This window comes from Prevotella melaninogenica ATCC 25845 (assembly GCF_000144405.1).
In the GTDB taxonomy this organism is placed as follows: domain Bacteria; phylum Bacteroidota; class Bacteroidia; order Bacteroidales; family Bacteroidaceae; genus Prevotella; species Prevotella melaninogenica.
On record NC_014371.1, the window covers coordinates 807,403 to 865,073 of the forward strand.

The 57,671-nt window shown below is 41.5% G+C and carries 41 protein-coding genes and 7 pseudogenes (2 of these 48 only partly in view); 35 read left to right on the forward strand and 13 right to left on the reverse strand.

Annotation, left to right across the window (positions count from 1 at the left end):
- Positions 1-329, reverse strand: partial view of an ISAon1 family transposase N-terminal region protein gene (locus tag HMPREF0659_RS10185; RefSeq protein ID WP_013265355.1) — the 5' portion only. 16 nt of this gene lie to the left of the window's left edge; 329 of the gene's 345 nt are visible here — the first part of the coding sequence; its start codon is at positions 327-329; its stop codon lies off the left edge, out of view.
- Between the two features lie 205 nt (positions 330-534).
- The gene (locus HMPREF0659_RS10190; RefSeq protein ID WP_013265873.1) at positions 535-2,196 is read right to left on the reverse strand and encodes an IS1182 family transposase; all 1,662 of its coding nucleotides are present in this window, start codon (positions 2,194-2,196) and stop codon (positions 535-537) included.
- A gap of 340 nt (positions 2,197-2,536) precedes the next feature.
- Here HMPREF0659_RS10190 and HMPREF0659_RS10195 point away from each other — a divergent pair, with 340 nt between their 5' ends.
- From HMPREF0659_RS10195 to HMPREF0659_RS10225, 9 genes and pseudogenes are all read left to right on the forward strand, one after another.
- Complete coding sequence (locus HMPREF0659_RS10195; protein WP_013265047.1) at positions 2,537-3,334, forward strand: phospholipase D-like domain-containing protein; 798 nt, start codon at positions 2,537-2,539, stop codon at positions 3,332-3,334.
- A gap of 3 nt (positions 3,335-3,337) precedes the next feature.
- Positions 3,338-4,145 (forward strand): annotated as a pseudogene (locus tag HMPREF0659_RS12270) (Arm DNA-binding domain-containing protein).
- A 12-nt stretch (positions 4,146-4,157) separates the two neighbouring features.
- Positions 4,158-4,358: pseudogene (locus tag HMPREF0659_RS10205) on the forward strand (PDDEXK nuclease domain-containing protein); the annotation flags it as partial.
- Between the two features lie 110 nt (positions 4,359-4,468).
- On the forward strand, positions 4,469-5,686 hold the full coding sequence (locus HMPREF0659_RS10210; protein WP_044046083.1) for an IS4 family transposase: 1,218 nt from the start codon (positions 4,469-4,471) through the stop codon (positions 5,684-5,686).
- An 87-nt stretch (positions 5,687-5,773) separates the two neighbouring features.
- Positions 5,774-6,136: pseudogene (locus tag HMPREF0659_RS12495) on the forward strand (transposase); the annotation flags it as partial.
- A gap of 80 nt (positions 6,137-6,216) precedes the next feature.
- A pseudogene (locus HMPREF0659_RS12500) lies at positions 6,217-6,432 on the forward strand (DNA-binding protein); the annotation flags it as partial.
- A complete protein-coding gene (locus tag HMPREF0659_RS10215) occupies positions 6,429-8,489 on the forward strand; it encodes a bifunctional DNA primase/helicase (protein WP_013265412.1) in 2,061 nt (686 codons plus the stop codon). The pseudogene HMPREF0659_RS12500 and the gene HMPREF0659_RS10215, both read left to right, overlap by 4 nt.
- Positions 8,477-8,785, forward strand: a complete 309-nt coding sequence (locus HMPREF0659_RS10220) for a helix-turn-helix domain-containing protein (RefSeq protein WP_009228984.1) — start codon at positions 8,477-8,479, stop codon at positions 8,783-8,785. The genes HMPREF0659_RS10215 and HMPREF0659_RS10220 overlap by 13 nt, the downstream gene beginning before the upstream one ends.
- 376 nt (positions 8,786-9,161) lie before the next feature.
- Positions 9,162-10,094, forward strand: a complete 933-nt coding sequence (locus HMPREF0659_RS10225; protein ID WP_013265648.1) for an Abi family protein — start codon at positions 9,162-9,164, stop codon at positions 10,092-10,094.
- A 41-nt stretch (positions 10,095-10,135) separates the two neighbouring features.
- Here the strand turns inward: HMPREF0659_RS10225 and HMPREF0659_RS10230 are convergent.
- Positions 10,136-11,677: pseudogene (locus HMPREF0659_RS10230) on the reverse strand (helicase-related protein); the annotation flags it as partial.
- A gap of 287 nt (positions 11,678-11,964) precedes the next feature.
- Here HMPREF0659_RS10230 and HMPREF0659_RS10235 point away from each other — a divergent pair.
- The 3 genes from HMPREF0659_RS10235 to HMPREF0659_RS10245 are packed head-to-tail and all read left to right on the forward strand — an operon-like array spanning position 11,965 to position 14,996.
- Positions 11,965-13,185, forward strand: a complete 1,221-nt coding sequence (locus tag HMPREF0659_RS10235) for a site-specific integrase (protein WP_013265494.1) — start codon at positions 11,965-11,967, stop codon at positions 13,183-13,185.
- Positions 13,186-13,189: 4 nt separating this feature from the next.
- The gene (locus HMPREF0659_RS10240; RefSeq protein ID WP_013265284.1) at positions 13,190-14,458 is read left to right on the forward strand and encodes a site-specific integrase; all 1,269 of its coding nucleotides are present in this window, start codon (positions 13,190-13,192) and stop codon (positions 14,456-14,458) included.
- A 52-nt stretch (positions 14,459-14,510) separates the two neighbouring features.
- On the forward strand, positions 14,511-14,996 hold the full coding sequence (locus HMPREF0659_RS10245) for a DUF1896 domain-containing protein (protein WP_013265117.1): 486 nt from the start codon (positions 14,511-14,513) through the stop codon (positions 14,994-14,996).
- A gap of 34 nt (positions 14,997-15,030) precedes the next feature.
- Here HMPREF0659_RS10245 and HMPREF0659_RS12780 read toward each other — a convergent pair whose 3' ends face one another.
- On the reverse strand, positions 15,031-15,342 hold the full coding sequence (locus tag HMPREF0659_RS12780) for a hypothetical protein (RefSeq protein ID WP_167310036.1): 312 nt from the start codon (positions 15,340-15,342) through the stop codon (positions 15,031-15,033).
- Positions 15,343-15,663: 321 nt separating this feature from the next.
- Between HMPREF0659_RS12780 and HMPREF0659_RS12505 the strand changes: the two genes are divergently transcribed.
- The 3 genes from HMPREF0659_RS12505 to HMPREF0659_RS10260 are packed head-to-tail and all read left to right on the forward strand — an operon-like array spanning position 15,664 to position 16,749.
- Positions 15,664-15,933: a helix-turn-helix domain-containing protein gene (locus HMPREF0659_RS12505; RefSeq protein WP_013265199.1), complete on the forward strand. Its 270-nt coding sequence runs from the start codon at positions 15,664-15,666 to the stop codon at positions 15,931-15,933.
- Between the two features lie 7 nt (positions 15,934-15,940).
- Positions 15,941-16,255 (forward strand): helix-turn-helix domain-containing protein, encoded by a 315-nt coding sequence (locus HMPREF0659_RS10255; RefSeq protein ID WP_013265149.1) that lies wholly within the window; start codon positions 15,941-15,943, stop codon positions 16,253-16,255.
- On the forward strand, positions 16,243-16,749 hold the full coding sequence (locus HMPREF0659_RS10260; RefSeq protein ID WP_044046085.1) for a DUF3408 domain-containing protein: 507 nt from the start codon (positions 16,243-16,245) through the stop codon (positions 16,747-16,749). The genes HMPREF0659_RS10255 and HMPREF0659_RS10260 overlap by 13 nt, the downstream gene beginning before the upstream one ends.
- Before the next feature lie 380 nt (positions 16,750-17,129).
- Here the strand turns inward: HMPREF0659_RS10260 and HMPREF0659_RS10265 are convergent, their stop codons facing one another.
- From HMPREF0659_RS10265 to HMPREF0659_RS12995, 4 genes and pseudogenes are all read right to left on the reverse strand, one after another.
- Entirely contained in the window at positions 17,130-17,813 is a 684-nt protein-coding gene (locus HMPREF0659_RS10265) for a hypothetical protein (protein WP_044046086.1), read from the reverse strand.
- A gap of 161 nt (positions 17,814-17,974) precedes the next feature.
- Positions 17,975-24,046: a T6SS effector amidase Tae4 family protein gene (locus HMPREF0659_RS10270; protein WP_013265501.1), complete on the reverse strand. Its 6,072-nt coding sequence runs from the start codon at positions 24,044-24,046 to the stop codon at positions 17,975-17,977.
- Between the two features lie 5 nt (positions 24,047-24,051).
- On the reverse strand, positions 24,052-24,468 hold the full coding sequence (locus HMPREF0659_RS10275) for a T9SS type A sorting domain-containing protein (protein WP_044046087.1): 417 nt from the start codon (positions 24,466-24,468) through the stop codon (positions 24,052-24,054).
- A 609-nt stretch (positions 24,469-25,077) separates the two neighbouring features.
- Positions 25,078-25,335: pseudogene (locus tag HMPREF0659_RS12995) on the reverse strand (helicase); the annotation flags it as partial.
- A gap of 323 nt (positions 25,336-25,658) precedes the next feature.
- On the opposite strand from HMPREF0659_RS12995, the gene HMPREF0659_RS10285 reads away from it, so the two are divergent.
- The 18 genes and pseudogenes from HMPREF0659_RS10285 to HMPREF0659_RS13080 all read left to right on the forward strand — a co-directional run bounded on the left by HMPREF0659_RS10285 (position 25,659) and on the right by HMPREF0659_RS13080 (position 53,945).
- Entirely contained in the window at positions 25,659-26,378 is a 720-nt protein-coding gene (locus HMPREF0659_RS10285; protein WP_081439555.1) for a porin family protein, read from the forward strand.
- A gap of 17 nt (positions 26,379-26,395) precedes the next feature.
- Complete coding sequence (locus HMPREF0659_RS10290) at positions 26,396-27,598, forward strand: outer membrane beta-barrel protein (RefSeq protein ID WP_044046090.1); 1,203 nt, start codon at positions 26,396-26,398, stop codon at positions 27,596-27,598.
- A 35-nt stretch (positions 27,599-27,633) separates the two neighbouring features.
- A complete protein-coding gene (locus HMPREF0659_RS10295; RefSeq protein ID WP_013265045.1) occupies positions 27,634-29,193 on the forward strand; it encodes a T9SS type A sorting domain-containing protein in 1,560 nt (519 codons plus the stop codon).
- An 82-nt stretch (positions 29,194-29,275) separates the two neighbouring features.
- On the forward strand, positions 29,276-38,566 hold the full coding sequence (locus HMPREF0659_RS10300) for a SpvB/TcaC N-terminal domain-containing protein (RefSeq protein WP_088582098.1): 9,291 nt from the start codon (positions 29,276-29,278) through the stop codon (positions 38,564-38,566).
- A complete protein-coding gene (locus tag HMPREF0659_RS10305; protein WP_013265301.1) occupies positions 38,563-39,261 on the forward strand; it encodes a hypothetical protein in 699 nt (232 codons plus the stop codon). The genes HMPREF0659_RS10300 and HMPREF0659_RS10305 overlap by 4 nt, the downstream gene beginning before the upstream one ends.
- Positions 39,262-39,312: 51 nt before the next feature.
- Positions 39,313-41,271 (forward strand): RHS repeat-associated core domain-containing protein, encoded by a 1,959-nt coding sequence (locus tag HMPREF0659_RS10310; RefSeq protein WP_013265689.1) that lies wholly within the window; start codon positions 39,313-39,315, stop codon positions 41,269-41,271.
- Positions 41,261-41,824: a tetratricopeptide repeat protein gene (locus HMPREF0659_RS10315; RefSeq protein ID WP_013265358.1), complete on the forward strand. Its 564-nt coding sequence runs from the start codon at positions 41,261-41,263 to the stop codon at positions 41,822-41,824. Before HMPREF0659_RS10310 ends, HMPREF0659_RS10315 begins: the two co-directional genes overlap by 11 nt.
- Positions 41,799-44,018: pseudogene (locus tag HMPREF0659_RS10320) on the forward strand (RHS repeat-associated core domain-containing protein); the annotation flags it as partial. The gene HMPREF0659_RS10315 and the pseudogene HMPREF0659_RS10320, both read left to right, overlap by 26 nt.
- Positions 44,019-44,108: 90 nt before the next feature.
- Entirely contained in the window at positions 44,109-45,341 is a 1,233-nt protein-coding gene (locus HMPREF0659_RS10325) for an IS4 family transposase (RefSeq protein ID WP_013264582.1), read from the forward strand.
- Between the two features lie 65 nt (positions 45,342-45,406).
- Positions 45,407-46,162, forward strand: a complete 756-nt coding sequence (locus HMPREF0659_RS10330; protein WP_013265128.1) for a hypothetical protein — start codon at positions 45,407-45,409, stop codon at positions 46,160-46,162.
- Positions 46,119-46,628 carry a hypothetical protein gene (locus tag HMPREF0659_RS10335; protein ID WP_044046092.1) on the forward strand — a complete coding sequence of 170 codons (510 nt, stop codon included), beginning with the start codon at positions 46,119-46,121 and terminating at the stop codon, positions 46,626-46,628. Before HMPREF0659_RS10330 ends, HMPREF0659_RS10335 begins: the two co-directional genes overlap by 44 nt.
- Before the next feature lies 1 nt (position 46,629).
- Positions 46,630-48,249 (forward strand): RHS repeat domain-containing protein, encoded by a 1,620-nt coding sequence (locus HMPREF0659_RS10340; RefSeq protein WP_013265064.1) that lies wholly within the window; start codon positions 46,630-46,632, stop codon positions 48,247-48,249.
- Entirely contained in the window at positions 48,246-48,665 is a 420-nt protein-coding gene (locus HMPREF0659_RS10345) for a hypothetical protein (RefSeq protein WP_044046093.1), read from the forward strand. The genes HMPREF0659_RS10340 and HMPREF0659_RS10345 overlap by 4 nt, the downstream gene beginning before the upstream one ends.
- Before the next feature lie 443 nt (positions 48,666-49,108).
- The gene (locus tag HMPREF0659_RS10350) at positions 49,109-50,980 is read left to right on the forward strand and encodes an RHS repeat-associated core domain-containing protein (protein ID WP_226893227.1); all 1,872 of its coding nucleotides are present in this window, start codon (positions 49,109-49,111) and stop codon (positions 50,978-50,980) included.
- A 6-nt stretch (positions 50,981-50,986) separates the two neighbouring features.
- The gene (locus HMPREF0659_RS10355; RefSeq protein WP_036895400.1) at positions 50,987-51,529 is read left to right on the forward strand and encodes a hypothetical protein; all 543 of its coding nucleotides are present in this window, start codon (positions 50,987-50,989) and stop codon (positions 51,527-51,529) included.
- A gap of 64 nt (positions 51,530-51,593) precedes the next feature.
- Complete coding sequence (locus HMPREF0659_RS12930; protein ID WP_394330202.1) at positions 51,594-53,231, forward strand: RHS repeat domain-containing protein; 1,638 nt, start codon at positions 51,594-51,596, stop codon at positions 53,229-53,231.
- A complete protein-coding gene (locus HMPREF0659_RS10365) occupies positions 53,212-53,580 on the forward strand; it encodes a preprotein translocase subunit SecE (RefSeq protein ID WP_226893208.1) in 369 nt (122 codons plus the stop codon). The genes HMPREF0659_RS12930 and HMPREF0659_RS10365 overlap by 20 nt, the downstream gene beginning before the upstream one ends.
- Before the next feature lie 251 nt (positions 53,581-53,831).
- Positions 53,832-53,945 (forward strand): IS1/IS1595 family N-terminal zinc-binding domain-containing protein, encoded by a 114-nt coding sequence (locus HMPREF0659_RS13080; RefSeq protein ID WP_424035680.1) that lies wholly within the window; start codon positions 53,832-53,834, stop codon positions 53,943-53,945.
- 68 nt (positions 53,946-54,013) lie between these two features.
- Here HMPREF0659_RS13080 and HMPREF0659_RS10370 read toward each other — a convergent pair whose 3' ends face one another.
- The 3 genes from HMPREF0659_RS10370 to HMPREF0659_RS12525 form a co-directional block, all read right to left on the reverse strand.
- Positions 54,014-54,427, reverse strand: coding sequence for a plasmid mobilization protein (locus HMPREF0659_RS10370; protein ID WP_044046094.1), 414 nt, complete (start codon positions 54,425-54,427; stop codon positions 54,014-54,016).
- Between the two features lie 344 nt (positions 54,428-54,771).
- The gene (locus tag HMPREF0659_RS10375; RefSeq protein ID WP_013265618.1) at positions 54,772-55,083 is read right to left on the reverse strand and encodes a helix-turn-helix domain-containing protein; all 312 of its coding nucleotides are present in this window, start codon (positions 55,081-55,083) and stop codon (positions 54,772-54,774) included.
- 20 nt (positions 55,084-55,103) lie between these two features.
- Positions 55,104-55,364 (reverse strand): helix-turn-helix domain-containing protein, encoded by a 261-nt coding sequence (locus tag HMPREF0659_RS12525; RefSeq protein WP_226893228.1) that lies wholly within the window; start codon positions 55,362-55,364, stop codon positions 55,104-55,106.
- On the opposite strand from HMPREF0659_RS12525, the gene HMPREF0659_RS12935 reads away from it, so the two are divergent.
- Together HMPREF0659_RS12935 and HMPREF0659_RS12530 are read left to right on the forward strand one after the other, a co-directional pair.
- Entirely contained in the window at positions 55,251-55,598 is a 348-nt protein-coding gene (locus HMPREF0659_RS12935) for a hypothetical protein (RefSeq protein WP_226893229.1), read from the forward strand. The genes HMPREF0659_RS12525 and HMPREF0659_RS12935 overlap by 114 nt on opposite strands.
- A gap of 295 nt (positions 55,599-55,893) precedes the next feature.
- On the forward strand, positions 55,894-56,160 hold the full coding sequence (locus HMPREF0659_RS12530) for a hypothetical protein (protein WP_146160286.1): 267 nt from the start codon (positions 55,894-55,896) through the stop codon (positions 56,158-56,160).
- 78 nt (positions 56,161-56,238) lie between these two features.
- On the opposite strand, the gene HMPREF0659_RS10385 is transcribed toward HMPREF0659_RS12530, so the two are convergent.
- Both HMPREF0659_RS10385 and HMPREF0659_RS10390 read right to left on the reverse strand, forming a co-directional pair.
- On the reverse strand, positions 56,239-56,724 hold the full coding sequence (locus HMPREF0659_RS10385) for a DUF1896 domain-containing protein (RefSeq protein WP_013265454.1): 486 nt from the start codon (positions 56,722-56,724) through the stop codon (positions 56,239-56,241).
- 60 nt (positions 56,725-56,784) lie between these two features.
- Positions 56,785-57,671, reverse strand: the 3' portion of a protein-coding gene (locus tag HMPREF0659_RS10390; protein WP_013265098.1) for a site-specific integrase. 379 nt of this gene lie beyond the right edge of the window; only the last 887 of its 1,266 coding nucleotides appear in the window; its start codon lies beyond the right edge, outside the window — the gene reads right to left on this strand; the stop codon is at positions 56,785-56,787.

The window sequence follows — 57,671 nt, forward strand, 5'->3', positions numbered from 1 at the left end:
GAAACGAACTCGGGGGATAGTCTACTGCCCTCAGCCGTCAAGTCATCATATGAATAAGTAAATATCTCTCCGTTGGAACTGTCACGCCACTTGCGACGGCGAACATGGAGGTAAACTGCTTTGCCACGAAGGGGGAAGTCCTGAATAACACGCTCGCTGGTAAAACCATAACTGCTTACAGTGCCTAACTTATGGTCTGACTTTTCCATAAAGTTACGCTCGTCAAGCCAAAAGTCAATCTGCGAAACACTCTCTTGAATATCGACAACATCAAAGTAGTCGGCAAGTACATCTGGAAAGATACAACGTAATAATTGGTGATTCTTCATGATGCAAAGGTAATAAATACTTATGAAAATATGTGCTTAAGAGTATAGACTTGCAACTGGGTTTTGGGACTGACCCGTATTTACTCCCTCTGTACGTACTCAGAGAAGAAGAATGTATATAAAAAAGAGGGTGTGTCAAAATTGATACATCCTCTTTTTATTCTTCCTTTACCTTGTCTACCACATAATTCGTTATTTACTGCAGCTATGCTGCTAATTTCATATAAAATGATTTATTGGGCTTTAAATAACCTATATAAACTTGTATAAAGTATCTGAAGGTGACTAAAAGTAGCTCCATAACGGCTTTTAGTTCCTTGAGATTGGTTTTTCTACACATTTTCCCTATGTTAAAGGCAATAGCGAAGAAGGCAAAGTCCATATTGACCTTGTCTTTCCCAAAATGCCTAAACCTCTTGTAGGCTTTATTATATTTTGTTTGTCCAAAAACAGCTTCAGGTTCTATGCACCTTCGTCCTCGATGCTTGATGCCTTCTTCCGAGGTCAGTAGTTCCCGTGCCTTTTGTTTATAGTGCTGTAGTTGGTGGTTTACTTCTATAATTCTGTTCCCTCTTGCCTTAAAACATGAGCCTCTCAAGGGACAACCATCACAGCGTTCTGCCTGATAACGTACGCTGTAAGTAACGAATCCATTAGAGGTTAGGGAACGCTTCATACCTATACGCTTCATATGCTGTCCCATAGGGCAGACGTAGAAATCCTGTTCCTTATTATAATAAAGGCTTGCGGGACTGAATGGGTTAGGTGTGTAGCGTGGACGCTGCTCTTTATGGAAGTAGTTATACTTCACATAGGCTTCCATATTATGTACGTCCATGAACAGATAGTTCTCCTCGGAGCCATACCCCGAATCGGCTACGACTGTCTTGGTATAACGATGATAGCGTGATTTGAAAGACTCCAAGAAAGAAGGTAGTGTGAGTGTATCGGTACGATTGGCATAGAGTGCAAAGTCGGTGATGAACTGGTTCTCCGTTGCTATCTGCAGATTATATCCAGGCTTAGTCTGTCCGTTCCGCATAGCGTCCTCCTTCATGTGCATAAACGTGGCATCAGGGTCGGTCTTGCTGTAGGAGTTTCTCTCTCCCATAATCTCAAGGTGTTGGTCATACTCCTGGAGTTTATTACGTTTCTTCTCAAGTTCTTTAAGCTGTTTTTTCTTGGTTCTAACAGCCTGCTTATCTTCTTTAGTCTTAGGCTCAGGGGCTGATTCCAAAGACTTGTTCAATTCCTCGGATATCTCATCGAGCAGAGCTGCAGTAAACTCGACACCTTCTGTTTTAGCGGCATTGTCCTGCGCTATGACATCGTCAACCTGAAGCAAAAGTGTGCGTATTTGTTCCTGCAACTTGGCGCGGTTCTTTTCCACGGTTCTCTTCCAAACGAAGGTATACTTGTTGGCTTTCGATTCTATTTTTGTGCCGTCAATATATTCAACGTCAAGACTTATCAAACCTTTGGCTGCAAGTACTAATACGACTTGTGTGAATATATTGTTGATTTCCTTTTTCACACGATTACGAAAACGATTGATGGTAATAAAATCAGGCTGCTCATATCCTGCAAGATAGATGAAATGAATGTCACGCTTGAGAAGCGACTCTATACGACGGCAGGAATAGATATTATTCATATAGGCGTAAAGAATCACCTTGAGCATCATTTGTGGATGATAAGGCTTGCGACCACTGGGCTTATAAAGTTTGTAGACATTATCCAACATAAGATTATCCACCAAGGCGTCTAAAAGACGAACAGGGTCATCTTCTGCGATATCCTTATCGATTCTTTGAGGAAAAAGAATCATTTTCTTGTGTATGTAAGAACGAAAGTGTACCTTTGTCATAATGAGATTTTTTGTATGCCTAAAGGTACAAAAACTTTAGGAAATAGCAAAGCCCTGGCTTAAGAAAGTCGGGGCTTTGTGCAGAAAAAAGAGGATGTGTACATTTTGACACACCCTCTTACGTTTTGTTAGGATTTCTCTGTTGGTCTGTTCAGAGTACCTAAAGCGGAGAGAGGGGCTCTTTCTCTTGTTATGTCATAAAACATCACGAGATATCAACCTGCTGTTTTTTAGTGTATTGAGTTCATTTCAAGTAAAATGAAAAATCATAGAATTTTCTTGGGTATATCAGAATTTGGGTGTAATTTTGGGTGCATAATATCAATACAAAAAATTCAATATGGCTATTACCAACGCATCTAAGGAGGGTCTGATTCCATTCATTATAGGAGGAGCAGAAAGTATATGGAAAAATAGGACCGGAAAAGATCTTGTGTCTCTCTTTCAAGCATATGGTTTTAGAGATGATGTTTATGATAATGGGTTGCCAAAACTTAATGGATCTAATCTAAACACCTCTAAAACACAATACTCAAGAGCTAGGCTACTTCAACTTGATGAAGAAAGTTTAAAGAAGTTGATAGAACAACTTTTAATAGAGTCAGCAAATATCAATGAAGCAATAGAAGAGATAAATAACATTTTACTTCCGGATAGAGTAAAGATAACTAATAAAGGGGATCAGGGCTTCATGTGGGAGGGGGTAATCGTTAATGAGGATGTTCAAAACCTAGCTTTATTTCGGCAAAACGAAAAGCAGGTAATCAATGCTATTAAAGGAGCAAGAGTATCTATTTTGGTAGCAATGGCTTGGTTTACCAATGAAAAAATTAAAGAAGCTCTAGAGGAAAAACGTCTTGAGGGATTAAGAATTGAGATTGTGACTTTTAAGGATGGGGTAAATGCTCACCATGGAGTGGATTTGTCAAACTTTGATCATAAAGAGATTCGAGGAACACGTGGAGGAATAATGCACAATAAATTTTGTGTTATAGATAACTTAATTGTAATAACAGGAAGCTATAACTGGTCTACAAATGCAGAGTGTAGAAATGATGAGAATATTCTAATTACATGTGACCATAAAACAGCCACGAAGTATTCAGTGGAGTTTAGAAGTCTAAAATCTCTATTATAACATATGAATATCAAACGCAATATCATCTTTGCTCTTGAGAGTCGTATGAAAGCAGGCATTCCCATCGTGGAGAATGTCCCTATTCGCATGCGTGTGAACTTCTCCTCCCAGCGCATCGAGTTTACTACGGGTTATCGCATTGATGCTGCCAAGTGGGATGCCGACAAACAGCGGGTCAAAAATAGCTGCACCAACAAGTTCAAACAGTCGGCAGCCGAAATCAATGCTTCGCTCTTGGAGTATTACACGGAAATACAGTCAATCTTTAAGAGGTTTGAGGTAGAAGACGTAATACCAACGCCCGAACAGATAAAGGAGGCTTTCAATACTTTGCACAAACCTGCGAGCGAAGAGCCTAATCCCAAAAAGGAAGCACTGTCTTGCGATTTTTTCAGATGTTTGATGATTTCGTAGAGGACTGTGGACGTCAGAACGATTGGACAGATTCCACGTATGAGAAGTTTGCAGCCGTGAAAAATCATTTGATCAACTTTCGTGAAAGACTTACTTTTGAGTTCTTTGATGAGCGAGGCTTGAATGACTATGTTATTTATCTGCGCGATATAAAGGACCTGTACGCCAAACTTATTATAGAGGTAATGAACGCATTGACGAAGTTACACCTAAATATGCCTTGCTTGGAACACACGCTGGTCGTAGAACGTTTATCTGTAATGCGCTTGCATTGGGCATTCCACCGCAAGTAGTTATGAAATGGACTGGGCATAGCGATTACAAGGCTATGAAACCTTACATAGATATTGCGGACGACATCAAGGCGAATGCCATGAGTAAATTCAATCAATTATAACACCGAAACAATATGAGTCAAGAAATAAATAAAGCAGAGAAACAATATTTATCACTCATTGTTCGAGCCATCGGTTCTGACCTTGAGCATACGCAAGTACGCATGATAGCCTCTGCAAATGCAGATATGCTTTTCCACTATTGGAAAGTAGGGCACTTTATTCTCTACCTCCAAAAGAAAGAAGGTTGGGGCAGCAAAGTCATAGATAATCTTTTATTGCTGTCCGGTAACCCTTTTTCACATATAAAAGTTAAGGGCTAAAATCCGTATTTGGATTTCAGCCCTTTTTGTTACTTTTGTTTCTGCGATAAAACTTCAATAACATGGGCAAAAGTACACATTTTATCGGACAGCCGGTCTATAATCAGTTAATAAAATTACTCGATAAGCAACAAATCAAGCAAATCAGCCTTGAAACACCCCGAAGTGAAGCTTATGTGAAGCGTCTTGATGGGTGGACTCACCTTGTCATAATGCTTTTCGGTGTTCTCAAACACTTTGATTCTCTTCGGGAAGTGGAGATAGGCATGAAGGCTGAAGTAAACAAACTGCATCATCTTGGCATCGACTATGTCGTCCGTCGTAGTACGCTTGCTGATGCCAACAAGCGTCGCCCACAAGAGTTCTTTGCAAGCGTTTATGCGTACCTCTTAGAGCGTTATGGTTCTTTTTTATCGGACAGCCGTCCTAAAGGTGAACAGAAGACATGGGAAAAGCTTCTGTATATGATGGATTCAACTACGATTACCCTTTTTGACAACATACTCAAGGGTGTAGGCAGACACCCCAAGAGTGGTAAGAAGAAAGGCGGTATGAAGGTTCATACGGTGATGAAGTATCATGTTGGCGTTCCCATGGTCGTACAGCTTACCTCTGCCGCCACACATGATCATTATCTACTTAAAGAAGTGCATCTTCCTAAGGATGCTACCCTTACCATGGACAGAGCATACGTTGATTATGCACAGTTCCAGCGACTTACAGAGGAAGGGGTATGCTATGTGACCAAGATGAAGAAGAATCTCACCTATACGGAGTTGTCCTCAGTAACCTATGTAAGCCCTGATGGATTGGTTACACATACAGACAAGAAGATTGTCTTTGAGAAGGGGGAGATAAGACACCAGGCAAGACGAGTGGAACTGTGGAGTGACAACTCACATAAGTCAGTTGTCCTGTTGACCAATAACTTTGAGCTTGATGTAAAGGACCTTGAGGAGATTTACAAGCGAAGATGGGCTATAGAGTCCCTTTACAAGCAGCTCAAACAGAACTTCCCACTGCATTTCTTCTATGGTGACAGTGTAAATGCCATACAGATACAGACATGGGTGGTACTCATTGCCAATCTGCTTTGTACCGTTATCTCCAGAATGATAAAAAGACACGTATCCTTCTCGCAGCTGGTAACCATGCTGAGGCTCACACTGATGTATTACACTGATTTCATCTCATTTATGGAAAATCCACAAAATGATGAACTCATCATAATAGCTAAAAAGGCAAATTCACCACCAAAAGAACTTGACTTATTTGATTAGGGGGCTTGGATTTCAAAAAAGAATGCGGAATTACCTATATAAAGGCTATTCCGCAAGGATTTATATGTTATTTAAGTTTTACCGGACAGCAATATTATAGAAGTAAACCACCAACTACAGCACTATAAACAAAAGGCACGGGAACTACTGACCTCGGAAGAAGGCATCAAGCATCGAGGACGAAGGTGCATTGAACCTGAAGCTGTTTTTGGACAAACAAAATATAATAAAGCCTACAAGAGGTTTAGGCATTTTGGGAAAGACAAGGTCAATATGGACTTTGCCTTCTTCGCTATTGCCTTTAACATAGGGAAAATGTGTAGAAAAACCAATCTCAAGGAAATAAAAGCCGTTATGGAGCTACTTTTAGTCACCTTCAGATGCTGTATACAAGTTTATATAGGTTATTTAAAGCCCAATAAATCATTTTATATGAAATTAGCAGCATAGCTGCAGTAAATAACGAATTATGTGGTACACAAAGTAAAGGAAGAATAAAAAAGAGGATGTATCAATTTTGACACACCCTCACCCTTTACCGCTGGCGCAAGAAGCAGCTAGTGCGTTACCGCTACACGGAGGGTGGCGATGTGCGCTACTTCTTCAAGTCTATCGTGATAGCCACGAAATGTAACCGACTCCGCGTATCAGGTATGAGAAACGATGAGGTTCTTGGGCGGCTCAACCGTTTCAAGGACAATCTCATCATGAGTTCATGTCTTAATCCTAAAAACCGACAATTATGATAGAAAAGGAACAGATTCTTTTACTTACACAAGGAGGTTTGAATGTGTTTTCCCATTTCCTTGGCTTTGAGGTGAACCTTCATCGCAACTTCCGCAGTCCATTCTATGACGACAGGCGGGCTTCCTGCCATATCTACTACGACAGGAAAACTTTCTCTTACAAATTCTATGATCATGGAGATACCACCTATTCTGAGGATTGCTTCTGGTTTGTGGCAACCCTCCGTAATTTGAACCTGAAAACAAGTTTTCCCGAAGTATTGGAAACGATTGTACAAGAACTTGGATTGTATTCTTTATGTAATGGTGGAAAGCATAGCAGCCATATCACGTCAACATATAAAAAAACTATTGTTCCCACTCCTAAGGCTGATATAACCAAGTGTACGGAAGAACATCCATATAGTTTTGAGATACAGCCATTTGACGATGGTCTGCTGAACTATTGGGCACATTATGGCATCCATGAGGATACACTCCGTCGCTTTCGTGTACGGAGTCTTAAACGCTATGAAAGTGTATCTGCTGAAGGCAGGAAGTTTGAACTTTATAGCTCACCTACGGAACCTATGTTTGCCTATATCGGAAACGGCTATGTAAAGATATACCGACCTCACAGTCCAAAAATCCGCTTTCTTTATGGTGGACGGATGCCTGCCACGTATTGCTTCGGAATGGAGCAGATTCCTGCCAAAGGAGATATGCTTTTCATTACAGGTGGAGAAAAGGATGTACTCTCATTGTATGCACACGGCTTCAATGCGATTTGCTTCAACAGTGAAACGGCACAGATACCGACAAGTATCATTGAGAGCCTTCAGCTTCGTTTTAGGCATATAATACTCTTATATGATGCGGATGAAACAGGTGTACGGGAGGCACATAAACAGTCTGAACATCTGGTGGAATACAAGGTCTTGAACCTTTCACTTCCGCTAAGTGGTACGAAGTCTGAAAAAGACATTTCTGATTTCTTTGCCTTAGGCAACGGGGCAAAGGAACTGAAAGAGCTGCTTGCCAAGATGTTCTCAGATCTATATAGCCAAACCATGATGATGTTACGTTCCTGTGAGATTGATTATGAGAATCCACCGGACATTTCCAAATCAGTAGTAGCAGTAAACGGTGTGCCACTCGGCACACAGGATAACCTGTTCTGCATTACTGGAGGTGAGGGGACAGGCAAGAGCAACTATGTGGGTGCCATCCTTGCCGGAGCGTTGGGAGAAAAACGATTGCCGATAGAGAAGACCCTGGGATTAGAGATTACCCCCAATCCCAAAGGCTTGGCGGTCCTACACTATGACACGGAACAGTCCGAGGCACAGTTGCACAAGAACTTGGGTAAGACACTGCGTAGGGCTTCTTTGACGGCAGTACCGGAGTTTTGCCATTCTCTGTACCTTGCCTCTCTGTCTCGTAAGGACAGACTGAACCTTATCCGTGAGAGTATGGACTTGTTCCATCACAGGCATGGAGGCATCCACCTTGTGGTGATTGACGGAATAGCCGACTTAATACGTTCTGCCAACGATGAAACGGAAAGTATTGCCATTGTGGACGAGCTTTATCGCTTGGCGGGGATTTATAATACCTGTATCATATGCGTGCTACACTTCGTACCGAATGGTATTAAACTCCGTGGGCATATCGGCTCAGAATTGCAGCGCAAAGCAGCTGGAATTCTTTCCATAGAGAAAGATGATAATCCCGAATACTCGGTCGTAAAAGCATTGAAAGTCCGTGACGGAAGTCCGTTGGACGTACCGATGATGCTTTTCGGCTGGGATAAGGCAGAGGACATGCACGTCTATCGTGGCGAGAAGTCTAAAGAGGACAAGGAAAAGCGCAAGACTGAAGAACTCATTGCCGTTGTCAAAGAAGCCTTCCGAAATTCTTTCAAGCTCACTTACCAAGAACTTTGTGAGGTTCTGATGCGCGAAATGGAAATCAAGGACAGAACTGCAAAGAAATACATCGCCTATATGAAAGAACAACGTATCTTGGCACAAGATACCAATGGTAACTATCAAAAAGGAGAACTATGCCGTACATAGATTATAAAACCGAAGACACTTGGCAAAAACGCCTGTTCGACAAGCTGATAAGCGTCGAGGATAAACTCGACCGCCTGCTTGTCCTGCAGGATCAATCTGTTGACACGACCGTCCATCCTCCCTTGAAACCCGAATACTTGGATATCATTGATGTATCCAAGATACTCAAAGTGGAGCAAAAGACCATCTACAACTGGGTTTGGGCAGGAAAAATTCCCTATCTTAAAGCCAATGGCAGGTTGCTTTTCCTTCGGGAAGAGATAGATGAAATGGTACGGAAGCGAGATGGTTGGTAATTGATTTTCTGATTAGATTATTTTTGTTGTGTAAATGCAAGTGTTTACACAACAAAATAATTACCTTCGCAAGTAAAAAGTTGGTTGCGGATTTACCGCACACAACGATAACAGTACTCGCTTATTTCTTTGATAAGGAATTTACCATATATTGTTTGAAACTATTGAACCGATAAAGATAGCGTTGCGGACAAAAAATATTTGTAATTTCTACATTTGATGCTACTTTTAATGGAAAATTCATCGCTTGCAATGATTTTTTTCGGCATTTTCCTTGCGCATTCAAAAAAAAGCAGTAATTTTGCAGTCAATATGACCTCCCACGCTTCTCATCAGAACAGCGCACCCGGGGAGGTCTTCGAGTTTATATACGGTTATGAGGTACGAAAAGAAGCCCATAGACACATCTGAGCAGGTTAAAAAGCTATGCGATCGAGGACTTAATATTGGAGACGAAAAACTTGCGTCCCAATATCTTTATAACATAAGTTATTATAGATTACGAGCATACACATACCCTTTTCAAAATAATGGGAAAGGTGCTAATCACGAATTTCTGAGAAAGGACATTTCTTTTCAAGATGTGATAGACCTTTATTGTTTTGATAGGCGTTTACGCTCTTTAATCTTCAATGCCATTGAAAAAATCGAGGTGGCATTAAGAACAAGAATCGCCTTAACTTATTCCGTTGATGAAAATGACGCCTTTTGGTTTCTCAATCATAAGTTATACTTTCACCACGATAAGTTTATCGCATTGACACACCCTGTTGTAGGGGATTTAATGAAAGAGGTCAAGCGAAGTAATGAGGATTTTATAGCTCATTATTATCAAAAATATAGCGAACCTGCTTTTCCGCCAGCGTGGATGACCTTAGAGGTTGTTTCTATGGGAACATTGAGTAAGTTGTTTTTTGCTTTGGATAAGAATAATCCTTCTAGTAAAACAATTTGCAGGGATTTGGGACTATACAATGTCGATATTCTGAAGAATTGGATGCATGGTTTATCGTCTTTACGCAATACTTGTGCCCATCATAGTCGTGTATGGAATCGCCGCTTTACAATAGGCTTGAAGTTTCCTTATAGAACGAATTATCCTTTCTTGTCAAAGCAAGAAGCTGCAACGATAAGGGACAATAAGTTGTTTGCCTACTTATCAGTAATTTTGTATTTGCAGCAAATAATCAGTCCTGATAGCTCATTTAGAAAGAGTTTGCTCACCCTATTGGACAAATCTCCCAAATTGGTAGTTTTGAAAGACATGGGCTTTCCTGAAAAATGGAGAGAATACTCTTTGTGGAAATAATATAATACGATGGTGTATCAATTATGACACACCATCGCTATTTATCTCAGTCTGGTTTTTACAATATATCCCTTACTTTCTTCTTGTTTGTTTCTATTATTCATAGAACTTGAATAAATTACCCCCTCCTCTTCCTTTTTAGTATTTGGACTATTACTACTATTTTGTTTTAAATACTCGGATTGGTCATTTTCGTTTGATTTTTCATTTTCTTCATTTGGTTCGTTCAATGTAAGTGCAATTTTTCTGTCAAGTTCTGCTGCCTCGCCTTTGAGTGAGCGAAGCTCGTCCTCTTTTTTCCAAGAACTGTTGGCAATGTTGGTGTAAACGTCTTTATTTGCCACAACTTTTGCCATTTCCTTCTCATGCGACTCTATTACCTTTGGAATACGCTCCAAGGCATTAACGAAGTTCTGACACGCAAGTTTCGGGTCTGTTGCCAACTTACCGTTATTATAGGTATAGTAGATACTCTCCTGCCCTTTCACAAAGAAGCGGTTCACCGAACAGTCAAACAAGTCTTTTGAAGTGCTCTCCGTCTTGACCATTATGGAAAAACCGTATATCTCACCGATTTTGTTGTACTCGCCCTTGGTTCGTGCCTTCTCGTCTATTTCTTGTAAACGTGCAGCAATAGCCTTGATATCGGTGCTGTCTTCCACACCTTTGATTGTCAGTTTATTTATAGGTGTACCTTCATCATCACGCTCCACACGCTTCTCAAAGAGAGCTAAGTCAGACTGTGCCTCCTTGATTTTATCCGTATGGAAGGATACAGAACTTTCAATCTCTGCCAACTTGCCCGTTGCGGCATCACGCTCACGGAGAAAGTTCTTGCGTTCTGATTCCAAGGTGGTAATCTTCTTATCCAATCTTGCTTTCTCTAAAAGCTCGGTATTACCTGAAAGCACTGCTACGTATTCTGAGAAGTTCATGCCGCTGTCCTCATCCATCGAACCCTCATCGATGGTACGACTGCCAAGCGTGTTTGTCTTCAGCTGATTGATGAAAAGCTGCTTATTATGCAGCAGGTTAAACTTGTAGCTATCCAAGGAACGTTCCACGGCATAGATAATCACATCAACCTTGTTGTCCGCAAATTCCTTGGCGATAAGATTTCCCTTGCGCACAGCTCGTCCGTTGCGCTGCTCCAAGTCCGAAGGTCGCCAAGGCGTGTCCAAATGATGGACCGCAACGGCACGCTGCTGTGCGTTTACGCCTGTTCCCAACATAGAGGTAGAACCGAAGATAATGCGAATGTCACCACGATTCATCGCATCTACCATCGCTTTCTTTGCCTTCTCGTTTTTACATTCCTGAATAAAGCGTATCTCGTAGGAAGGGATATGATAGTCCTCTACCAACTTACGCTTTATCTCAGAATAGACGTTCCATTCGCCAGGCTTGTAAGTCCCCAAATCAGAGAAAACAAACTGCGTTCCTTTTTGTGTATCGTACTTTTGATAATAGTCATTGAGCATCTTGGCACAGTGACTTGCCTTGTTGTCGATATGATCTGAGTACCCTTTTTCATCAATCATGCGTAAATCTAAGCTCATCTTGCGGGCATAATCAGTAGTTAAGAATCAAGGGAAACAGAGGGAAATACAGAGAATGTAACTATTTGAAATAGTACCATTTAGCATTTTCTTGCTGTTTTAAGGGTAAGCAAGTACGAGCATCAAACGGCAGGAGTTCCGTTACCAAATCGTAACCCATCAGGGAAAAAGCAAAAAGGGGTTACGAATTGAATGTAAACAACTGTGTCATAGGTTTTTATTCTTCATCTTTCATTTTTCTGCATCGCTCAGGAATACTTGTTCATCTGTACCTTTGCAAGCAAAGGAAATTTAGAAAAAACGACAGAAAAATGAAAGAAAACAAACTTAAAGTATCGTTCTTCGTTCAGGCGAAACGAACCGACAAGAAAGGACTTGTGCCTGTCATTGGGCGAATCTCCGTTGGCAGAACCCATTCGGGCTTCTCCACCAAGTGTAAGACTCCGCTCGCTCTTTGGGACAGCCGTAAGCAACGGCTCATCGGTAAGAGCAGCATGGCTGTGTCCGTCAATCAGAAACTCGGCGAATGCACCGCACTCATCCACGCACGCTTTCATGAACTCTGTGAAAGAGAAGAATCTTTTACCGCCACAGACGTGAGGGATGCCTATCAGGGGCAAATCCACTGTCAAGCCTTGCTCTTGGAGAGTTTCGGGGAGTATCTCACACAGACAAAGGAGCGCATAGGCATTGATAGAGCTTTAAAGACATTCAAACTCCGTACCTACCAGCTATCCCTGCTTCGTGAGTATGTGCAGAAGAAGCACAAGGTAAGCGACATTCCTCTTTCACAGCTGGACAAGTCCTTTATCGAGGGCTTCGAGTATTATCTCACCATCGACCGCAGACTGAAACGCAGCAGCATATCCAGTACCTTATCCACCTTGCAGACCATCGTCCGCATAGCGGTAAAGAAAGGTGCGCTGGACTTCTATCCGTTCTTGGGCTACAGTTACGAGCGACCAAAAGGCGAACCGAGAAGCATTACGCAGGAAGAACTTGAGCGCATCATCGAGTTGAAGATTGAATGGAAGAACTATCGTATTGTTCGTGATTTGTTCGTCTTCTCCTGCTTTTCAGGGCTTGCCATCTCCGATGTCCGCAATCTCAGAGAGGAAAACATCGTCCTTGAAGAGGGTGAACTCTGCATCAAGGGCAGGCGAATGAAAACCAAAACTCCGTATCGTGTACAGGTGCTTCCCCCTGCGCAGACTATCATGAATCGTTATAGAGGGATAAGGGCAGGCTTTGTCTTTGACGTTCCAACCACCGACGTTATCCTCAATGGCATGCACTATATACAGCGAAATATCGGTATGAAAACTCCGCTGACCTTTCACATGGCAAGACACACCTTTGCATCGCTTATCACGCTTTCGGCAGGTGTACCTATTGAAACGGTGAGCCGTATGCTCGGACACACCAACCTGAGAACAACACAGGTATATGCAGCGGTTTCCTCCGAAAGAATACATAGGGATATGCAGATAGTGCAGCAGCGAATACAAGATACATTCACCCTAAAACTTTGACATCATGGCACGAAGTACATTCAAGACACTCTTTTATATTAATCGCTCCAAAGAGAAAAAGAACGGCAAATGCCCGATTATGGGGCGCATCACCATAGACGGAGAACAGGTACAATACAGCACGGGAAAGGAAATCGCTCCCGAACTTTGGGACAGTCGTAAGGGACGGTGCAAAGGTATAGGCGAAGAAACAAAGGAAATCAACCGCTACTTGCAAACCAAAGAGGAACAAGCCAAAGCGAAGTATCAAGAATTAGTCTGGCAACGTGGCTATATCACCGCTAAGTTGCTGAAGCGTGAACTCATGGAAGAAGACAAGCCCAAAGGTTTTCTTATGGAGGAAGCCCAACTATTTATTGAGGAAAAGCGTCCTTGTGTGGGAATAACGGTTGCCAAGCCGACCTTTACCAACTACATCTATGCAGCACAGCTTATCGAGTCCTATCTGCGTGAACGCTTGGGGCTGGAGGATATTCGCTACTCATCGCTTGACTATGGTTTTATCGAAGGGATGGACTTCTACCTTAAATCAGAGCGCAACCTTTCTCTTGCCACTATTCAGGTAGCGGTCATCTTCCTTAGAAAACTCATCGGCATCGGACAGCAGAAGAAATACATTCGCATCGATCCATTTGTGGATTACAAGGTGGAACTACCACACCGAACACGCAGGTATCTCACAACAGAAGAACTGCAACGAGTACTACAAACGCCCATTATTGACAAGCAGTTTGAACGTGCAAGGCAGCTATTTCTTTTCTGTGCCTTTACTGGTCTGGCTCGTGTAGATATGCAACGGCTCAAACCGAAGCATATCATCCGTAATGCAGATGGCACAGAGGAAATCCGCATCAAAAGGCAGAAAACAGACGTGGAAGCCATCATTCCACTCCTGCCCATTGCCAACCAAATCCTTTCGCTTTATATCAAGGACAAGAAAGCAGACGACTTGATATTCCCCAATCTCACAATAAGGAAAGCATCCTTTGCATGTGTGAACATCGGGCAGATATGCCGGATAGATAAGGGCTTGACCTTTCACATGGCTCGCCACACATTCTCAACCACGATTTGCCTTTCCAATGGTATTTCGATGGAAACGCTCAGCAAGATGCTCGGACACAGCAATATCGGTACGACACAAATTTACGGAAAGATAACCGACCATAAGATACAAGAGGATATGACCGCACTCACTCATAGAGAGCATTCAGCCTTTGAAGGTTATTGTGAGTCGATAGCACGGCAGAACGTTCCATTGCAACAAGCATAAAAAGGAAGTAATTACCAAACATTTATTATTCACGATTGAAAACCAAACAATTATGAAAGAGAACAACAAACAGGAACTTTCCTACTTTCGGTTGAAATTAAGAAGTTATATGAGTGAGCATCACCCCGAAAGATTGCACGACACAGAGTTTATCACCACACGAGCAGACATGGCTCTAACTGCTTACTGCGATGCCGTGGCGCAAGGTTTTACGCACCTCGAAGCAGAGAGCATAGCAAGTGAGGTATTGTATCACGGTTTGCACTTTTCCAAGTACGACACGCTTGTTTCCGTCTTGGAGAACGAGTTTGAGAGGGAACTGCCTACACCACTCCCTGAGAAGCTCGCACCCATATTGTTGTCGAACAAGGCTATTCAAGCCACATTCGACAAGTTCGGTTTGACGGACACATTGGCTTCTGACGAGCAATACGACCGTCTTTACACCGAACTCACAGGCACGATAGTGCTGCTCATCGAGAGCAACAACCTGCCAACGGTCAGACTGACGGAGGAAGCAAGCCCGAAGACGTTGTAAGCAAAGGCGCACGCAAAGCCCCTGGAGCCGTTTCTTATCGTGCAAAGGTATAACGGCAGCCAATCTGCCCTGACAAGGTCGAGTCCTGCGGATGGAGAGAAGAATCTCCACCGCAGGATTTTTCTTTTTTTATGGCTGTATCGCAATTCCCAATATACGTGCGGTCGTATTCATCTCTCCCAACCTTGCAGGGCAGGGCTGCCGTAAGAGAGTATAGGCACGACAAGAATACGGCATACTCAGGCTCTTTGGACGCAAGGCGTAACAACCAACAATAGATAGGACTGACGATAATACGGACTATCTGTTGTTTGTACAATTTATTGTCATGACTATCTGTTGTCAAAACTATATATCGTCAAAATAATCTATCGATAAAACGATATATCGATAGTTCTACATATCGATTTGTCGAACTATCGAACTGTCGAAAGAATAATTGCTATGTGATAAAAGGAAAGAGCCGGCACCTCATCTCATTACCGCAATAACACAGATGGATCTCCTTTGGTCTTTTCTCTTGTATTCTCTCTATTTCCCTGCTTTTCCTCATTTCTTGCAGCGGTACTTCCGAGGGTTTACTTTTGCACTCGATAAGTACGGCAATGGACTGCATAACAGTTTGTTTGCCGAGTAACAATAAAGTAATCAAAACAAAATCAAGGCAATGAAACTCATTATCATCGACCGCAAAGCGTGGGAGCGGCACTGCTCCGAATTTGCAGACTTTATCCACAGTATCGAACAACTCATCGGCAATCCGCCCGAAAAGGACGAATGGCTCGACAACGAAGCTGTATGTCGCAGACTCGGTATCAGCAAGCGTACCCTGCAATCATACCGAGATACGGGAAAAATCCCTTTCTCAATGATTGGACACAAGTGTTATTACAAGGAGAGCGACATCACGGATTTACTGAACGCAAACAATGAATGAATGAACTATGGCGGAGAATGAAATCATTACGCAGGAAGACCCTCAGATGCAGTTGTTTGCACAACTGATGGAGGGCATCTTAAAGAAACTGGAGCGTTATTGTTCTACAGCCCGACCGATGTTAGGCGGAGAGGTTTACCTCACTGGCGAGGAGGTTTGCAGTCTGTTACGTCTGAGTACCCGCACACTTCAGGACTATCGGGACAGCGGAACGATAGCCTACTGCAAAATCGGAGGCAAGATACTTTACAGGCAAAGCGACATACAAGCTATGCTCGAAAGACATTATAACGCAATACCCAAGAAATTATGGCAAGAATAGATGAACAAAGGAAACAACGTCTGGAACAAGCCCTTCGAGATATGGGCAATTATGGCGTTAAGCTCCGCAAGCCCGAAGAGTTGCCCGATTTTGACCAGCCGATAGATTATGAAGAGGAAAAGAAAAGATTTGAGCCTGTTAAAGTTGAGGAACAAAATGACAAGGAGAGTCACAAGGACTATTCTCAACCGTCCTATCAAGAAACAGAGTTGTCACCAACGGAAAGGGCTACTTCTATCGAAGAGAATTATCAACGAATGGGAAAAACAAAGGACAGGAAGCAATTATCCGAGTTTCAGGGGAAATATCTCCAGCCCTTTCGCAACAGCCACCGCAAAGCCGTGTATGTATCAGAGGAAACTCAACGAAAGTTGGACTTCGTGGTGAGGAAAATCGGTGAGCAGGGAGCAAGCGTTTCAGGATATGTGGAGCAGGTGCTTCGAGAACATCTCAACCAATACAAAGATGATGTGGAAAGATGGCGGAAACTCTGAAGTACTGCATTCCTCGAATGTAAGCCTACGCCGAGTTACTGTATTCAGTGAATGCAGTAACACGGTATGGGCTTATAATCCCATTTTCTACATCAGCAAGGTGTGTCTTTGTACCACAAATTGCCATTTGTACCACAAAGACCCTTGCCCCAAAAGGGGAGATTAAATCACTCCGAAGTCGTGATTAAATAGGCAAGCTGGAACTTCAGAAGTTGATTTGATGTTGTAAGTAAAAATAATCTGACATCGCAACGAAATATCTTCAAAGCAGTTTACATTACAATCAATTTATAATTCTTTGCTTTTGAGATTATCCAATGATCAAATCGTTCTAAACTATCATAAATAATGTTGTAATAGCCAATTTAGGATCTCGCGCGTTATTCTTTATTATGAATTACCAAAAGAATTCTAATAGGCTCATAAAACACGCGTGGTAAGGTGTTTATTTCCTCAGAATAATTGAATAACTTAAGATACTCTTCTCTACTATATTTTAATATTTCATCTTCTATTATGACTTCTTTGATGCTGAGATTGTAATCACCTAGAATTCTTGAAATATCTGATATTATTTTATTATTTTTATTCTTAAATTGCGAAGAGATAGTATAATTTGTTCGTTTTTTATTCTTGTTAATTTCTCTATTTATTTGAATAAAAGCATCTCCAAAATCAGAAGGGCATATAAATATCTGGTGAAGATGACTTAAGTTATAATTATTTGCGATATTCCATAGCACAAGCCTTATGAAATTTATTCTTTCCTCATAATTTATGCGCACTTTGTATGTGCCTGGCTTATCTTTTGAAATCATCCTCATGCTTGTAGGATGCCCTTTTAAATCCAAGCTTAGAGTGAAAATGTCTACAAGAGGTAAATTATTACGTATACATCTATATTCAACATTTACCGAGTTGGATAAAGTTCTAATTTCGTGATGAGATTTATATTTTCCATCAATAATAACAGTATCTCCACTTATATTGGATGCAGCAGAGATATGAACGTCTAAAATTACGAAAGACATCAGTAAAATCAATCTAAGATGAGCATATTTCATATCTTTTCCTAAATGTAGTTTTATTCAATATTGTATCTGTTTTAATAAATAAAATTTGGATACTGCTTTTTTAGAGGGGTAGCGTATATATTTATAATACGCTACCTCTCGTCCTAAGTTTAGTTAAATTAGCTTCTATTTTGACATGTGTAGATAACTTTTTATTGTATTACAGAAACTTGAAAATCTCTTTTCTTTTGTTGGTCGTAATATCCATAACCTCCTGTTGATCCCCATTTATAATTAAAAACTACATCTACATGGCCAGAAGCATTACTGAAATATCTTTTGGGGATGAAAGGCAAGCCGTAATTTACTTTTTTATGATGTGTATATGACACGATATGGCCTGGATATACTTTCCTTAAATAATTATACATCAATTCCGCATTTACAATATAATTCATTCCATTTGCACCCTTTAGGGTCTGCTTTCCCATTGCAGGAATTGTATAACCTGCATTGTTTAATGCCATGCTTAAGCGTAAAGCGCATCCATTTAGATCATTACCAGCAGCATTCCATTTAGTTAATTCCTGTTTAACTTCTCCTCCTATTTTCTTCGCAAGAGAAAGTGCGTCTATCCATTCATTACCATCATATGATCCAATTAAATATTCATCATATATTTTCTTTGCCCTTCTAGTTCCAAGTGAATGAGACAAATCATTAAATAAAATGGAGAATGCACCTGTAACTGCACCATTGGCAAATTTTCCCCCACCAATTTCATCAATCGTCCCACTTAATATAGAATTAGCCATAATTTTTTCTATGTCAGATAAGTTTACTGAATTTATAAGATGACTTCCACCACTAGATACAGCTCCCATCATAAAACCGTGGAGCATATTACCTCCTTGTACACCTTCTAGCCAAGCTTGTGAAAACGTATGTTTAAACAATTGCTCGAATATAGTACCATCGCCTGACGCAAAATTCAAAAAACCACTTGCGCCACCAACTACGGCTCCGACAAAGGTGCTTTTTGCTATTTGACCAAGATTCGCCCCGTTAAGTAGGGCACCCGTCAAAGCGCCAGCAGCACCTCCTGCAGCCCCTGCAATTATGGCAATAGCAGGTCCACTCGCTGTACCTGCAGTTACTACAGAAACTGCTATACCAACTATAGACGCAGTAATTGTTTTCCAGTTTTTGCTGAACCAACTATATCCAGATGGATCTATCAGGGAAAGAGGGTTGTTTATACAATACGCATAGCGGTTCAGACTTTGTGTAAAGTCCGGACTCTGTATAAACGGGTCTGCGGAAATAAAACGCCCTACGACAGGGTCATACATTCTACCGTCCATATTGACCAGTTCAAACAAGTCAATATGCTCATGTCCGCCGAAGCCATGATCATTATAAGCATTGTTTGATGCCATCACATCAAATACTACCCATGTCTCTGGGTTACGTCTTAATCCCCATGCATCATAGCTTAGTTCCTGATACAGTTTGCCGAGTTCATCGGAATAAGCCTGAATGGAGCCTAAGTGGTCATGATGTATGTATTTTACATCTTTAATGTCATTAGCATCCTGTGAGAGTATTGCCACAGCCTTTCCCAACACAAAGATATAGTTCGTGCTGCTTATCTTACCATTTTCAACTTTCTGCTCAAACAGATTATCCACATAATATTTCCGCACTCCCTGAATGTCTACCAATACTCTCGATTTGTCTGGACCATATTCTATCAGCATTGTTTTATCGCCTGATACAATCTTGGCAACTTTGTCGAAAGAGTTATAGCTGATTTCATCCCAAGCCGCAATGGAACGCTTGCAATCCGTAATGGAAGACAACTTGTTGGAACCGTCTGTATAGATATATGTTCCGACATCAGACTTGCTGGTTATATTGCCAGCGTTGTCATAAGTCATGGACTGTGTTACCTGACCGTTCTTACGAACTGTTGTCAGACGATACAAACCATCATACGAGAAGGATTCCGATAGATTTCTCTTTAAATCACGGCGTGTGACAAGATTGCCCATGGCATCAAAACTGTATGTCCAATTTTGAATTCCGGGTGTCAATATGCTGGAGATAGTACCTTTCTTTGGATCATGAGCCGTTGTTGTGATGAGGCCGTTTCCGTATTCTTCCTTCTCAATCTGTCTCCTTGCATCCAGGGCATGGAGCTTCCAATAGAGTTTCTGGTTGTCGGCATTTGAAACTGATATCTGTATTCCGCAGGCATCATACCCATTCTTTACTTTCAGTCCTTTGGGATATTTTATGGTCTCAACCTGATTTGCCAAATTGTATGTATACTCCGTCTCATACTCCCTGTCATCTATGACAGTATTTTTCTTGACAACTCTTCCGTAATCATCATAAGTATATATCTCTGACGACTGTATGGAACCGACAGAAACGACTTCGTCAACAGCACCTTTCCATCCTCTGTCATACGTAGTTGAAATTGTTACATCCGGTCTGATTTCCTGTATAATACGTCCACCAGTGTCATATTCAAATCGGGTCTCCCCGTGACCATCTTGATGGGCTATGAGCTCTCCAAACGCATTGTATGTGTCCTGGGAATGCCCTAAATCCGGATCATCCAAACTTATTCGGTTTCCTGCTATGTCATAGGAACAGTGGATGGTCGTCCTTGGCCCCTTAGTTTCTATGCACTTTCCATCCGCATCATATTTGTAAGTAATACCTGTGCCAGCATTGTCAATACTAGAAGCCAGCAAGCCGTTAAGATTGCTAATTTTTGTACTGATGCTTCCAAGTGGGTCCGTTGCCGTAGTCTTAAGTCCACTATATGCGAAGATGTGGCGGCTTCCATCAGGGGCTGTTTGCGCAATCGTCCTGCCCACTACATCGTATTCATTCTTGCTCCAATACTGTTGTCCGCCGACATAATATGGCTCAGAAGTCCTTTCGACAAGCCCCTTCTTATCATAAGTCTGGTCTGTGTAGACCTTCTTCCCGTTAACCGACTCCGTAACTTTTCTCAACAGACGTCCTAAACAGTCGTAGAACTCGATGGAAGAAGGCTCTCCTGTAGTCTTGTTCCATTCAAAATACAATGCGTTCGCTGGTGCATCAGACATTCCGGCACTCCACCCCGTAGTTTTCAATGCTTTTGAGATAGGGGTAGATGCTGTAACAAGATTACCGAATTTATCGTAAGTGTAATTGGTAACAATGCCGTTCTTATCCGTTGAAGCGGTAACAAGTCCCTCCACCTCATTGTATTTCGATGTTTCAAGAAATCCTAAACTGTTGATAGAGGATACGATATATCTACCCTTGGCATCATAGTGGGTTTGAGTAATCCTTTCTGATGAGCCATCAAGAGAAGAAACAGTACTTTTAACAATGTTTCCAAAGTTGTCGTGGACGTATGTTTTTCTATAGCCCAATTCGGTATTTCCCGGGGCAAACACTTCTGTGGTCAGCATGCCGGAATTCGGATCATATTCGAATGAGGACTTCCGAGTTGTTGTACCACTCTCATTGGATTTGGAAACAATACTTTCCGTTAGTCTGCCTAAAAGCCATTTGTCAGTATTATTGATGAAAGTACTGGTGGTGGTTGTCTCAATGCTTCCATTCTTAACAATGGTTTTTGTGGTATTCCCCCAAGTGTCATACTCATAGTCTGTCTTTACATCCTTGATTAGTTCACCGGTGTTAAACTCGTAGTTCTTCTGATGAACCGTCATCGGCATATAGGTATAGATGCTAGAATTATAGGACGACGAAGCATAGTTTGATTTAAGTGTATATGTAAGGTAGCTCTCCTCAATCACCTTGTCGTTGACAATGGTCTGGCTATGCTTGGGCGCAATCACATATTTCTCGATGTTCACCGAATATTCGGTAGTGTTCAGTGTATTGGTGGTCTCGTCTTTCACATAGCATTTTGCAAAGCCCAGCAAACCACGCCCATTTTTGTGGAATAACGCATCTTCATATCTGTAAGATGTTACATTAGTCCCGCCAATTCCATCTGGTGTTGAAACAGACGCCACTACAGGCCATGACAATCCTATGGAGACAAGAGGATATGAATTTGTCCTGCCTCTGGTAAATACACTTTCATCTGTCAGATATTTATAATCAATATTGGTGGAATTGCCCAAACCGTCTTTGATACCCGTCAAAAGACTATGTTTGTCAGATGGCATCAAATAAACCTGATAACCATCCCAGTTGCTTTTATTCCAATTAGAGGTACAAACGAAATCAGCTTTTCCGTCACCGTTGAAATCGCCAACATAGAAATGCCACCTGTCTGTAGCATATACACTACCACCTTTTACCTGTTTATAAAAATTGCCTCTTCCGTCACTAAGGTAGGCCTGCGGTTGCGTCATATTACTTCCAGAAGATGTCTTGTCGATGGCCTGGAAGTCATCGAATCCATCACCGTTTAGATCCGCAATATACAGTTGCTTTGAACGTGCATCAAAGGGTTTTTCATAATACTCTGTGGTAAACTTGCCATCCCCTTTTGAATAATTGATGCACCAAGTACTCCATCCTCCTCTATTGGGATCTTTTGTCCACCCAGTAAGCAGCATGTCAGTCTTTCCATCTCCATTGAAATCTCCAAGTTCCAGATAATGGTTCTTATTAGGCCATGACGATTTATCCTCCTTAGTCATGGTTCCCACACCATCACAATACATGATACAGTTACCGTTGTCATTAAGGTTCATCACATCTGTCAGTCCATCTCCATTGAAATCGCCAAATTCCACTTTGTTCCACTTTTCGGAGCAATATCTAACCGCTGTATAACCTAAAGGTGTTATCCCATATGCACCCTGCTCTGAGCGGATTAGTTTACACTCTTTGGAATTCGAAAGCCATGCGAACAAGTCGGCAACTCCATCGCCATTTAATTCTACTGTTTGGATTGTATAGTCTGTTGGAAGTGAGATGAAACATTTCGAGAAAGCAAGACTTATCTTTCCGTTGTTGTCCACCGATGTTGTGTATAAGTCGCAGTTATGCCATTTGCCGGAATGGCATCGTTTTGCAACAACATCGGCATAACCGTCACCGTTAAAGTCCCCACAGACAACCTGCTCAAGTTTATCGTCATTCCAGTTCCATGTCCCACTTGCGACCTGTTCAAAGTAAGTGCTATGACTTATAAAAAGTTTCCAGCCTTTCCAACCTGCTCTGTCATTCTCTGGAGTTGCTATGAAATCTGCCAATCCATCGCCATTGAAATCACCTACAGTCAAAGTCGCCTTGTGAATAAGTTTTGTCTGGGAGTAATTGTAATTCTTTACCTTAAAATCGCTAAGATTGGTCCACGTCAGTTGTGTCGGATTCTTATGTTCTCCTCCAGACGCGGTCTCTGTTACTTCTGAAAGTTGATATTTGCGGTTTTCGACTTGATAATTAAACTGAAAGTTACGCACGACTTGGTCTCCCATGAACAGTGCTATAGAAAAAAGAAGTTGGCTCCTTTTAACTCTCGCGCCATTGACATAAGTAACCGGTGAATAAGGATTGCTCATGTAACTAAAACGGATTGAGGCATAAGGAGACAATCCTACCGTGGCATTTCCCGTATAGTCAATTCGTGAAGGATAGAAATCATTGGTACTAGCCTCACCACCATATGTGACGGTGAAATAGTTACCTTTTGTGTCAGATACTTTTGACACAAGCCAAAACAGGGTTGAGTCTGTTTCTGCCTTACCTAATGCTTTTGATACGGTTACATAATCATATATCAATCCGGACTTGGTATATACCGTGAAAGATGTAGGGTTGGTACTTTTTCCATTTGCCAAGATTTTTGCGAAAGAATTATTTTCTGTTCTATATTCTGTTTCCGTACCATAAGAATAGTTATATTTTATTAATCTCTGACCGTCCAATGCAAAATGATCACGACTAGTAAAATCTATTGCTGTGGCCATCCCATCATGAAACCTGTCTGATGGAATTCGGCTTATAATGGATAGTCCCATAAGGTCAAAGCCATATCCAGCCAAACCATTTTTCGTGGAACTGTTGTAACATACTGATAAATTCGGCTTCATACCACCTGTTCCGGGAAGAGCTGGTATCGGGATTTCGTATGACAGTTGTCCTGTAGGAGAAACATTTATCTCATCATTGATTTTGCCGAAAACTCCATTTCCGACTCCTCCGTGTTCTTTATCAGTATAAAGACGTTCCTGTGCAAGACTGCTTATCGTTACCAATAAATATATCAAAAGAAGTAAATGTTTTTTCATAAGCTCTAATTTTTAAGCAATTTATATGATTTTTCAAAGTCCTCTCCACTTACTTTAACAATGTAAATTCCTTTTGGCAGGTTTGTAGTCGTTAAGGTAATACTTCCATTCCCAATTAAACCATTGAAAGCAACTTGACCTGATACATTTGCCATGATATATGATAAATTATGGCCAGACGGCAATCCCATAACCGAAATAGAAAGCTGATTTTGAAAAGTCGGGGATGGTGAGAGGTCTACTTTTAACCGTTTTGTGTCTATAGAAACCTTTGGGGCTTTCTTGGCTTTTGGAGGTGTTCCCTTAATAACTCGGGAAGTACAGCTTCCTTGTGCATTATATGTATAAACAATCGTCTGTCCCTCTGCCTTAGTATATGTAAAGACAAATAGCAGTACAGATAAAATGGCTTTGTTCTTCATCGGTTTATAATTTTAGTTAACTATTAAATGAATACTTATAAAACATTTACGTTAATAAGAAATTAAGCTTATAGAGGATACTTTGGTAATATCCAGTATAAAGGCAAAAAGATACTATGGGAAGAAAAAGTTGGAATTGTGATAGACCAACCGAAAAGTCAAACGCCACGAATTGGAAAGATACGCGACATGTACAAGGCATATAGCAAAATAGTCTGCAGGTATTCCATACTCCAAAATCTTTTACTATTATATCGCAAAAATAAAGTATTAAAATGAAATTGCCAAGAAAATCGAAGAAAATTTCTGCAGAAAGTGCATTTTTAACATTTCGAGCACTTTAAATGCATGCAAACAAGGGAATGTCAGGTGTATACCCGCTGAAAATGAGACTCCGTTTTTCTGTAGGGACATAAGCTATATTCATTGACGGAAATAGCCCCTGATGGTAAAAGTTGATGTTCTCTTTTGTTTTCTTCAAGAAATAAACTACCTTTGCATTGTTGAGTTAAATATTCTTTGAGACAATGCAGAATAAAGAAAGGGTAAGCAACTTGCTCGTTTCCAAATCGTAACCCATTTACCCTTTATTCATACTTATTTTATTGACTATCTGAAAGATACAATATTCTTGAATCTTTTGCGGGCGTAATCCGTTGCGATGAGCATCTTTGCCTTTTCCTCGCTCTCACTCAGAGGTGCTCGTCCCAAAAGCGTGGCATCGCCACTCTTGGCAAACTCCATCAGTTTGCCGATAAACGCCTCCTGTTCGGGCGTGGGTGGTATATTATGCAGAATCTCATTCTTTTCAGGGCGGTCGATGCCGATGTCCTTGGCAGTACGAAAATCGCAAATCTCCGCATAAAAGTAGTGGGTATGAATGTAATTGGCTGATTACTAATAGAAAGCAGAATATATGATATAATTAAGGTGAACGATTAAGAAACGAGCGAGTTTCTTTTCCTTTCTTTATTCTGCAATGCTTCAAAGACCAATAGATACGGCAAAGATAGTAACTAAAAATGAAATATCCAACAAACTCAATGGATTTTACCTCTCGTCCACAGTTTTTCATACTATTCATTCCTTTTACAGGAAATTAAGCCTACAAAAATGTTAAATTTACGATAGTTGCGGTTGATTTTCACTGTTTTTCGTATTTTTGCAAAAATTATCAAACAGTTAGCAATATGAACATCATCAAGTCAGTCACCGTATTAGCACTATGTCTCTCATGCGGGCATTTATCCGCGCAAGATTCCGCCTTCAAGTTAGGCATCCGCTTAGGTGGCGGCATGTCTGTCACTACTGGTCTGGATAGGATTCTTGTTCCTGAAGACTATTATTCCAATTACAGTTTCAAAGACAAGTGGCAGCTTACGCCAACAGTTGGTGTATTTGCTCAGTATCATGTTGATGGTTCCATCATAGGTGTTGAAGGTGGATTTAGCTATTGGCAGAAGGCTTCACAGCTTGTCTATAATGATAATAAGGAGTTAAACTATAAGGTAACACCTCGTTATAATTACATTGGCGTATCTGCTCTGTTGAAGATTTATCCTTGGCGCAAAGGCTTCAATATTTCAATTGGAGGACGCGCGGGAGCTAACCTTAATGGCAAGGGCATATCTTACGAGAGTAATCAAGAAGACAGTAAGTTTGCAAACTATCATTTTGCCACTGTCGATGAGACGGAACGTCTAATGAAAGAGAAGTTGACAGGACAGCCAGATATTGCTGTTGGCGGTGGTTTTGGATATGAAATAGGCAAGCATTGGAATATAGACTTACGTTACTTCCTCGGATTGAACTCTACCATTAAGACAGAGCGTAATGACTATAACTGGGCAGAACATTCAACCCATGGACAGAACATAGAGCTAAGTATCAGCTATCTTTTTAAACCTTAACCCTTATGAGTTTATCTATGAAGGACAAGAGCAACAGGAAAAAACGTTATATTCTGGCAGGAATCTTTCTTGGCATAGCTACTCTTTTTGGTATAGAACGCTGTGTTAATGACGATCCAGAGTCTGAGCAGCGTATAGAACAAAAGACAGCAGACAAGGCACCATCACAATCTACTACACCGCATGTCTCTTCTTCTTTAGACAAGACAAAAGTGCAGAAGGATTCGGGACGTTCAGATTGTGTATATAATAAGCTGGGGAATGTGCCCCGAAACGTTACAAGTATCAATACAAGGAGAATTAAAAAATCAAGCAGGACAAGAAAAACTGCTAATGGCAAACATTCCTCGTCAGAGCAGCCTATCCTTTCTCCATCATTATCAACTGACCTTTCATATTTAAACGATAAAACAGCCATTAGAAAACATGAGATGAGCGAACCAGACAATGAGCCAACAAATCTGAAAATAGGTGAACATGTTCTTGACAACTCTATGAATAGTCAGCCCTCCATCGTACAGGAGAATCCGAAAGAATCACTATCTTTGATAACTTATTCTTTTCCTCACTATCACCTTTTTCGGATAGGACTCAGAGCTGGAGTTGGTTATTCCAGCATTTCAGGATTAAGCAGTATTATTGAGAACTATGATATACGCCCTACTTTCACAATGAGTGAACGTGGTGGTGTAAATCCTCGTATTGGAATCTTTGGCACATGGCAATATCGTAGATTAGGTGCTGAGCTGGGCATTGATTACACCCGTATTCTCAGCAAGCTGACAGAGCATAAGATACCTGAAAATGTAACCGAGACTACACGATTTCATTATAATTTCATTACTCCACAAGTCCTGCTTCGTTTCTATGCTTTCCCAAAGTTCTATATGGGAGCAGGAATTAGTGCTGCTATTCCGTTTGGCAGCCGTAATATCGATTTTACTAATGACCGTATTGGAGAGGTATATCGACAGCAGGCAGAACGTACTCAGGATCATCTGAGAGAATCTGTTAAGGCACGAGTAGCATTCATTCCTACCATTAAGATTGGCTATGTTGATGTAAAGAATGGTCTGGAGGCAGGACTGGAATACGGTTTCGGATTTAATGATATTCTCCGCACCAGTGCTAATGACTATGGCTATCAGGAGCGTATGAACAATCTGCAGACTGTCAGCCTTACCATTGGCTATAGTCTTCCACTTGGTAAAGCTAAATAAGCAGCATCCTCGAATCATATTAAAATAGTCTCAATATGAAACATAAATACCTCACAGTAGTTTTCTTCTTCATATCCACTCTTTCTGCTACAGCTCAGACCCCAGGTGGTGTAGATAAGCCAATGGTATGGTCACACGATTCTACCTCTGTCCGTGTCTCTGCTGGTGCTGGACTTACCTATATAGGCGTAAGTAAGGTATATGGCGAAAAAGAACAGGCAATATGGTCTCTTGGAAGTGGAAAAGCTATTACCCGTATACAGACAACTAAACGTGCTGCTAACCTTGGCGATGGTACATTCATGAATTATGCCAAGGACTCGCTCCCTGAAATGCGACTTTATAGCTATACGACCTCTTCCAATATGGGTAATGGTCAGACTTTGCATATCGGTCGGAATGGGAATGCTAAGTTGCCTGTAAAGAACCTTGATGGTAGAACTGTTGAGTATACCGTCTTCGATCGCCGCCTTTCTGATACAGAACGTTGCCGTGTGGAAAGCTATCTTGCTTTGAAATATGACGTGAGTCTTCGCAGCAGTTACCTTAATTCAAGAAGCGAGGTTATTTGGAATGGGTATACCAACAAGGATTATAGCCACCGTATAGCTGGCCTTATCTCAGACAAAGCCTCTGCCCTGCATAAGACAAGAGCCAAGAGCTGTGAGGAAGATGGTTTCCTTACAATCAGTATGAGTAAACCTCTTGAAGATGGTGAGAGTCTTCTTTGGGGTGACAATAATGGCAAGCTTTCTTTCCGCCAGAGTAAGGCCTACGGTAAGTGGATAGGTAGACGATGGATGAATGCAGCAACACGGGTTGACAAGCCTAATGTTGATATTGTAGCTGATGGTAAGCAGCTACGCCAGATACAACCTCTTGCAGAAGGTGAGAGCTACTATCTTGCCGTTGATCCTACAGGAACGGGGAGTTTTCCTGTCAAAACTCTAAGCTATCATAAGGCAAACATGACAGTTGGTGACAGTATTGTCTTTAAGACTATACCGTTAGGTAAACGTGATGTATTCACGCTACGAGCTGCCAAAGATATGTTTACAACAATAGAAGTAAAGCAGCCAACGGAGAAGAGCGGCAGCACAGGAACACTTTCTGTCAGAGTAACAGGTGGTATTGCTCCTTACAAGATGATTCTACAGAGAGAACACATGTCTGTTTTCAATCGTACTACAAGCGACAGCATACTGTCTGTTGACGGACTCATAGAAGGGAAATACCTTCTTACGACGACAGACCATGTGGGCAACAAGGCTGAGAATGAGTTTCAGATATCGAAGACAGGTATCACAGAGATTCCTTCCATAAACCCTTCTGACGGAAATAGTGACTTCTTTGCGAATGTAAGTGTAAGTCCTAATCCAACGGCGAATGGATATGTCGGTGTGCAGGTGGAACTGAGCGAAGCTGCTCCATTGGACATGGCACTCTATACGGCGGGTGGAGCTCTTGTCAGTCGTCAGGCGAATATGCCAGATACATATTTCTCCACTAAAGTTTATCTGCCACAGACAGGTGTTTACTTATTGACACTGCAAAGTGGTAGCAAAGAAAAGACATTTAAACTGGTGAGAAAGTAATTCTCTTTTTATCCTTTATAAATTTTCCAACGCAAGTATATATACTAAGGACCTTTAGGCCTAAAACAAAATAGCAAGAATAATGAAGTATTCTACACATTCACTTCTCCTTCCGTTTCTGTTGCTGGCAGGAATCATACTAAACTCCTGTAATGGTGGAAGTAATCGTTCTGCTAAAGAAACTGTAATCAGTGATTCTACATCCAGTGATACAGTCTCTTCTGTACAAAAAGATAGCACTTCCCGAAAGACTACTTCCTTACACACACAAGTTAAGGACAGTGTACGGAACTCTTCTGTGAAGAGATTCTCCAAAGAAGTTGTAAGAAATCAAAAGTTGAATCATGTAGATACTCACAAGCCGAACAGGAAATCTGCAAGACTTTTTGCAGACTTAGGCAAACGTACCGTCAGCAAGTTCTTTGCTAACTCCGACAGCGATACACTCAATGTTGGGCGTGCCCAGCTTGCCGTACCACGTGAGGCTATGGAAAAGGGTAAAGTTCTCAGTATTACACCACTTAGAAAAGGTGAACTACCAACCTTGCCTACGGGTATGGTGAATGTTACAGGTGGCTGTGATACATTGATGGCAAGAACCGATACGGTGTCAGGTTATCGCTTCTTACCTCATGGCAATCATTTCGTCCATCATCTGGCAAGTATCGCAGTACCTTACGACAGCACGTTGATACCGAAAGGCTATACTGTAGATGATATCCACACCTATTACTATGATGAACTGCACCAACGCTGGACAATGCTCCAGTCAAAAGGTATTGATACTAAACGTGAGGTGGCAATGGCAGAGACTTCACATTTTACGGATGTCATCAATGGTATCATCAAAGTTCCTGAGAGTCCCGAAACACAGAACTATGTCCCTACAGGTATCAGTGAACTGAAGGCTGCTGACCCTGCAGCGGGTATCCAGCAGATAGAAGCTCCATCAGCTAATCAGAATGGCACGGCGTCACTGTCCTATCCTTTCGACGTTCCTGCAGGGCGTAATGATATTGGTGTAAGTGCCGGCTTACAGTACAGCAGTGAGGGAGGCAGTAGCTTTGTTGGTTACGGATGGAGTTTTCCGGTGCAGAGCATTGACATAGAGACCCGATGGGGTGTACCACGTTTCGAAGATCAGTACGAAAGTGAGAGCTATCTCCTCATGGGACAGCAGCTTAGTGACCGACTCTATCGTAGGACTGATTCTCTGGCAAGACAAGCTGATAAGCAGTTCTATCCAATGACTGAAGGTGGTTTCAGTAGGATTATCCGAAAGGGTAACAGCCCGAAGAACTATTACTGGGAAGTGACTGGCAAGGATGGTACAGTCTATAGTTATGGTGGTCATGGTGGTCATGTCAGTGATGCAACCTCTCTTACAGATACCAATGGTAACCGTATCAAATGGGCACTTGATCGTGTTACCGATGTCCACGGGAACTTTGCCGCTTTCCATTACATGAAGTCTGGCAATAACCTTTATCCTGAACGCTATACATGGACAGGACTCGGGGAGACGGAAGGACTGTATAGCATTGAGTTTGATATTGACTCTACAGCCACAGACCGAAAAGATGTGACGAGTAGCGGAAGACTTGGCATTATGCAAAAGGACAAAGGGCTACTCCGTAAGGTCATAGTGAAGAATAATGGTCAGCAGCTCCGCAGCTATACCTTAAACTATGAAGAAGGACCGTTTGGCAAGATACTGCTAAAGAGCATTGATCAGAACGATAGTAGGGATGGTAAGGTTGCTACACAATCTTTTGACTATTACAATGACCTCAAAAATGGCCTTTTCTCTTCTAAGGCAGAATTATGGAAGGCCGAAGGAGAAGATTACGAGGCATTCCTCAGCCATTCGGTTCGTGGGTGTGATGACAATCTAAGTCTTCTTGGTGGTGGAGCTTCAAAAAGCCACACTACGGGTTGGGGAACAATGGTAGGTATTGGCTTCGCTGCTGGAACAGTAAATGTTGGTCCATCTTTCTCTAATAGTAAGAGTTCAAATTCTGGTAAAGTTGCTTTTGTAGATATTGATGGTGACGGGTTGCCAGATAAGCTCTTCAAACGAGGTAACAAACTTTACTATCGTAAGAACATGAGCGCAGATGGAAAGAATTTACTCTTCGGAGAAACAATATTGATATCAGGAGTAAACTCTTTCTCTGATGGTAATAGTACCAGTCGTTCTCTTAATGCTGATGCAGCTGTTGAAGTTGGTCTTATAGGTAAACTTAAAGCCTCTGTTGGAATTTCTTATACACATTCAAAAGATCAAGACAAGACAACCACCTATCTTTATGATTTCAACAGTGATGGTCTTACGGACATTGCTGTCAATGGTCAGGTATATTTTAATCATATTGTAGACGGGAAACCAGTATTTAGTCCAGCAAGTAGTGTAACTGCCAATCCTATTATTGGCGAAGGGGCTCCTATTGATAAACATTTTATCCCAGACTATAAGGTTATCCGTGATTCCTTGGAAAAGGAATATCCACTAAATGATGCTGTCCGTATGTGGTGCGCGCCTTTTAATGGCAGAGTCAACATACAAAGTACTATAAAGAAGCTTAGCAATCAAGGTGATGGTATCATCTACAGCATTCAACATGAGGGTGACGGTTTCTTAGTTCGTGACTCTTTGTTGCAAGCTGGTAGCAAAACCAACAATCTTAACTGTGATGTAAAAGTAGGAGACAGAATCTTCTTCCGTCTTCAGTCCCGATATGATGGTGCGGATGATAAGGTCCTCTGGAATCCTATAATTACTTATATATCTTTGCCTGTTGGCAAGAATCGGTATCTGTCAGAAGACTTAAAAGCATATAATAGTAAAGCTGATTATATAGAGGGTGAAAACAATGTAGCAATCTTTAATCGTAGTGGTAAGGTTACGCTCCACGCCCCTTATAGGAAAGAAAAGACTACTGATGATGTTACACTTATCGTCACACGATTGGACCATAATGGTGAAACGATTGTAAAACGACTTAAACTCCCTGCTGACAGTATCGTCAATGATTCCTATGACTATACTGGTAATATAGATGAGAAAGATTCTGTTTCATACTTCTTCGAAATTACGACTACATCCCCAGTTGATTGGACAAAGGTACAATGGGCGGGTAGCTATAATTATGAAGATGACCAAGAAAGTGTACGTTTTGTAGCATCTCGTAGGATGTTCAACAAGCCTGTTAGTATAGCAGGGAGTAAAGTGTTGAAACAGGGTGTTACCGTATTAAATAGGAAATACCGTCCTAAACTTTTCATTGCTCCAACACTATCCGTTGTGCGTGAAGATAAAAAGAATGACACAGATACTGCTACTGTTTATTTCACTTTACATGATCAAAACGGACTTCCCGTATTGCATCACACCTGTCGTTTGAATACATCCAATACGCTCCAAGCAGATACTATCGTAGTTACAGACACAACACTTATTAAACGATTAAATACAGGTAAGGTAACTGCTACTTTTGCAATAAGTAATGAATTAGCTAAATCTACTTATGCTAAAGTTAGTTTCTTACGTGATAGCCTTTCTTACCAAAGTGCTACATCCACAGTTGTTACTGCTGAGCAGCGTGTTCTTGTGGATACGTTAGAGGCTTGTGTGTTCTCTGGGTATAATTCTGTTGATTATGGCAGGCTCTACCGAGGATGGGGACAATTTGCTTATAACGGCAATAAAGCCTATGCCTCCCAGCCAATAGAAGTGTCAGCACTGACCATTGACAGAGATAAATATAAGGATATAGCCGAGCATTATCATTCTACCCACGATGGGAACAGACTTGCAGAGAGTCTTACTCCTGTCAATGAACAGCGTTTCTTTGTTATGGGTTATGATACTAACAAGAGAATGTATGTTGGCGGCTCTGAACATGTTTTTATCTCTTTGGATACAATCTGTAGCTCTCGTATTGGTGAGGATGCTATTATAATAGACAGTGTGCATTATGCTAAAAATGCGGGTGAATTGTCTGCACCTGTACTTATGAGTGAGTCAAAGAGTAATGGCTATGGTGTAAGCGGTGGAGTCTCTTATGCAGGACTCAGTGGCAGCAAGAGTACACAGACATCTTATAGCAAGGTGGCTCTAATGGATATCAATGGTAATGGTTATCCTGATTGGTTAGAGGAGGTAGATGGCAATATTGTTACTCAATATACCAATGCAACTGGTACACTTGGTAAAGATCGCATGAAGTTAAATGTCAATCGACCAAAATTTAAAGCAAGTTCTTCTACTATAGGAGCAGATGCTAGTCTATCAAAACGGGCTTCGTCAAAGAGTGCTTTAGCTATCAGTATCAACCCTAAACCACAAGACGATGAAACATCAGGCGGTAGTGATGGACATAATTCATCCAATGGTAATGCTATCTCCAGTGTGTCCGTGAGTGCAAGTGGGAACTTTACTTCTGGAACCTCTCATACAGAAAGTGATTGGACTGACCTTAATGGTGACGGTCTTCCTGATATGCTCTTTGGTGATAAAGTGAAGTTTGGTCTTGGATATGACTTTACAAATGAAGAGAATAGCGGTGTTACGTCATTGGAGTCTTCTGAAAATAGCACATGGGGTGCAGGACTTGGTACATCCATTGAAGTTCTCGGTAATGCCGATATATCTTTTGGTGTTAATGGAACGAAGACAACAACAAAGTATAATGTATCTTTTATAGATGTTAATGGCGATGGCTTACCTGATATGGTAACTCGTAATGCTGAAAAGTTCACGATAATGTTGAATACTGGGTCGGGATTTATTCCTTATTCCGAAGAACAACAAGGTCGTTTCAATGAGTCATTGGCAACGTCCGTTTCTCAATATGGTAATTTTGCTGTTTCTATTCCAATACATATTCTGTTTTTAAAACTAAGGTTTACAGCTAAGGTTACCAAATCTTGGTCAAGTGGTGTTAGCCGTACGAGTGCTGCCTTAAGGGATATAGATGGCGATGGAAGACCTGATCTTATCATATCTGATGGAGGAAAGCAGCTTGTTGTTTATCGTAACCTTACGGGCAGAACGAACATGCTGCGCTCGGTGACACTTCCTTTCGGCGGACATATTAATATCAACTATGAGCAGACAACTCCAAGTTACGACTTGCCGGGACGTCGCTGGGTGATGTCATCGGTTGAGACGACAGGTGGATACAAGGAGAACGGAGCAATACGAAGCAGGAATACTTTTGAATATAGCGGTGGCTATCGTGACCGCCGTGAGCGTGACTTCTATGGTTTCAAGCAGGTACGTACCAATCAGATAGACACCGAGAACGGTGATAGACTCTATCGTTACTCGGTACAGACCTATGGTAAGAACAGGGATTACTATGCGCATGGACTTGTTACGAGTGAATATCTCTATACCGCTGATGGAAAGAAGCTGCAGGGAGCTGTCTATGACTACGACCTGAAGACACTCGCCGTTGGTAATAATACGACAGATGCTGTTGTCTTCCCTGCCCTAAAGACACTCGTTCAGAGTAACTTTGATGGGGACAGTCTGGCGGTTGCTGTCAGCAATACTTACGATGACTATGGTAACCTACAGGGATATAAGGAGACGACAACGGGCTATAGCTTAGAGGCAGATATCAACTATCATAAGATAGCCGACAAGTATATTGTCAGTATCCCGAGCCATATCACTGTCAGCAGTGGTGGTAAGACTTATCGTGAACGCAGCACGAAGGTGGACGGAAACGGTGAGATAACGGAGATCGTGCTCCATAACGGTGACAAGCCTTCTGTCTATAACATGACTTACGATGGCTATGGTAACATCACACGTATGATGAAGCCGGAGAACTACAATCATCAGCGTATGTTCTATGCCTATACCTATGATGACCTCTATCACAGTCTTGTGACAAGTGTCAAGGATGCATACGGCTATAGCTCCAGTACGGCTTATGATGGTCTTTGGAATGCTCCGTCTGTAACGACCGACCTCAACGGGCAGAAGATGGAATACACCTACGATGCACAGGGCAGACAGATGACGATCCGTGCTCCGTATGAGATAGAGAGCGGTCAGCCGTTTACTATCCGCTTTGAGTACTTCCCTGCAGAACGTAAGGCACATACCATCCATTATTCTAAGGAAGGTAACATAGATACCTATACCTTTGCCGACTCGCTGATGCGTGCCGTTCAGACGAAGCAGACGGGTGTAGTGTGGTCTGGTGGTAGCAATCAAAAGGTCTCCATCGTTACTGGAAGGGCTGTCATCGATGCCTTTGGACGTAATATTGCGGCTTATTACCCAATGACGGAGAGCTATGGTAACATCGGCACTTACAACCACGCGACGGGTGATCTGCAGGCAAAAACGGAGTATGATACGCACGATCGTACCACGAGTGTTACGCTTGCTGACGGCAGTGTGACACGTACGGCTTATACTATCGGTAGCCATGACGGTGAACCAATGCTCCAGACAACGGTTACGGATGCACTGGGACGACATGCGGAGAGCTATACGGATGCCAAGGGGCGCAACCGTGAAACGGTGCAGCATGCTCGTGGTGAGGATATCACGGTGAAGTACAGCTATGACCCTGTCGGTCAGGTGATGATGGTTCAGCATCCTAACGGCAAGGAGACGAAGTATGCCTACGACTTGCTTGGTCGGAAACTGATGGTGAACCATCCTGATGCGGGTGAAACGAATATGACCTATGATGCGGCAGGTAACCTCTTGACAAAGCTCACGGCAGAGCTTAGGAAGTCGATATCCGACAAGGGTTATATCTCTTACACCTACGACTTCGAGCGACTCCATGAGGTGCTTTATCCAGAAAATCTCTTCAATCGTGTTACTTATACCTATGGTAAGGCTGGCGATAAGTACAACCGTGCTGGTCGTCTTGCCCTCGTTGAGGATGCGAGTGGCGGTGAAGCCTATTACTATGGCAGACAGGGTGAGGTGACAAAGACTGTCCGTACAGTCATGGCGAGTGTGGCGGATATCAGGACTTATGTCTATGGTGCTACCTATGATAGCTGGAACCGTGTGCAGACGATGACTTATCCTGACGGTGAAGTGGTGACCTATCGTTATAATGCTGCAGGACAGGTTGAGAGCATGACGAGCAATAAACAGGGACGTCAGAGCGTTATTGTTGACAGGATAGGTTACGACAAGGAGGGTCATACGGTCTATGCGAAACTCGGTAATGGCACGGAGACTACCTATACCTACGATAAGCAGCGTGAGCGTCTGCAGGTGATGAACCTTACAGCGGACGGCCAGACTGTGATGGAGAACAGGTATCGTTATGATGCTGTGGATAATATCCTCGGTATTACGAATGCCGCCAACCCAACATCGCTGATGAAACTCAACAAGGCGAAGCTGGGAGGAAGGAGTTCGCATACGTATGAGTATGATGAGCTGAACCGCCTTATTCATGCCAGCGGTAAGGCTAAGCATGCATCGTATGATATGGTGATGTCGTTCGGACGGATGAGTGAACCGCTGACGAAGGTTCAGAAGGTGGACTCAACGACAACTGCTAAGTCTTATAACTTTGCTTATAAGTATGAGGACAGCAACCACCCCACCGCTCCAACGCAGATAGGACACGATCATTACACGTATGATGCCAACGGTAATCCAACGCTGGTAACGAATGACTCAACCAACACTACTCGTGAGATGTACTGGGACGAGGACAACCGTCTGATGGTACTCTCTGACAATGGCAAGACGAGTCGTTACACTTACAATGCTGCTGGTGAACGCATCATGAAGAGTTACGGTACGATGGAGGGTGTGTATATCAATGGTGCACCGCAGGGAATCACGTTCCACGAAACGGACAACTTTACGCTTTATCCTGCAAGTATCCTCTCTGTCAACAAAAACAGATTTACGAAGCATTACTTCCTTGGTGACAAACGAATCGCTTCAAGGATTGGAACAGGTCTGTTTAACAACGTCTATGGACGCAATGGCTCATACGTAACGGCTGGGCAGCAGGACTATGCTGAGCGTATAACTCAGATACAGAAGCAGAAAGAGGCATACTATAAGCAGCAGGGCATTGCCCCTGGTGTACCAACAGAGAAGGGCGCGTATGGTGACCCAGAGAACACGGGTGTTGGTTATAATGCCGTCCTCACCGAACTTGGCAACCATGATGTGCCACAGGGTTGGATTCAGACTCCACGCCCTAACACCACACCAGGCACCACCCCCGGTGCCCCAGTCTCATGGAACGACCCGAGCAATCCTGATGACCCACAGGCTGGATATGGCTACGTTCCTAATGATACTACAAAAGAAGAAACCTTCTTCTATCACAGTGATCACCTCGGCTCAACGTCTTACATCACAGATGATAAAGCTAACATCACGCAATATGATGCTTACTTGCCATACGGCGAACTCCTTGTAGACGAACACTCATCAAGTGAAGACTTACCGTATAAGTTCAACGGCAAACAGTTCGATGACGAGACTGGCTTGTACTATTACGGTGCAAGGTACATGAATCCCGTCACGAGTCTGTGGTATGGGGTGGATCCGTTAGCGGAAAAGTATCAAGCGAGTGGTTCATATCTTTATTGCAGGCAAAACCCTGTAAGGCGGGTTGACGTTGATGGAAATGATGAAGTCCATATTAATGGGGATGGAAGAATCGTGAAAGTTATAAATGATCATTCTGTCTATATAACGATCGTTGATCCTAAAGGGAATAGACATAGTCTATCTAGTTATAATATTTCTCCATATTTTTGGGGAATTGGAAGAGGAGATAATCTCCAAATAGTGGCTAATATTGCTGGCTATTATGCAAAACAAGCAGGCGTCCATGGATTAGTAGGTGCTAAAGGTAATGAAAAACTTGGTATTCTTGCTCATTATGATCCTAGTGACAAAGGAATCTGGCTACAACCATCTAATTCAAATGGAACTGTAGATAGTTGGTTAGATAATAAATATGACTTAATGAATATATTACAACATGAGTATTTCCATAAACTTGATGATCAAAGAAACGCTTATAAAAATCATCTTTTACATGCATCAGTTGATGAGAGAGCCAGTCGTACCAGGACCTTTGCCCACACATCTGACAAATTGAAGCTTAGCGTAGCTATAGAGTTCTCAGAGTTGGTAATGAATGCTTATTATCAACCTAACAATAATACAAAGGCTGATGTAATGAACCTAATAGATAAATTTAATCGGAATAATACTGGAAATATCTTTTTGAAGTTTAATCCAGCCGCCAGTACTATAAATATTAATTTAAAAGGTGAGGATCATCCCATCGATTATGTCCCAAGCCAAGATAAGTTTAACTTTATTATGCCAAAAGAAAAAAAATGAAAAAGAAAATTATAATTATTTGTTTGTTATCTATCTTAGCTTTCTTCATTGGCAAAACAGCTTATGATAGCTTTATGCTTAATTCATACTACAGTCATGGAGATGAACTAATCGCTAAGATAGAAAAATACAATATGGAACGACATACCTATCCTCTATCCTTAGACTCGATAGGAATAAAGGGATATGATTTGGGTGGAGGTCTCATATATAAGAATCTTTCTTTTAGATACTCCTGTGTAGGAATCGGCGATTTCCGTTTATCTTTCTATTATGGTTCATCATTCTATACCTATTCTCCATTATTAAGAAAATGGAGTAAAGACTTAGACTTAGATACCTTAAATATTATCAGAGAGAGTCTTTTCTTGGAGATAAGTAAAATGGAAAAGCAAAAGAAAATGAGACAAGTGTTAAGAATAATACCCCAGAATAAGTTAAAGCAATTTAAGGAGTTTAGCGTATCTGATACAGATTCTATCTATTTTGTACAAAACTATTATACAAATAATGATATAGCAGAAGAAGGCTTTGTAAAAAGGGATAAGGGGGAACTTTACAGAATAGGAAGATGGAAATTCTATGCTAAAGATGGGAGATGCATTATGGTATCGTATGAAAATAAATATATTGAAAAAGGATATGTTATAAAGGAAGGTTTTCCACGTAATAATGTTGATTATGTTAGTGAGTAATTGATAAAAAGATAGAGTTATGGAGTGATGTTACTGTAGCTCTCTAAACACTTGACGAGCAATAAACAGGGATGTCAGAGCGTTATTGTTGACAGGATAGGTTACGATAAGGAGGGTCATACGGTCTATACGAAGCTTGGTAATGGCACGGAGACAACCTATACCTACGATAAGCAGCGTGAACGTCTGCAGGTGATGAACCTTACAGCGGATGGTCAGACTGTGATGGAAAACAAGTATCGCTATGATGCTGTGGACAATATCCTTGGTATCACGAATGCTGCCAACCCAACGTCGCTGACGAAACTCAACAAGGCGAAGTTAGGAGGAAGGAGTTCGCATACGTATGAGTATGATGAGCTGAACCGCCTTATTCATGCAAACGGTAAGGCTAAGCGTGCATCGTATGACATGGTGATGTCGTTCGGACGGATGAGTGAGCCGCTGACGAAGGTGCAGAAGGTGGACTCAACGACAACTGCTAAGTCTTATAACTTCGCTTATAAATATGAGGACAGTAACCATCCGACGGCTCCAACGCAGATTGGTCACGATCATTACACCTATGATGCCAACGGTAATCCAACGCTGGTAACGAACGATTCAGCGAATACTACCCGTGAGATGTACTGGGATGAAGACAATCGCCTGATGGTACTCTCTGATAATGGCAAGACAAGTCGTTACACTTACAACGCTGCCGGCGAGCGTATTATGAAGAGTTACGGTACGATGGAGGGTGTGTATATCAACGGTGCACCACAGGGTATTACCTTTCATGAGACAGACAACTTCACGCTTTATCCTGCAAGTATTCTCTCTGTAAACAAGAATAGATTCACGAAGCATTACTTCATTGGTGACAAACGAATCGCCAGCCGTATCGGTACAGGATTGTTCAATAACGTCTATGGACGCAACGGTTCATACGTAACGGCTGGTCAGCAGGACTATGCTGAGCGTATGAATCAGATTCAGACACAGAAAGAGGCGTATTATAAGAAGGTGGGTGTAGCCCCTGGTGTACCGACAGAGAAGGGTGCGTATGGTGATCCAGAGAACACGGGTGTAGGTTATAATGCCGTCCTCACCGAACTCGGCAACCATGATGTGCCACAGGGTTGGATTCAGACTCCACATCCTAACACCACACCAGGTACCAACCCCGGTGCTCCAGTTTCATGGAACGACCCAAGCAACCCTGATGACCCGCAGGCAGGTTATGGCTACATTCCTAACGACACAACGAAAGAGGAAACTTTCTTCTATCACAGTGACCACTTAGGTTCAACGTCTTACATCACAGACGATCATGCCAACATCACCCAGTATGATGCTTACCTACCATACGGTGAACTGTTAGTTGACGAGCATAGCAGTAGTGAGGACCTACCGTATAAGTTCAATGGTAAACAGTTCGATGAAGAGACAGGCCTGTACTATTATGGTGCAAGGTACATGAATCCAATCACGAGTCTTTGGTATGGAGTGGATCCATTGGCAGAGAAGTATGCAAGTATGGGTGGATATGTGTATACGCTGGATAATCCGGTGAAGTTAGTGGATACTGATGGACGTATCGTAAGTTATCCGAAGAATCAACGTACAAAAAGGACAAAAGTATATTATAAAAAAGATGTTGTCTCATCTCCACATGGTTCATCCACAGCTCAAGCAATTATGGCCTTTGCGACATCTAGTATTATTGTTTTAGGTGCTGATGATGCTACAGGTATTGGAACTGTGGATGATATAGCAATACCAATAGTAGGCTTAGTCGGCTTCGGAGCATACGTCTATAATGAGTTTGTAAGCGCAAATAGCAGTCCCAAAGAGTCTATCTTCTTAGCTGCAGAGCATACAAAAGGTGCTAGAAAATCAACTAGTGATAAGCACACTGCTCATCGAGCCGGATCTTCATATGGACAGAATCGAAATAGTAACCGGGGAGACAAAAATAAAAAATATCAAAAGAAAGCAAATCCAAATAAACGTAAAAATGGGAAGTAATGGTTTCTTACTGCAAGAGGAGACGAAGCGAATAGATGAAAGATTGTCACTTCTTAAAGCCGAATCACAATGGAATAATCTTAAACTATTCTTAGTAAAAATGTCAAAAAAATATTATAATGAATCATTCTTCTTAACGGAACTATCCAATGTTTGCACTAAGTTGGAACAATTGGAAGAAGCATATGAATATTCACGAAAAGCGTTTGAGTTGAATTCCGCAGACTACTTGGTTAAGTATAATTATATATTTGCATTGCTGAACTTGGATAGGCTAGATGAAGCTTTTGTCATTATTAAACAAATTAAACGTGTTAGTACAATACATATAGCCTATAGTAAATCTGGAGAAGGTTTAAAATGGGCTAAATCTATAAAGAATGACACGAAATATCTTGAAGGAGTATATTATCTAAAAAAAGGTTTATTGGCTAAAGCCCAAAAATGTTTTACTCTACATTTAAGGAATAGAAGAAGAGGAATATATAGTGATTTTACTAAAAGGCAAGTTATGAAGAAAATTAATGAGTGCCTACACCATCCAAAGCCATGACGGTGGACCGATGCTCCAGACAACAGTCACGGATGCACTGGGACGACATGCGGAGAGCTATACGGATGCCAAGGGGCGCAACCGTGAAACGGTGCAGCATGCCCGTGGTGAGGATATCACGGTGAAGTACAGCTATGACCCTGTCGGACAGGTGATGACGGTTCAGCATCCTAACGGCAGGGAGACGAAGTATGCCTACGACCTACTTGGTCGCAAACTGATGGTGAACCATCCTGATGCTGGTGAAACGGATATGACCTATGATGCGGCAGGCAACCTCCTGACGAAGCTTACGGCAGAGCTTAGGAAGTCGATATCTGACAAGGGTTACATCTCTTACACCTACGACTTCGAGCGACTCCATGAGGTACTTTATCCAGAAAACCTCTTTAATCGTGTTACTTATACCTATGGTAAGGCTGGCGATAAGTATAACCGTGCTGGTCGTCTTGCCCTCGTAGAGGATGCGAGTGGCGGTGAAGCCTACTACTACGGTCGACAGGGTGAGGTGACGAAGACTGTCCGTACAGTCATGGCGAGTGTGGCGGATATCAGGACTTATGTCTATGGTGCTACGTATGATAGCTGGAACCGTGTGCAGACGATGACTTACCCTGATGGCGAGGTGGTTACCTATCACTACAATGCTGCCGGACAGGTGGAGAGCATGACGAGCAATAAACAGGGACGTCAGAGCGTTATTGTTGACAGGATAGGTTACGACAAGGAGGGTCATACGGTCTATACGAAACTCGGTAACGGCACGGAGACTACCTATACCTACGACAAGCAGCGTGAACGTCTGCAGGTGATGAACCTTACAGCGGACGGTCAGACTGTGATGGAGAACAGGTATCGTTATGATGCTGTGGATAATATCCTCGGTATTACGAATGCTACCGACCCAACGTCGCTTACAAAACTCAATAGGGCGAAGTTAGGAGGAAGGAGTTCGCATACGTATGAGTATGACGAACTAAACCGCCTTATCCACGCAAGCGGTAAGGCTAAGCGTGCATCGTATGATATGGTGATGTCGTTCGGACGGATGAGTGAACCGCTGACAAAGGTGCAGAAGGTGGATTCAACAACAACTGCGAAGTCTTATAACTTTGCTTATAAGTACGAGGACAGTAACCATCCGACGGCTCCAACACAGATAGGTCATGACCATTACACATACGATTCCAACGGTAATCCAACACTGGTAACGAACGATTCAACCAACACTACCCGCGAGATGTACTGGGATGAAGACAACCGTCTGATGGTACTCTCTGACAATGGCAAAACGAGTCGATATACTTACAATGCTGCTGGTGAACGCATCATGAAGAGTTACGGTACGATGGAAGGTGTGTATATCAATGGTGCACCGCAGGGTATTACATTCCATGAGACGGACAACTTCACGCTTTATCCTGCAAGTATTCTCTCTGTTAACAAGAATAGATTCACGAAGCATTACTTCATTGGTGACAAACGAATCGCTTCAAGGATAGGAACGGGTCTGTTTAACAACGTTTACGGACGCAACGGTTCATACGTAACAGCTGGTCAGCAGGATTATGCTGAACGCATGAATCAGATTCAGACACAGAAGGAAGCATATTATAAGAAGGTGGGTGTAGCCCCTGGTGTACCTACAGAGAAGGGTGCGTATGGTGATCCAGAGAACACGGGTGTAGGTTATAATGCCGTCCTCACCGAACTCGGCAACCACGATGTGCCACAGGGTTGGATTCAGACTCCACATCCTAACACGACACCAGGCACCAACCCCGGTGCACCAGTCTCATGGAACGACCCAAGTAACCCTGATGACCCGCAGGCTGGTTATGGTTACATTCCCAATGATACTACGAAAGAAGAAACCTTCTTCTATCACAGTGACCACCTTGGCAGTACGTCTTACATCACAGATGATAAAGCCAACATCACGCAATATGATGCATATCTTCCATACGGTGAACTGTTAGTTGACGAGCATAGTAGCAGCGAAGACCTGCCGTATAAGTTCAACGGCAAGCAGTTCGATGAGGAGACCGGTCTGTACTATTATGGTGCAAGGTACATGAACCCGATAGCAAGTATTTGGTATGGGGTGGATAGATTAGCCGAGAAATATGTCGCCACAGGTGGATATGTATTATTGGTGTCCGATAAAACTTTTTTTGCGTTCATATCTTTTTAATTCAGAATAATAAAAAAACGGGCTGATTGTTTTGCACATTCAGCCCTTCTTATTTCCTTTGTAGTTGTCATAATAAAACAATGAAATAAGATGAACAAAAGTACACATTTTATCGGACAGCCACTATATGTTCAACTGTTAAACTATTTTAATCGTGATAAAATTCTCTCTCTGAGCCAAGCTCAGGGAGGTGAACACTATATAAAGAAGTTTGATGCATGGCATCATCTTGTTGTCATGCTTTATGCAGTAATGCTGCGTTTAGACTCTCTGCGTGAGATAAAAGCCTCTCTCTTTGCTAATGTTAATCGCTTTAATCATCTTGGTTTAAAGCATTTCCCTTGTCGAAGTACCTTGTCAGATGCAAATAAACGCCGAGATTCCGAGATATTCGGTTCGATCTATATGAACCTATATGAGAAATACCGCCATGAGCTTTACTCGGACAGCCGAAATTGTGGACAGCCTAAATGGCTGAAGAATCTAAAGATAATAGATTCTACGACAATAAGTCTGTTTTCTAACTTGGTCTTTAAAGGTGTAGGACGTAATCCCAAAACTGGTAAGAAGAAGGGTGGAATAAAAGTACATACAGAGATATTTGCCAATGAGAATGTTCCAAGCGATATTAAGTTCACATCTGCAGCTAGTCATGATCAGTTTGCACTTATCCCAGAACGATACGCCAATGAGGACCTGATTGCTTTTGACCGAGCCTATATAAACTATGAAAAGTTCTCTGAACTGACGCAAAGAGGCGTTATATATGTAACTAAGATGAAAAATAATCTTAGCTTTGAAAGGATTGCTGATACAGATTACCAGATGACTACAGATTATGGAGCTGTACGCGTAGAAACCATTCTCTTCCATAAGCATACAAAGGAAAAAGATATTTACCATAAAGCAAGAAAAATCACATATCAGGATAAGACCAAGAAAGGGAAAATCAGATTCATATCTCTGCTGACCAATGATTTTCAGATGTCAGCAGAAGATATTATAGCTATCTATAAGAGACGATGGCAAATAGAAACCTTATTTAAACAAATAAAACAGAATTTCCCGCTAAGATACTTCTATGGAGAGAGTGCGAACGCTATAAAAATACAAATATGGATTACACTTATAGCCAATCTGCTTATAACCCTAGTGAAGAACAAAATAAAGAGACCTTGGAGTTTCTCAGGCTTGGCAACAATGATAAGAATTCTACTTATGAGTTATGTCTCAATACAGAGTTTCTTTGAACGGCCACATAGAGACTGGGATAGATTGATTACCCAGGTAAAAGCCCCACCAGAAGAGTTGTCATTATTCTAGTGGGGGGGCTTGGAATTTGAAATAAGAACAAATCATGCCTATTTCAGCAGGATTGAGAGAGGATATTGCAGTATATAGAGGTTTTATCGGACAGCAATAGATATGTATATACCTTGGATAATCCTGTGAGATTAATAGATCCGAATGGTAATTGGTCCTGGCCATGGGAACGAGGATCACTCATTGAATACCGTGGTAATGGGGTGTTTGGAATAAGAATAGAAAATTTTAGCAAAACTATGCAATCCAATTTCAAAAGAGCTAATAATAATCCTGATAATTGGAGACCAGGAGAACTTGGTATAAACACAGAAATCGGAAAAATTTCTGTTGACAATTATGCACATAAAAGTTTCACCATAGGGCGTAAACCAGCTGGTATAGACCCAAAAGATGGGAATGTAAGAATCAGGAGACCAATTGCGAAATCTACTGGCCAAGAAGATAGAAGATTCCATAGTTTTGACCCTATGCCTGTAAGAGGATCAGCTAAGGCTGTTGGAGCGATTGCCATACTAGACTTTGCAAATTATGCGGTAGATACATATATGACACTTTCGACCTTTTGGGATAGTAATGCATTTGACGATCAAATGGCCTCTTTCAGAAAAGCAATAAGAGCGGTAAATAGCCAAATGAATTCAATTCCCGATAATTACAGAAAGGACACTAATAAGATGGGCGCAATTCTAAATTATGTTTTTCAAGGAGAAAATACAACAAAAGATAAAAACATTGACAAAATAGGACAAAATATTTTATCAAAATCTGGGAGATATGATAGAACAAATAAGACTTACAAACCTTTTATTAAAAGGTAAAAAGCGTGCTTTCTTAACAGTGATTGTTATAATAGCAATCTTTTGTATTTTTACTATGGTCAAAAAGCATACTCCTCTGTATGATAATTTGCAAGGTGTATGTAATATAGATTTTAGCAAATCGTATTTCTGTCGTCAAACGGATTTTCATCCTTTAGAAAACAATATTTTCATTACTAAACAAAAGATTAGTCTTCCTGTTATAGTAACAGCCAATGATGATGTAAAAGGAAATTATAAAGAATTAGATAGACTAGAAGAAGAGGCTAAAGGAATCTGGAAAATAATTAGTGTTAATCCAGATTCCATTCAGATAGAAGTATCTAAAAGTATTCTAAATGGTAAATATTCTGTGATTTTTAAAAAGAATCAAAAAGAAAATGAAAAGTTAAACTATTATATAATCTTAAAAAATGATTCTACATATATGGTTTGTACTAAAGAAATTTTGAACTTTAAAAAGTAAAGTGATTAAAGATACACCTATCCGAGTGGTGAATGACTCGACGAATGAGACGAGAGAACTGTACTGGGACGAGGAGAACCAGCTGATGGTGCTCTCTGATAATGGCAAGACAAGTCGTTATACTTACAATGCTGCTGGCGAACGCATCATGAAGAGTTACGGAACGATGGAAGGTGTGTATATCAACGGTGCGCCGCAGGGAATAACCTTCCACGAGACGGATAACTTCACGCTCTACCCTGCTTCGATAATCAGCATTAACAAGAATCGCTTTACAAAGCATTACTTCCTTGGTGACAAACGAGTTGCTTCAAGGATAGGAACAGGTCTGTTTAACAACGTCTATGGGCGTAACGGTTCATACGTAACGGCTGGTCAGCAGGACTATGCAGAACGTATGAATCAGATTCAGACACAGAAGGAAGCATATTATAAGAAGGTGGGTGTAGCCCCTGGTGTACCGACAGAGAAGGGTGCGTATGGTGATCCGGAGAACACGGGTGTAGGGTATAATGCCGTCCTCACCGAACTCGGCAACCACGATGTGCCACAGGGTTGGATTCAGACTCCACGCCCCAACACCACACCGAATACTAACCCCGGTCCACCTGTAAGCTGGAATGACCCGAGTAACCCTGATGATCCACAGGCAGGTTATGGATATATTCCAAACGACACCACAAAGGAAGAGACCTTCTTCTATCATAGTGACCACCTCGGTAGTACATCTTACATCACAGATGATCATGCCAACATCACTCAGTATGATGCCTACCTGCCGTACGGTGAACTCCTTGTAGACGAGCACTCATCGAGTGAAGACTTACCTTATAAGTTCAATGGTAAACAGTTCGATGATGAGACTGGCCTGTACTATTATGGTGCAAGGTATATGAATCCTGTGGCAAGTATTTGGTATGGGGTGGATCCGTTGGCGGAGAAATACGTTTCAATCAGCCCTTATTCTTATTGTAAATCTTCTCCAATGAATTATATAGATGAAAAAGGACTTTACCCAAAAGGCATTGTCACAATTCACTATGAAAGGAGCATTGTAACAACAGCTCCAAGCATCACAGGTGCAACAATGAACGTCCCTACACAATATGTGTACTATAAATTTACAAAATCGGCAACTCATCTACTTTCTTTGGTTTCTGGAGTCCCTGAAAATTATATAAAGAATGTTAGGTTAGAAGAATTTAACCTTCAAAGAGAAAGTAATAGTATAACACTGGGTGATAGCCCTGAAAACACTCGCATGCTTGTGTCACCTGAATATTTCAATGAAGAAAATATTAGTAAAGAGCAATATTACGACTGGTGGTTTAAAGAGTTTTCACATGAAGTTGGTCACATAAAACAGATAAAAAGGGATGGGAGTGAAGGCCTATACCTGTTGAAGACCCTTTGGGGATATGTCTCGACCCTAAGCCACGATAAAGCCCCTCGTGAACGAGAGGCAGAAAAAGGCTCTGAAGTATTTGAGTCTTTTAGGGATTTTGTAAAATCTAAATTTCATGCAAATCTGAACAGATTATTTATCGGCAAAGGTTCAGAAGAAGAGAAGATTAAACAAATCGACAAGTGGTGGAACGCATATAAAGAACAAGAGAAATGAAGAAAATATATTCTGTTTGTATTTTTATGGTGTTGCCTTTCTTAATAGCTTGTAACGAGAATCATAGTTTCTCACTTGATGAGAGCCGGCAACTTTTGATAGTACATAACTTTTTACATATGGAAATAGAGTCTGACTGTCTAGATCCTAGCGAAAGTCATCTGTTCTTCATTACAAAGAAAAATGAATTTGACACTAGGAGTTGTGACACAATAAACTTTAGAAACGTATCGTCTGCATTATCTGTGGAGGAAATGAACAGTTATGGTATTACTAAAAATCTTCGGAGAATTAAATTCCGTCCCAATACAAGATATGTTGTAATCCATTCAGGAATGGGAGGTCAGGTGTATATCAAGGAATATTTCTGGGCAGATTCAAAGGGAAAATTAAGAAGAATTCGAAATCCAAAGTAGTGATTTGTACAAAGAGGTAAATAAGCATGTGTCGTAAAGTAACGATTAAGTAGTACCTACATGCGGCAGGGCAAATAGTTCGCCTTTCGGGCAATAAACAGGGACGACAGAGCGTTATTGTTGACAGGATAGGTTACGATAAGGAGGGTCATACGGTCTATACGAAGCTCGGTAATGGCACGGAGACCACCTATACATATGACAAGCAGCGTGAGCGGTTGCAGAACGCCAAGCTGACAATCGAGGGTCAGACTGTGATGGAGAACAGGTACCAGTATGATGCTGTGGATAATATCCTCGGTATTACGAATGCCGCCAACCCAACGTCGCTTACGAAACTCAACAAGGCGAAGCTGGGAGGAAGGAGTTCGCATACGTATGAGTATGACGAGCTGAACCGCCTTATTCATGCAAACGGTAAGGCAAAGCGTGCATCGTATGATATGGTGATGTCGTTCGGACGGATGAGTGAACCGCTGACAAAGGTGCAGAAGGTGGATTCAACGACAACTGCTAAGTCTTATAACTTCGCTTATAAATATGAGGACAGTAACCACCCGACGGCTCCAACACAGATTGGTCACGATCATTACACGTATGATGCCAACGGTAATCCTACACTGGTAACAAACGACTCTACGAACACTACCCGTGAGATGTATTGGGATGAGGATAACCGCCTGATGGTCTTAAGCGATAACGGCAAGACGAGTCGTTATACTTACAACGCTGCTGGTGAACGTATTATGAAGAGCTATGGAACAATGGAAGGTGTGTATATCAATGGTGCGCCACAGGGTATCACATTCCACGAGACGGATAACTTCACGCTTTATCCTGCAAGTATCCTCTCTGTTAACAAGAATAGATTCACGAAGCATTACTTCATTGGTGACAAACGAATCGCCAGCCGTATCGGTACAGGATTGTTCAATAACGTCTATGGACGCAACGGTTCATACGTAACGGCTGGTCAGCAGGACTATGCAGAACGTATGAATCAGATTCAGACACAGAAAGAGGCGTATTATAAGAAGGTGGGGGTAGCGCCTGGTGTACCTACAGAGAAGGGTGCGTATGGTGATCCGGAGAACACGGGTGTTGGTTATAATGCCGTTCTCACAGAACTCGGTAACCATGATGTGCCACAGGGTTGGATTCAGACTCCACATCCTAACACCACACCAGGTACCAACCCCGGTGCTCCAGTTTCATGGAACGACCCGAGTAACCCTGATGACCCGCAGGCTGGTTATGGCTATGTTCCTAATGATACTACACGTGAAGAAACCTTCTTCTATCACAGTGACCACCTCGGTAGTACATCTTACATCACAGATGATAAAGCCAACATCACGCAGTATGATGCTTACCTACCGTACGGCGAACTGTTAGTTGATGAGCATAATAGCAGTGAAGAACTGCCATATAAGTTCAATGGTAAACAGTTCGATGATGAGACTGGCCTGTACTATTACGGTGCAAGGTACTTGAACCCTGTTACCTGTCTGTGGTATGGGGTGGATCCGCTGGCAGAGAAGTATAAAGAAATAGGTTCTTATGTTTATTGTGCAGACAATCCAATAAATTTATTTGATCCTGATGGTCAGAAGTTTATATACAATGCTCAAGGAAAATTCTTAAGGAAAGAAGGAAAAGATAATCTTGTATATATTGAACGAGATGGTAAATTGACTCAGTTAATTGATCATGGAAATGGTATGACAGATGAACAGTTTAATATTGCTGCTCATATTGTAGATGTAGAATCGAGTGATGCCCCAAATGAAAGCTTGTGGATTGCACATGCAGCTAATAATGCAGTTGATGATAAAGATGTGAATTACGCACATGTAAGAGTAAAAGGAGGGCCTAGAGTAAAGAACCATTCTTTATATGAACAACTGAATGATCAAAATTATTCGACTACTCCTGCATCAGCAAGAGTTGCTTATGATAAAGATTATCTTACAAGTTCTACAAGAACTACTGCAAGAGCAGGTATAATAGATGCATTACAATCAGATATTGATCCAACTCATGGTGCAACGTTGTGGGACGGAACAGATTTTGCAACTAAAGGGCTTAGCCATCCAAAATTTAGACAGTATAATAAAATAACAATACCAGATAATATCAGAAAAGATTATGTTTATCGAAATGAAAGCTATTTACAGAGGATAAAATCAAAGATGCGGGTGTCACCCGTTTTTGAGAGGAATGGAATTTTTATTCATGATGGCAAAAGTACAGCAAAATTCTCTCTAATAGCGACAGGTTCATTTGGTAGAACTATATTTTGGCATAAAAAATAATTTTATATGAAAAAGTTTATTCTTATTTTATTCATTATTATTTTTTCAGCTCCTAGTATAAATGGGAAAGCTCAAAGAAAATGGCAAGGATATTTAATTCCACAAGAGTATGTTATTGTTGATAGCCTTACCTTAAATGGACAGAATACCCAAATAGCTATATTTAGCCCTTATAGTATGACAGCTGACGGTTGTGAAAAATACGTTGATAAAGGGGAAAATAGGATTCTTTTGATTAAGCGTGATTCTCACTTTTATAGATTTGATAATGTTATATCTAATGACGTTTATGGTTATATTGATGGGAACGAAAGTCTTAAAGAAAATGGGAATGGATTTGAATTGTGGTTTGAAAAAGGGCAGAGTTGTACTTTTGAGTATCACATTTATATTGGATTTTTTAATTCAAAAATTAAAATAACGCACATTACATTAATTACTTTATGTAATAATAAAAAGAAGGTAAAAAATATAAGATATAAAAACTTTTTACTTAAGAATTTTCATCGGAATTTAATCGATAAATTAAAAAATAAATATAGCATGTAATCTATTAGAAAGATATTTATCTTATGATCATATGCTATACTGGGATGAGGAGAACCGCCTGATGGTGTTGAAAGACAACAACGGCATCAACCGCTATACCTACAATGCTGCTGGTGAACGCATCATGAAGAGTTACGGTACGATGGAGGGTGTGTATATCAATGGTGCGCCGCAGGGAATCACGTTCCACGAGACGGATAACTTCACGCTCTACCCTGCTTCGATAATCAGCATCAACAAGAACCGCTTCACAAAACATTACTTCCTTGGTGACAAACGAGTTGCTTCAAGAATAGGAACAGGTCTGTTTAACAACGTTTATGGAAGAAACGGCTCATACGTAACCGCTGGTCAGCAGGACTATGCTGAACGTATGAATCAGATTCAGAAGCAGAAAGAAGCGTACTATAAGCAGCAGGGCATTGCTCCTAGTGTACCTACCATGAAGGGCGCGTATGGTGATCCGGAGAATACAAAACGAGGGTATAACTCTATCATTGACACACTCGGTAATCATGATGTGCCACAGGGTTGGATTCAGACTCCACGCCCCAACACCACACCGAATACCAACCCCGGTCCACCTGTAAGCTGGAATGACCCAAGCAACCCTGATGATCCACAGGCTGGTTATGGTTATATTCCTAATGATACCACAAAGGAAGAAACCTTCTTCTATCACAGTAATCACCTCGGCTCAACGTCTTATATCACAGATGATAAGGTCAACATCACCCAGTATGATGCTTACCTACCATACGGTGAACTCCTTGTAGACGAGCACTCATCGAGTGAAGACTTACCGTATAAGTTCAATGGTAAGCAGTTTGACGAGGAAACTGGCTTGTACTATTACGGTGCAAGGTACTTGAATCCTATGGCAAGTATTTGGTATGGGGTGGATCCGTTGGCAGAGAAGTATAAATCTATAGGGGCTTATGTCTATTGTAGTGCTAATCCTATTAGATTGATTGATTCAGATGGGAAAAAGATTTTATTTGTAAATGGTTATTGGAATAGCTTTATAGGTGGGCTTATTGGTAGTAGCTCTGCTGGAGCAAATTATTGGGGAGACGGATTTACAGTAGCTGCTAAATCCTTTTTTAAAGATTATTCTCCTATTAATTCTACAAATTTTATTGATGGATCGTCCTTATGGGGAGGAGATATGAGTGGGAGTGATCGCTATGCTGCAGGATATAAATTTGCAAAAGATAATCTTAATAGACTTACTTCAGGAATGAAAAAAGGAGAGAGTTTTAAAATGGTAACTCATTCCGAAGGTTCCGCTTATGGTGCTGGTGTAGCTCAATATTTATTAGATGCAGGTTATAAAGTTACTACAATTTTACATCTTTCCTCGGACGAAGGTGATGAATTCTCTACACCTAAGACTCCTTACACTCTTCAATTATCTTATGAAGGTGATTGGGTGACAGGAAATAAAACTATAAAAAACGTAGATAAAGTTGGTGAGATAAAAAAAGGAAACTTATCTTGGGACACTGTGCATGGAACAACAAAAAATAAAAATATATTTAATGCTGCAAAAGATCTTAAAAAAGTGACACTACAGCTTAATATAGGAGAAATTGATGGAAAATTATCCTCATGGTATAATCAAGAAAACGCAAAGAAAACAAATTTCTATAGTGTAAATGGAATTATATTGAACAATCTAGATGGAACAAAAAAAAGATAAATGGAAGAATATAGTTTTGCTTTTAATAGAGTTACCCATTGTTTGCTTTTTAGCATTATTTACATTGGATGCCCATTCTAGTTTGCTAGCATATAAAGAGCATCCATGGTCAATTTTCATGCAGAGGTTAATATTTGCTTCTGCCCCCATATTAATTGTCGAAATTCTTATATTTTTTTTTATAAATTTGATTTTCATGTCATTATCTAAGAAAGAAATATATAAAGGTGTCGTCACTAAAAGTTTTTTTTATAAAACATATTTTATATTTATTATTAATGGTTCTCATGGTACTCTTCATGAAGTTATTAATATTCGATTATTGTTAATGGTGAAAAAACTTCCTTAGAGATTCTCTTGATGATAGTAAAGTGTATTATTCTGGACGTAAATTTGAGGTGACAAAGACAGTACGCACAGTATATATATGGTTACATAGACTAATGACACTACGAAAGAAGAGACCTTCTTCTATCACAGTGACCACTTGGGTTCAACATCTTACATAACAGATGACCACGCTAACATCACCCAGTATGATGCTTACCTACCGTATGGTGAACTGTTAGTAGATGAGCACATTACAACTCTAATAGTATTATCAAAAGTGGTAAAAGTAGTACAGATAAACAACGCTACCGATGTAAGAATTGCCAGAAGCATTTTATTAGTGACTACACATACAAAGCTTATCTTCCTAACATTGATAACTGACCAAAGAAGGATTGGGCAATCACAGCACGACACTAACGTTGGACATTATGATTTATCAGCATTCATTCTTATTTACTCTCAAGGGATTTTGTTAGTTGTACTGCTTGTTGTTGCAGTCTAATAAGAAGTTGGGAATAGGTTTCGAGTTTGCTGAGCAGTTGTTGCGCAGTGGCGACAGAATGATAAGTATTGAGGGCTTTCACGGCTTCGTTGTACAGCACACCTATCTTATTAGTCATGGTAACGATTTCGGAGAGTTTCTCCAAGTGAGGCTCTTTTGCAGGGTCTTGGGTGATGACCTTAAAGGCTTCACCCAAAAGCCTTACTCGGACAAAATCACTTTTCGTTTTTGCTCCCGACTTTCGGTAGAGTCTGATAAGTTTCTGCTGGTCTTCAGAATTAGGTATCCTGATGTGCCATCTATCCCATCGTGGGCAGGTGGCACATCTGCTGTCTGGCTTCTTTTGTTTCTGCTTTTTCATTGTTTTCTAATCACGACTTTGAAGTGATTTAACCCCCTTTCGGGGCAAGGGTCTTTGTGGTACAAACGGCAGTTTGTGGTACAAAGACACACCTTGCCAGTATAAAGAAAGAGATAGTTTGTTATGTTCCATAAAGTACCTTCCTGGGGTGCTTTTGATAGACGAGAGTTCAAAGTTCAAGAAGTAAGTCAAGAGATAAGTTTAGACTAATTTCTTGACTTACTGACTTTATGAGCTGACATATTTTTGACTAAAGTCAATTTTGACTTAGGTCGAAACTAATTTCTTGACCAAAGTCATAACTGACCATTTGACTTAAGTCGCGACTGATTTCTTAACTTAACTCATAACTTACCTGTTTGCGGTATTGAATTATAATACCTTTCAAGCATAGTCTGTATGTCGCTCTGTTTGTAAAGTATCTTCCCTCCGATTTTGTAGAAAGGAAGTATTCCTGCATTTCTGTACTCTTGGAGCGTACGTGTGCTGAGCCGTAATTGGCTGCAAACCTCCTCACCAGTGAGGTAAACCTCTCCACCCAACATCGGACGGGCTGTGGAGCAATAACGCTCCAGTTTCTTCAAAGTACCCTCCATCAACTGTGCAAACATCTGCATTTGAGGGTCTTGCTGTGTAATGATTTCTTTATCTTCCATAGTTCATTCTGTGTTTGATTTCATTCATTGTTTGCATTCAGTAACTCTGCGATGTCGCTCTCCTTATAATAGCATTTATGTCCAATGATGGAGAAGGGTATTTTACCCGTGTCGCGATAGGATTGCAGGGTGCGTTTGCTGATGCCGAGCCTGCGGCATACGGCTTCATTGTCGAGCCATTCGTCCGTTTCGGGCGGATTGCCGATGAGTTGTTCGATACGATGAATAAAGTCTGCAAATTCGGAGTGGTGTCGCTCCCACGCTTTGCGGTCGATGATAATGAGTTTCATTTCCTTGATTTTGTTTTGATTACTTTATTGTTACTCGGCAAACGAACTAATATGCAGCCCATTGCCGTACTTATTGAGTGCAAAAGTAAACCCTCGGAAGCACCGCTGCAAGAAATGAGGAAAAGCAGGGAAATAGAAGGAAGAGAAAAGAAGTTAGTCTGTCAATTTGAAAAGCTCTTAAGCTTTCACCCAAAAGCTCCTAAGCTTTCATTAAAAAGCTCTTAAGCTTTTAGCAAAAAGCTTATAAGCTTTTTGTAAATTACTTATAAGCTTTTTGTAGAAAGATTATAAACTTTAAGCGCAAAGGCTGGTAGCTTTCCCTATCAGATTTGGAGCTGTCGCTGAAAAGCTCTTATGTTCTGTATAAGAATGGTATGATTGCGGTAATGAGATGAGGTGCCGGCTCTTTCCTTTTATCACATAGCAATTATTCTCTCGACAGTTCGATAGTTCGACAAATCGATACGTAGAACTATCGATATATCGTTTTATCGATAGATTATTTTGACGATATATAGTTTTGACAACAGATAGTCATGACAATAAATTGTACAAACAACAGATAGTCCGTATTATCGTCAGTCCTATCTATTGTTGGTTGTTACGCCTTGCGTCCAAAGAGCCTGAGTATGCCGTATTCTTGTCGTGCCTATACTCTCTTACGGTAGCCCTGCCCTGCAAGGTTGGGAGAGATGAATACGACCGCACGAATACAGAAAATGGCAATACCGCCTTGAAACAGAAAAATCCTGCGGTGGAGATTCTTCTCTCCATCCGCAGGACTTGACCTTGTCAGGGCAGACAGGCTGCCGTTGTACCTTTGCACGATAAGAAACGGCATCAGGGGCTTTGCGTGTGCCTTTGCTTACAACACCTTCGGGCTTGCTTTCTCCGTCAGTCTGACTGTCGGCAGATTATTGCTCTCGATGAGCAGCACAATCGTGCCTGTGAGTTCGGTGTAAAGACGGTCGTATTGTCCGCTTGCGGCAAATGTGTCCGTCAAACCGAACTTGTCGAATGTGGCTTGAACAGCCTTGTTCGACAACAATATGGGTGCGAGCTTCTCTGGGAGCGGAGCAGGCAGTTCCCTCTCAAACTCGTTTTCCAATACAGATACAAGCGTGTCGTACTTGGAAAAGTGCAAACCTTGATACAATACCTCACTTGCTATGCTCTCTGCTTCGAGGTGCGAAAAACCTTGTGCCACTGCATCGCAGTAGGCAGTGAGAGCCATGTCTGCTCGTGTGGTGATAAACTCCGTATCTTGCAATCTTTCAGGGTGATGCTCACTCATGTAACTTTTTAATTTCAACTGAAAGTAGGAAAGTTCCTGTTTGTTGTTCTTTTTCATTTTGTTCTTATTCAGTGTTGATACTTAATGATGATTGTTTAACAGTCTAAGAAAATCATTTTATCCTATGCTTGGCTTTCTTGGCGGACAAACACGCAGGGCCTTTCGCAGTTCCCTTGTGGTGTTGCTACCTATGAGTGGCTGCATTTCCCGTGCAATCTTGCTCTTGCTAACCTTTGCATAGAGTTCGGTGGTTGAAATGAAGCGGTGTCCGAGCATCTTACTGACGGTTTCTATCGGCAAGCCGTTCTCCAAACAGATGGTCGTTGCAAAGGTATGTCGTGCCGTGTGCGAGGTGGCTTCGGTATGAGATGGGAGTCCAGCCTTGATGATGATGTCCCTTATCTTGCGGTTGAAATGGCTATTCGTGGGGAACTCACGAAAGAGCAAACCCTCCTTTTGTCCGTCGCTGACAATGGTGAGTATCTCTTCGGCAATGGGCAATAAAGGAACAATGCTTCTGTTCTGAGTTTTTGTGCGACAGAGCGATATGTACCTGCGCCCATCGTCAAGTGTGTAAACATCGTCCATTCGAAGTTTCTTTAAATCAGAAAAAGCTAACCCCGTAAAACAGCCCAAGAGGAAGATGAGCCTACAATGGTTGTCCACCGAGCGGTGAGGACGATATGAGAGAAGTTTGTGTAAATCGTCAGAAGTGAGGGCATTGCGCTCGTAGGTGGGCGTTTCAATGTCTATCAGTTCAAAAGGGTCTTCACGGATATATCGCTCCTGCTGTGCCTTTCTAATAACCTGATGCAGGTGGCGCAGACGGTTGGAGACGGTGCTCTCCTTGTTTCCTAAGTCACTAAGCATGAACAGACGGTAGCTTTCTATTAGGTCCTTGTCGGCTTCTTTGGGAAGACAATCCTCATTCCTCCTTGTTTTCAGAAATTGAACAAAGCTCTTCTTGCTGTCCCTAAAAGCCCTGACGGTAGCCTTTCCTATAG

Excerpts from the sequence above, each read along its gene's own strand:
- HMPREF0659_RS10190 (WP_013265873.1), bottom strand. The coding sequence starts at position 2,196 with ATGACAAAGGTACACTTTCGTTCTTACATACACAAGAAAATGATTCTT.
- HMPREF0659_RS10195 (WP_013265047.1), top strand. The coding sequence starts at position 2,537 with ATGGCTATTACCAACGCATCTAAGGAGGGTCTGATTCCATTCATTATA.
- HMPREF0659_RS10210 (WP_044046083.1), top strand. The coding sequence starts at position 4,469 with ATGGGCAAAAGTACACATTTTATCGGACAGCCGGTCTATAATCAGTTA.
- HMPREF0659_RS10215 (WP_013265412.1), top strand. The coding sequence starts at position 6,429 with ATGATAGAAAAGGAACAGATTCTTTTACTTACACAAGGAGGTTTGAAT.
- HMPREF0659_RS10220 (WP_009228984.1), top strand. The coding sequence starts at position 8,477 with ATGCCGTACATAGATTATAAAACCGAAGACACTTGGCAAAAACGCCTG.
- HMPREF0659_RS10225 (WP_013265648.1), top strand. The coding sequence starts at position 9,162 with ATGAGGTACGAAAAGAAGCCCATAGACACATCTGAGCAGGTTAAAAAG.
- HMPREF0659_RS10235 (WP_013265494.1), top strand. The coding sequence starts at position 11,965 with ATGAAAGAAAACAAACTTAAAGTATCGTTCTTCGTTCAGGCGAAACGA.
- HMPREF0659_RS10240 (WP_013265284.1), top strand. The coding sequence starts at position 13,190 with ATGGCACGAAGTACATTCAAGACACTCTTTTATATTAATCGCTCCAAA.
- HMPREF0659_RS10245 (WP_013265117.1), top strand. The coding sequence starts at position 14,511 with ATGAAAGAGAACAACAAACAGGAACTTTCCTACTTTCGGTTGAAATTA.
- HMPREF0659_RS12505 (WP_013265199.1), top strand. The coding sequence starts at position 15,664 with ATGAAACTCATTATCATCGACCGCAAAGCGTGGGAGCGGCACTGCTCC.
- HMPREF0659_RS10255 (WP_013265149.1), top strand. The coding sequence starts at position 15,941 with ATGGCGGAGAATGAAATCATTACGCAGGAAGACCCTCAGATGCAGTTG.
- HMPREF0659_RS10260 (WP_044046085.1), top strand. The coding sequence starts at position 16,243 with ATGGCAAGAATAGATGAACAAAGGAAACAACGTCTGGAACAAGCCCTT.
- HMPREF0659_RS10265 (WP_044046086.1), bottom strand. The coding sequence starts at position 17,813 with ATGAAATATGCTCATCTTAGATTGATTTTACTGATGTCTTTCGTAATT.
- HMPREF0659_RS10270 (WP_013265501.1), bottom strand. The coding sequence starts at position 24,046 with ATGAAAAAACATTTACTTCTTTTGATATATTTATTGGTAACGATAAGC.
- HMPREF0659_RS10275 (WP_044046087.1), bottom strand. The coding sequence starts at position 24,468 with ATGAAGAACAAAGCCATTTTATCTGTACTGCTATTTGTCTTTACATAT.
- HMPREF0659_RS10285 (WP_081439555.1), top strand. The coding sequence starts at position 25,659 with ATGAACATCATCAAGTCAGTCACCGTATTAGCACTATGTCTCTCATGC.
- HMPREF0659_RS10290 (WP_044046090.1), top strand. The coding sequence starts at position 26,396 with ATGAAGGACAAGAGCAACAGGAAAAAACGTTATATTCTGGCAGGAATC.
- HMPREF0659_RS10295 (WP_013265045.1), top strand. The coding sequence starts at position 27,634 with ATGAAACATAAATACCTCACAGTAGTTTTCTTCTTCATATCCACTCTT.
- HMPREF0659_RS10300 (WP_088582098.1), top strand. The coding sequence starts at position 29,276 with ATGAAGTATTCTACACATTCACTTCTCCTTCCGTTTCTGTTGCTGGCA.
- HMPREF0659_RS10305 (WP_013265301.1), top strand. The coding sequence starts at position 38,563 with ATGAAAAAGAAAATTATAATTATTTGTTTGTTATCTATCTTAGCTTTC.
- HMPREF0659_RS10315 (WP_013265358.1), top strand. The coding sequence starts at position 41,261 with ATGGGAAGTAATGGTTTCTTACTGCAAGAGGAGACGAAGCGAATAGAT.
- HMPREF0659_RS10325 (WP_013264582.1), top strand. The coding sequence starts at position 44,109 with ATGAACAAAAGTACACATTTTATCGGACAGCCACTATATGTTCAACTG.
- HMPREF0659_RS10335 (WP_044046092.1), top strand. The coding sequence starts at position 46,119 with ATGATAGAACAAATAAGACTTACAAACCTTTTATTAAAAGGTAAAAAG.
- HMPREF0659_RS10345 (WP_044046093.1), top strand. The coding sequence starts at position 48,246 with ATGAAGAAAATATATTCTGTTTGTATTTTTATGGTGTTGCCTTTCTTA.
- HMPREF0659_RS10350 (WP_226893227.1), top strand. The coding sequence starts at position 49,109 with ATGGTGATGTCGTTCGGACGGATGAGTGAACCGCTGACAAAGGTGCAG.
- HMPREF0659_RS10355 (WP_036895400.1), top strand. The coding sequence starts at position 50,987 with ATGAAAAAGTTTATTCTTATTTTATTCATTATTATTTTTTCAGCTCCT.
- HMPREF0659_RS10365 (WP_226893208.1), top strand. The coding sequence starts at position 53,212 with ATGGAACAAAAAAAAGATAAATGGAAGAATATAGTTTTGCTTTTAATA.
- HMPREF0659_RS10370 (WP_044046094.1), bottom strand. The coding sequence starts at position 54,427 with ATGAAAAAGCAGAAACAAAAGAAGCCAGACAGCAGATGTGCCACCTGC.
- HMPREF0659_RS10375 (WP_013265618.1), bottom strand. The coding sequence starts at position 55,083 with ATGGAAGATAAAGAAATCATTACACAGCAAGACCCTCAAATGCAGATG.
- HMPREF0659_RS10385 (WP_013265454.1), bottom strand. The coding sequence starts at position 56,724 with ATGAAAAAGAACAACAAACAGGAACTTTCCTACTTTCAGTTGAAATTA.